The organism is Zhongshania aliphaticivorans, from assembly GCF_902705855.1.
GTDB classification, from domain to species: domain Bacteria; phylum Pseudomonadota; class Gammaproteobacteria; order Pseudomonadales; family Spongiibacteraceae; genus Spongiibacter; species Spongiibacter aliphaticivorans_B.
Map to the genome: position 1 here is coordinate 57,181 of NZ_CACSIJ010000014.1, position 57,671 is coordinate 114,851.

Below are 57,671 nucleotides of genomic sequence, written 5' to 3' on the forward strand. Positions count from 1 at the left end.
CCGTTAATCAATAACGTTCTTAGTTCGGGTCATTGTATAAAATGCTAACTAGTTTCTATATAGACATTTCATGCACGAAAGATTTTCTAAATTGTAAAACTCGACCTACATCACATATCATTTTTTATGTCGCGGTATAGTTAGTGCGTTATTTTCTATTCTACCGTAACAGACTTAGCCAAATTACGAGGTTGATCAACATCTGTGCCTTTCAATATTGCAACGTGATAAGACAATAATTGCAGCGGGATAGTATAAATAATAGGTGCGATAACATCGTTTACGTGTGGTAATTCTATTATGCTGATACCTTTCGCTTTTTTGAATCCCGCGGCTTTGTCGCAGAATACAAATAATTGCCCGCCACGGGCTTGTACTTCTTCTAAATTTGATTTTAATTTTTCTAATAATTCATCGTTTGGCGCTACGGCGATTACTGGCATATCAGCATCGACCAAAGCCAGCGGTCCGTGTTTGAGTTCTCCGGCTGGATAGCTTTCGGCGTGAATATAAGAAATTTCTTTTAGTTTTAATGCGCCTTCCATTGCCACCGGCCATTGCGCGCCGCGACCCAAAAACAGCGCATGGTGCTTTTCTGCAAAGGCATTAGACATTTCTTTAATTGCCAAATTTAATTCTAATGTTTCATCCAATAGATCTGGCAAGGCATTTAGAGCTTTGACGATTTCTTCTTCTTGCTCTTCACTCATATCATGGTGACGACCAAGTGCTACAGTTAAAAACAATAATGCTGTGAGCTGTGTTGTAAATGCTTTGGTAGACGCTACACCAATTTCGGGGCCGGCCTCTGTCATTAAATATAAATCTGACTCTCTCACCAAGGAGCTTTGCGCAACATTACACACAGCAAGTGAGGCTGAGTAACCCAAGGTTTTTGCGAGTCTAAGTGCGGCAAGTGTGTCTGCTGTTTCGCCTGACTGTGAGATGGTAACGAATAAGGTATTATCTTGAACTTTAAATTTTCGGTAACGAAACTCACTCGCCACCTCTACACGGCAGGGGACACCGGCTAAGCCCTCTATCCAGTATTTCGCCACCATCCCTGCGTGGTAACTCGTCCCGCAAGCCACAATTTGCACCGACGAAATATCTTTTATGATTTGTCCGGCACGGGAACCCATTGCTTCAATAAGAATTTTTTTACTGCCCAAGCGCCCTGCTAATGAACGACGAATAACGGAGGGTTGCTCGTAAATTTCTTTGAGCATGAAATGTCGGTAGTGGCCTTTGTCTACCGATTCTGCTGCCGCGTCGATTTGAGTTATATCTCTGGATACTGGCGCATACGCTGCGTCTAAAATGGTGTAATTATCTGGCGTTATTTCAGCAATATCACCTTCTTCTAAATACACAAAGCGGTCGGTAACTTGGCGTAATGCTAATTGGTCAGAGGCAATAAAGTTTTCACCAATACCAATGCCTATAACGAGCGGGCTGCCTTTGCGTGCACAGATAATTTTTTCTGGCTCTGCGGAATGAATCACCGCTAGACCATAGGCGCCATCTAAATCTGCAATGGCCATTTTTAACGCAGCGATGAGGTTCTTCTGGTCTTGAAAGTAGTGATGAATTAAATGAACTATGGTTTCAGTATCGGTTTGTGATAAAAATTCATAGCCTAATTTTTTTAGACGAACTCTAAGCTCAGCGTGATTTTCAATAATGCCATTGTGAACCAAGGCAATATCACCAGAAATATGCGGATGAGCATTTTCTTCGGATGGTTGGCCGTGTGTAGCCCAGCGCGTATGTGCAATTCCAACACGACCACGCAGCGGGCTTGCAGACAATTCCTCTGCCAGTTTTTCAACTTTGCCCACACGCTTACGATTATGAATTTTTGTGTCGGCGTCGATAATTGCCATGCCAGCAGAATCGTAGCCGCGATATTCCAGACGACGTAAACCTTCTAGTAATATCCCAGATACTTCGCGTTGTGCTACTGCACCCACAATGCCACACATGTGCCTTTCCTTTATTAATTCAGTTTTTGTAGTTAGTCGCGGGGCTTTTTTTCTGGCCGCTTCCATCCACTGATATTACGCTGTTTGGCTCGGGCAACCGCTAATTCCCCATCGGCAATATTTCCGGTAATGATTGATCCGGCGCCAATTGTTGCGCCCTTACCAACTGTAACGGGTGCAACTAGTGAAGTATTTGATCCTACAAAGGTGTTGTCTGCTAATGTTGTTTTAAATTTATTTACACCGTCGTAATTGCAGGTAATGGTTCCCGCACCGACGTTCACATCGCGCCCGATTTCTGCATCGCCAATATAACTTAGATGACTCACTTTGCTTCCGTGGCCAATATTCGCCTTTTTTGTTTCAACGAAATTGCCAATTTTAACTTCTTCCGCCAATACCGTTCCCGGTCTTAGGCGCGCAAAAGGGCCTATTGTGCAATATTCTGCTAAGTGGGCACCTTCAATTACGGAGTTAGATTTAACTTCGCAGTGCGACGCTATATGCGAATCAATAATATGGCAATTCGGACCAATGCTTACACCGTCACCTAAGCTAACGTCGCCCTCAAATACACAGTTAACATCGATATAAACATCTTCACCCGTTTGTAGATTGCCGCGAATATCAAGCCGCGTTGCATCAGCTAATGTAGCTCCCTTACTCATTAAGTCTTCAGCGAGCTGAGCTTGATGAAAGCGTTCAAGCAACTGTAATTGGGAGCGGGTATTAGCGCCCTGCACTTCCATTGGGTAAGCGGCGTGACATACTTTTATCGCAACGCTGTCAGCAACAGCCATAGCGACAATATCGGTTAAGTAATATTCGCCCTGTGCATTATTAGACTTCAACCGCGGCAACCATTGTTTTAGCTTTTTAGCAGTGACAGACATAATTCCGGTGTTTACTTCATTTACTAACAGCTGATCTGCCGTTGCATCTTTTTGTTCAACAATTGCCGTAACATTATTATTCCCGTCGCGAATAATACGACCATAGCCGGTGGGATCGTCTAAGCAAACAGTCAGAAGTGCCAAGGTGTCTGCGCAGGCAGTACCCAATAGAGATTCAAGGGTTTCGGATGAAATTAAAGGTACGTCGCCATAAAGAATTAGAACTCGGCTGTCGTCAGATATTGCCGTAAGTGCTTGGGCAACAGCATGGCCCGTGCCTTTTTGCTCGGCTTGCAGCGCCCATTTTATGTTTTTTTCTGCGAGACTTTCTTTTACCAAATCCGCGCCGTGACCGATCACGATATGGGTGGTATCAGCGCCTATTTTTTCAGCACGCTCAACCACGTGAAGAAGCATGCTTTTTCCCGCAACTTCATGCAGTACTTTTGGAAGATTGGAGCGCATTCGGCTTCCCTGACCCGCGGCCAGAATCACTACGTCTAGTGTCATTATTAAACCTTTAGCTGTTAGGCGTATTTTACCGATCAGAGAATATAACGAGGGATAGTAACGGAAACAAAAAAGGGCGGCCAGAGCCGCCCTTTTCCTAATACGGTAAAACCGTATTATTTACTCAGTGACTTACGAATTTGCTGTAAAGTCCGAAGCTGAGCTGATGCTGCTGCTAACTGTGCTGCTGCACGCGAGTAGTCAACATCTGCGCTTTGGTTCAACATCGCTTGTTGAGCGTGTTTCTGCGCCTCTAGTGCCGCTGCCTCGTCGAGGTCGCCAGCACGCATAGCCGTATCTGCAAGAATACTCACCACATTGGGTTGTACTTCCAGAAAACCGCCAGACACATAGAAAATAATCTCTTCGCCGTTGTCTTGTACGATACGTACGGGACCCGGTTCCAAGGATGTTAGCAACGGCGCGTGACCATAGGTCACACCCAGGTCACCCTGAGTACCGTTTGCAACAATCAGCTTGGCACGACCAGAGAACAACTCTGCTTCTGCACTCACGATGTCACAATGAATAGTCATAGCCATATTTTAGCCTCTCAGGCGTAAAGCTCGCTTGCGCGAGCTTACAGTTTAGCCGCTTTCTCGATTGCTTCGTCGATAGTGCCAACCATGTAGAAAGCCTGTTCTGGAAGATGATCGTAATCACCGTTCAGAATACCGCTAAAGCCAGCAATAGTGTCTTTCAAAGACACGTACTTACCTGGGCTACCGGTGAAGATTTCAGCAACATGGAATGGTTGTGACAAGAAACGTTCAATTTTACGTGCACGCTCAACAGTCGTTTTGTCTTCTTCAGACAATTCGTCCATACCGAGAATGGCGATAATGTCTTTCAGTTCTTTATAACGCTGAAGTACGTTCTGTACACCACGAGCAACTTCATAGTGCTCTGTACCGATGATCAGTGGATCCAACTGGCGAGAAGTCGAGTCTAATGGATCTACCGCAGGGTAAATACCTTTAGCGGCGATATCACGGCTCAGTACAACTGTTGAGTCTAAGTGAGCAAAGGTGGTTGCTGGCGACGGGTCAGTCAAGTCATCCGCAGGTACGTATACCGCTTGGATAGACGTGATAGAGCCAGTCTTAGTAGAGGTGATACGTTCCTGAAGAACACCCATCTCTTCTGCCAGAGTTGGCTGGTAACCTACCGCTGATGGCATACGGCCCAACAGTGCAGATACTTCGGTACCGGCCAAGGTGTAACGGTAGATGTTGTCAACGAACAACAGTACGTCACGGCCTTCGTCACGGAATTTTTCAGCCATGGTCAAACCTGTCAATGCAACGCGCAGACGGTTACCCGGTGGCTCGTTCATCTGACCGTAAACCATGGCCACTTTAGATTTGCTGAAGTCTTTAACGTTTACAACGCCAGCTTCCTGCATCTCGTGGTAGAAGTCGTTACCTTCACGAGTACGCTCACCAACACCAGCGAATACTGACAAACCGCTGTGCTCGGTTGCGATGTTGTTGATCAATTCCATCATGTTTACGGTTTTACCAACACCCGCACCACCGAATAGACCAACCTTACCGCCCTTAGCAAATGGGCAGACCAAGTCAATTACTTTAATACCTGTTTCTAGCAAATCAGACGACGCGGCCAATTCTTCGTAAGCAGGTGCTTTACGGTGAATAGGCATACGCTCTTTTTCACCGATAGGGCCGCACTCATCGATAGGATTACCGAGTACATCCATGATTCGACCTAGGGTTTCAATACCTACGGGTACCATGATCTTTTCTTTGGTGTTGCTAACGTCTAGACCACGACGCAATCCTTCAGAAGAACCGAGGGCGATGGTGCGAACTACGCCGTCTCCTAATTGCTGTTGCACTTCCAGGGTCAGGCCGCTGTCAGTAACCAACAGTGCATCATAGACCTGTGGTACCGCATCGCGTGGAAATTCCACGTCGATAACGGCGCCGATAACTTGTACGATACGTCCGCTACTCATGTCCGGTTCCTCTTCAAAACCTTAAATAATCAAATTCTGTTTCAGTGATGAAATTACTTACGACGCTACCGCCGCTGCACCACTCACGATTTCCGACAGTTCCTGGGTAATCGCTGCCTGACGGGCCTTGTTATAAACCAGCTGCAGACCGTCGATAATATCGCCGGCATTGTCAGTCGCGTTCTTCATCGCGATCATTCGTGCAGCCTGTTCACAAGCACCGTTCTCAACCACTGTCTGGTAAACCTGTGACTCAACATAGCGAGTCAATAAGCCTTCCAGTAATTCTTCAGGGCTGGGCTCGTAAATATAATCCCAGTGATGTTTTAAGCTGTCGTCTTGCTCTGCTTCTAAAGGCAATAACTGGCTTACAAATGGGCTTTGAGTCATGGTGTTCACAAACTCATTACCGACCAGATACAAGCGGTCTATTTTACCTTCTCCGTAAGCGTCGAGCATAACTTTTACACTGCCAATCAAATCAGCAACGCTGGGTGCTTCGCCCATGTCTTTTGCCGCCGCAACTACGTTGCCGCCATAGCTCTTGAAGAATGCGCCGGCTTTGCTGCCGATTAAACACAAATCAATTTCTACGTTCTGCTCTGACCAAGCTTGCATTGATTTGATGGCTTTTTTGAATACATTAGTATTCAAACCACCGCACAAGCCGCGATCAGTAGAGACAATGACATAGCCGACGCGTTTAACTTCCCGCTCAGTCATATACTGATGACGGTACTCTGGATTTGCATTGGCGATATGACCCACCACAGCGCGCATGCGCCGAGCGTAGGGTTTACCCAATTCCATGCGATCTTGAGCTCTACGCATTTTACTCGCCGCAACCATTTCCATGGCGCTAGTGATTTTTTGCGTGCTCTTGATGCTGGATATCTGGGTGCGTATCTCTTTTGCACCTGCCATGATTCAACAATCCTCAAGCAGAAAAGCTGCGCTTGCGCGCAGCTTAACGTCTTACCAAGTCTGAGTTGCCTTGAACTTTTCAACGAGTTCTTTGAACTTGCCTTCCAGTTCTGCGTTCCAGTTACCGCTGTCGTTGATCTCTTTCATTACTGCAGCGTAATCGCTGTTGGCGAAAGACAGAATTGCAGATTCAAAATCGAGAATCTTAGCAACTTCAACGTTTTTCAGATGACCTTCGTTGGCGCAGTACAAAGACAGACCCATTTCAGCAATGCTGAGGGGGCTATATTGCTTCTGCTTCATCAGTTCGGTAACGCGCTCACCTTGTGAAAGCTGAGCTTTAGTCGCTTCATCAAGGTCAGATGCGAACTGCGAGAACGCCGCCAATTCACGGTACTGAGCCAGTGCGGTACGAATACCACCAGACAATTTCTTGATGATCTTGGTCTGCGCTGCACCACCAACCCGCGATACCGAAATACCGGCGTTCATCGCTGGGCGTATACCTGAGTTGAACATATCTGTTTCAACAAAGATCTGACCATCGGTGATAGAGATAACGTTGGTCGGTACGAAAGCCGATACGTCACCCGCTTGGGTTTCGATAACAGGCAGAGCCGTTAATGAACCTGTTTTACCTTTCACTTCACCGTTGGTGAATTTCTCTACATAATCTTCTGAAACGCGGGCTGCGCGTTCAAGTAGACGAGAGTGGAGGTAGAATACGTCGCCGGGGTACGCTTCACGACCCGGTGGACGACGTAACAACAGAGAGATTTGACGGTAGGCCCAAGCCTGCTTAGTCAAATCATCATATATGATCAGTGCGTCTTCGCCGCGATCACGGTAGTACTCACCAATAGTACAGCCAGTGAACGGTGCGATGAACTGCATAGATGCTGGATCAGATGCGGTAGCAGCAACAACAACGGTGTGATCCATTGCGCCGTGCTCTTCTAATTTACGCACAACAGCGGCGATAGAAGATGCTTTCTGACCGATTGCGACGTACACACATTTAATACCAGAAGACTTCTGATTAATGATGGCATCGATAGCAATGGCAGTTTTACCGATTTGACGGTCACCGATAATCAGTTCGCGCTGACCGCGACCAATTGGCACCATGGCATCAACGGCTTTAAGGCCGATCTGCACTGGCTGGTCTACCGACTTACGCCAAATTACGCCGGGAGCAACTTTCTCAATTGCATCGGTTAATTTTGCGTTGATAGGCCCTTTACCGTCGATCGGGTTACCCAGTGCGTCAACAACGCGACCAAGTAATTCCGGACCAACCGGTACTTCTAAGATACGACCTGTACATTTGCAGGTTTGACCTTCGGCAATTCCAAGATAGTCACCTAATACTACGGCACCTACAGAATCGCGCTCAAGGTTAAGGGCCATACCGAAACGGCCACCTTCAAACTCGATCATTTCACCGTACATCACCTCGGTTAAACCGTGGATACGTACGATACCGTCAGATACGGATACTACCGTGCCCTCATTCTGGGCTTGAGCAGACACATCTAATTTGTCGATGCGCTGTTTGATAATATCGCTAATCTCGGATGGATTCAGTTGCTGCATGCTCTGTTCCTCAATCCTATTCTCTAAACGCTCAGGAATTTATTGCTTCAGCGAGTTTCGCTAAGCGACCGCGCACCGAGCCATCTATTACCAAGTCACCTGCTTTCACAATTACACCGCCCAATAACAAAGGATCGATAGTCGTGTGAACGTGAACTTCGCGTGCCAATTTTTTGCCTAAAACTTCAGCAAGACGTTTCTCAGACTCTGAATCCAGCGCGAACGCTGTTGTCAGTTCGACATCCACTGTACGTTCTTGGATGGCCTTTTGCGCGTCAAACAGTTCGCTAATTGTAGGGAGTAAACCCAAGCGCTTATTCTCTGCGAGAATCTTGATGAAATTTTCGCCGCCAGCATTAAATGTATCGGCACATACGTCGATAAACATTTGTGCTTGCTGTGCGGTTGTCATCGCCGGAGAGCTTAAAAACTTCATTACTTCCGGTTGCTGAGATACTGCTGCAGCTGTTACCAGCATTGCAGACCATTCACCCAACGTCGATGCTGCCAAAGCGTGCTCAAAAGCCGCTTTGGCATAGGGTCTAGCTGTTGTGCTTAATTCCGCCATGATCAACCTCGCTTAAAGGCTTGCGGCCAGCTTGTCGACCATGTCTTTATGAACAGACTCATCGATAGATGCTTCAAGCACTTTTTCAGCGCCAACCAAAGCAAGCTTGGCAACTTGTGAGCGCAGCTGTTCTTTAGCGCGGTTCACGTCTTGCTCAATCTGTGCCTCAGCAGCAGCTTTCAGGCGTTCGCCTTCAGTTCGTGCTACGTCTTTCGCTTCTTCAACGATCTGGCTAGCGCGCTTATTAGCAGCATCAATAATAGTTGCCGCTTCTGCTTTCGCTTCGCGTAATTGCTTGGTCGCTTTTTCTTGAGCTAACTCAAGGTCGCGACCCGCGCGATCCGCAGCATCCAGACCATCAGCGATTTGCTTTTCACGCTCATCCATCGCTGTGCGAATGTAACCCCATACAAACTTGTACGAGAACCACACAAAGAACAGAAAGCTGATCGATTGTCCAATCAGTGTGAGATTAATATTCACGCCGATACCTCTGCTGTATGAATTTGCTGTTGGTGTTTTTTAGCTGCGTGCAATTAAGCTGGCAAACCTGGAACAACAACAAACAGTACGTACATTGCAATACCAACGCCGATCATTGGAACCGCATCAAGCAGACCTGCGATCAGGAACATTTTACCTTGTAACATTGGTGCTAGTTCTGGCTGACGTGCTGAACCTTCCAGCAATTTGCCACCCAAAATTGCAAAGCCAATTGCCGTGCCCAGTGCGCCAAAACCAATCATTAACGCAACAGCGATCAGTGCTAAACCCATGGTAGTTCTCCTACTTTCAACTTTAAGTTAATAAAAATGTAAATCAGTGAAACTGGTCTTCTTCTTCAACTTGATGTGCCGTTGCCATATAAACAATGGTCAATACCATGAAGACGAAAGCTTGTAGTGTAATAACAAGGATATGGAATACCGCCCATGCCCACTGCAATACACCAGCAAATATACCTAATACCAAACCGGCACCAAACATAGTCGCAATCAATATAAAGATCATTTCGCCGGCGTACATATTGCCGAACAACCGAAGACCTAATGAAATTGGCTTAGATATCCAAGAAATCGCCTCTAATGCGAAGTTAATGGGTACCAATAAAATATTCACATACCATTTTGGGCTGTGGAATGGGTGCAAGGTTAACTCTTTAACAAAGCCCATAAAGCCTTTTTTGGCGATGGTGAAGTAGACCATTAATCCAAATACAGTGAAACCCATACCTAAGGTTACGTTTGGATCGGTTGTTGGTACTACTTTAAAGAAGAAATGTGGGTTACCTGTAACCCAAGCCATAAAGGCCGGAATCCAGTCTACTGGCACCAAGTCCATGGTATTCATCAGAAGAATCCATGTAAAAATGGTAAGTGCCATTGGCGCGATCATGGCGTTTTTGTGATGGAAGCCATCTTTTACGGTTTGATCTATAAAGCCGACTATCATTTCAAGAAGGTTTTGGGCACCACGCGGTACGCCGCTATGAGCACGCTTTGCGATACGCGCAAAGATCACCAAAAACAAAAAACCAAGGCCAATAGACCAGAGCATAGAGTCTACATGGATAGCCATGAAACCCATCGCCGCTGCTTCTACGCTGCTATGTGCCAATGTCCACGTATCTTGGCTCAGTACTTCATGTACATGACCAGATTCGTCAAGACGCTCATAACCCGCAGGAAGTTTGCCATAGGTTAGGTTTGTAAGATGATGCTGGATATAACCAACGGTGGATTGCGATTCACCTGCCATGTGTCACTCTCGTAAATGTTAACGCGTTGACCAAATTTTCAATTCTTGTTGCTCGCTAATCCATAGCGTGCAAGTAATACAGCGTTCAGCAGCATAACGGCTAGATATGCCAGAAATAAGACAAATACCTGCAATGGCTGAACTAATGCAAACGTTGCTGCAAATAACAGCACGGTTGTCACAAATTTTCCTGATTCACCTCGGTAAAAAGACCGGGCTACTTCGCGTGCGAATGCCGCGCCAGCGTAACGAAATACTTGGCGCGCGAAATAAGCATTCGGCACAACGGAAATCATTCCCCCGATGACTGTGGAATAGGCCGCGACCTTATCCAGGGGAAACAGTATGACACTGGCAAGTAGTACTAGAGCGCATTGAAAACCGTATATTTTCAGAAGCGGCGGTCTAAATATCTTATGAACAGCTCGCGGGCTTTTCCGCTTTTCCTCTGCTGTCATAGTGCCACCGCTGTGCCAAATATGGCCAATGTCGTGCTCGTACTGCTTGTCCAAAAAACGGGGCGAATTATAGGGGCAAAGTGGCTAATGTTCAACCAATTTAAGTGCTTATGACACTTATGTCATATATTCACCAAATCTATTTATATCCCTACAATCAGTGATTTATCGATCTTGAGCTTACCTATTATTTCTAAAAGCACCACATAATGTGGCCTTTTGTTCAACTGTACACAAAATAAGCTATTTTATGTGATTCAAAATGCCGTCGAGTTCATCTAGGTTGGTGTACTTGATGGTGAGAGTGCCCCGGCCCTTCGCACTGTGCTGAATTGAAACTGGTGATCCTAGACGCTCTGACAGGCTTTCTTGTAATTGTTTTATATCGGGATCAAGTGGCAAAGATTTTTTTGTTTTATCTTGTAGCTTCTCTTCAGCCAAGCGGCGAACTAGCGCCTCGGTCTGTCGTACCGACAATCCCTTGCTAACAACCATCGACGCTGCTGCGGATTGTTGTTCTTGAGCAACGCCAAGTAACGCGCGAGCATGGCCCATTTCAATATCGCCATTTTCTAACAGCTTTTGGACTTCTTCTCGCAACCCTGTCAGTCGTAGTAAATTGGTTATGGTGGTACGTGATTTCCCAACTAACTGCGCGATTTCGGCATGAGTTAGCTCAAATTCTTTTTGCAAACGCACCATGGCCAAAGCTTCTTCCATGGGGTTGAGGTCTTCACGTTGTAGATTTTCGATCAGCGCCATCGCCGCGGCAGCTTCGTCCGCCACGTCGCGAATCAAGGCTGGTACTGAGTCTAAACCCGCTAGTTGTGAGGCGCGCCAGCGACGTTCACCGGCAATAATTTCGTAACGGCCACCTTCGATGGGGCGAACCACTATCGGTTGCATAATACCTTGTGAACGGATGGAGTTTGCCAACTCTTCCAAGGCTTCTGGCTGCATATCGCGGCGTGGCTGGTAACGACCACGCTGCATAAATTCAATGGGTAAATTGCGTAAGGTTCCATCGGCCGCCGGTGCTGCAGATTCAGGCTGAGCGGCATTATCATCACTCGGCGTAATATCAACATTCGCTGACTCGGGGCTTATTGATACTGGTGTGGCCGAGGCCCCAAGCAGTGCATCTAGCCCGCGACCCAATCCTCTTTTTTTAACCATGAATATGTTCAGCCTGTGTGTTTGCGCTAACATCAGTAGCCGCTTCCGTTGTCGCCGCTCGGCGTAACACTTCACCGGCTAATGCCAAATAGGCCAAGGCGCCCTTAGATTGCTTATCATAAAATAAAATGGGTAACCCATGGCTAGGCGCTTCGGCTAACCGGACATTACGCGGAATGACGGTACTGTAAACCTTATTGCCAAAATGACGACGTAATTCATCCGTCACCTGGTTGGTCAGACTATTGCGACCGTCGTACATCGTACGCAATATTCCCTTAATTTCTAGGGTCGGGTTTATCAATTGTTTAACGCGATTGACGGTGTTGATGAGAGCGCTCAAGCCTTCCAAGGCATAGTACTCACACTGCATTGGAATAATGACACCGTTAGACGCGGCTAGGGCATTCACTGTAAGCATGTTCAGTGAAGGCGGGCAATCGATGAGTACATAGTCGTATTGATTAGCAATGACTGCTAGCGCTTCTCGGAGACGGAATTCACGGCCAATCTCGTTAATTAATTCAACTTCTGCAGCGGTGAGATCTTGATTCGACGGTAACACCGAAAAACCACACTCGGGCGCTTCAACAATGCACTCTGTTATTGGCTTACTGGCAACGAGGACATCGTATACAGAATACTCAAGACTGCTTTTATCGATTCCGCAGCCCATCGTGGCGTTGCCTTGGGGATCAAGATCAACTAATAAAATACGGCGCTTGGTTGCTGCCAACGACGCGGCCAAATTTACGCTAGTCGTCGTTTTGCCGACACCACCTTTCTGATTGGTAATTGCGTAGACCTTGGCCACTGGATTTTCCTTAAGTTTTACTTTGAAGCCAATGGATTAGCGACGGGCAAGCACCAATAGATGCCTCTCTTCGTCTACATTTGGCACCGACAACGAGTAAGAGTGCTCGACGATAAAGTGTTTTGGAAGCTGACTCAACTCTGTATCAGGAAAAACACCTTTCATGGCGTAAAGTTTACCGTCTGGAGCGAGGTGTTTTTCGCAACCGTTAACCATATCTAGCAAGGACGCAAATGCCCGTGACAAAATACCGTCATAGGCTTCATCAGGTGCAAAGTGCTCTACACGCTCGGTGTGAATACTGATATTTTCCAGTTTAAGCTGCAGGCGAGCCTCTATCAAAAACCGGGTTTTTTTGCCGTTGCTATCCAATAACGAAAACTGTTTGTCAGGAAACAGGATAGCCAAAGGAATACCCGGTAAACCCGCCCCAGTGCCCACATCTAAGTAGCGCTTGGCCAAAATATAGGGCGCAATGCTCAAGCTATCTAGCAGGTGTTTACTCACCATTGCCGCTGGATCACGAATCGCGGTGAGATTATACGCGCGATTCCATTTTTGCAGTAAATTCAGGTAATCGATCAATAAGTCGCATTGCTGATCGCTAACCGCTAAATTTAGTGTTGATATTCCCTTCAGCAACCGCTGTTTAATGCCATCCACTCAGGCTGATTTCCTGTCTAGCAATCCGCGTTTTTTCAAGTAAATCAACAACAAGGACACCGCAGCAGGGGTAACTCCCGATATTCTAGACGCTTGCGCCAAGGTCTGCGGACGGGTATTCCCTAGCTTCTGTTTCACTTCATTCGACAAACCTTCAATCACGGTATAATCGAAATCTATAGGCAATCGGGTGTCCTCATGACGACGCAAACGGTCGATTTCCTCTTGCTGTCGATCAATATAGCCGGCGTACTTAACCCCAATTTCAATTTGCTCACTTACTTGTTCACAGACTTCGCTTTCAGGGCTAGCCACTAGCGCAGCGATATCGGCGTATTTCAATTCTGGTCGTTTAAGCAGTTCTAACAAATTGTATTCATGACTTAGCGGCTTCTCTATTTTTGCATTCAATGCATTCGCAGCATCACTACCTGGCTGCACCCAAAAAGACGCTAAGCGCGCGCGTTCACGCTCTATATTTTCACATTTCTCGGTGAACGCGGCCCAGCGAGTATCATCAACCAAACCGAGTTCGCGGCCTTTTTCCGTTAAGCGTAAATCGGCATTATCTTCACGCAGTAATAAACGGTATTCAGCTCGCGACGTAAACATGCGATAGGGTTCGCGAGTCCCCATGGTAATTAAGTCGTCAACCAATACGCCGATATACGCTTCGTCCCGACGCGGACACCACGCTTCTTTGCCTTGGGCTTGTAAGGCAGCGTTAGCTCCAGCTAATAAACCTTGCGCCGCAGCTTCTTCATAACCAGTAGTACCATTAATTTGACCAGCGAAAAACAAGCCCGCAATAAATTTGGTTTCTAGTGAGTATTTTAGGTCTCTCGGTTCAAAATAATCATACTCAATAGCGTAGCCCGGACGAGTCATATGGGCATTTTCAAAGCCTTTGATCGAACGAATTAAATTGAGCTGAACATCAAATGGCAAGCTCGTTGATATGCCATTTGGATAGAGTTCATGGGTGTTTAAGCCTTCTGGCTCGATAAATACTTGGTGAGAGTTCTTATCGGCAAAACGATGTACTTTGTCTTCGATCGAGGGGCAATACCGAGGGCCAATACCTTCAATAACCCCTGTATACATGGGTGAACGATCTAAACCTCCACGAATAATGTCGTGGGTTTTTTCATTGGTATGGGTAATCCAGCAGCATACTTGCTCAGGATGCTGTTGTTGATTACCTAAATACGACATAACCGGTCTGGGAGTGTCTCCCCATTGTGCTTCTAGACCATCAAAATTTACGGTTTTCGCGTCAATTCGTGGTGGTGTTCCCGTTTTAAGGCGATCTACGCGGAAGGGTAATTCTCGTAAGCGTAGTGCTAAAGCAAGTGATGGCGGATCACCGGCACGGCCACCACTATGGTTATCTAAACCAATATGGATTTTTCCACCAAGGAAGGTACCTGCGGTTAAAACCACCGTTTTAGCAAAAAAACGGAGACCAATATTAGTTACAACCCCCCGAACTTGGTCATTTTCAACGATTAAGTCGTCAACGGCCTGTTGAAAAATTGCGAGATTTTCTTGGTTTTCTAAAATTGTGCGTATTGCAGCTTTATAAAGTATGCGGTCTGCCTGTGCCCTAGTTGCTCTTACAGCAGGGCCTTTGCGAGCATTTAGTACTCGAAATTGGATACCACCAAGATCGGTGGCTTTTGCCATAGCGCCACCTAAAGCATCAATCTCTTTAACAAGATGGCTTTTTCCAATACCGCCAATAGCTGGGTTACAGGACATTTGTCCCAGCGTTTCAATATTGTGAGTGAGTAATAACGTCGCACAACCCATTCGTGCTGCAGCGAGTGCGGCTTCCGTACCGGCGTGNCCACCACCAATAACAATTACATCGTAGCTTTGCGGATAATCCACGAAACACCTGAGAATGAGTTTGAATGAAGACGCGAAATTATACGTGGATCTAAGCTTGCTGCAATGAATTGGTGAAATTTTAATCAAGTATGTTTAGTTAATAATGTATATACATATGTATTCTTAATATCTTATTTCTTTATTTTAAATATAGTTATTAAGGTAAGCTATTTTGTTAATAACTATGCTAAGTTGTTGATTTATATGTTTTTATAGTAATGATAACTAGGCGTTTTATCCACAAATATGGTGTCAGAATCATGCGGACCACCTGTGGGTGAAATGTGGATAAGTTTGAGTTTTATTTTGGCTTGTGGGTAAGCATGCTAATTATGGGTACTTATCCACCTCTTTAATGCATGTTGTCCCGCGATGTTTGGCTTAACCAATAGTTTACTTTTTCATTTAACGTGGGAATTGATACAGGTTTACTTAGAAAGTCGTTCATACCAACAGCAAAGCAACGGTCTTTATCTTCCTGAACGTTGTTGGCAGTTAAGGCAATAATGGGAATAGAGGCTAACTCAGCTTGTTGACGTATCTGTTTACATGCTTCGTATCCATCCATCATCGGCATTTGCAGGTCCATTAAAATAAGGTCGACGGACTGGTGCTGTAATACGCTTAGGCATTCCTCTCCATTGTTACTGGTAATTACGTCCATACCCCATCGCTTGATAATATTGGCAACGAGCATTTGATTAATAGGGTTGTCTTCTACAATAAGAATCTTTTTGCCAACAAGAGAGCTTGGTGGGAGATCATGTGTCGGTTCCCTAAGTAGCGATTTGTACTGGCATACCCAGCTAATGGTGAATTGGCTACCTTTATTTATTTCGCTTGTCATCTGAATAGTCGCATCCATTAGTTCGCAAAGTCGTTTAACAATGGCAAGGCCTAGTCCTGATCCGCCATAGCGGCGTTGATTTGAGCCGTCTGCTTGATAAAAACTGTCGAACACAATCTTGTGATTAGATTCGTCGATACCTATTCCAGTGTCAGTTACAGTGAGTGTTATCTGTTGTTGGCGTTGATTTATTGTTTTGCCCTGTAAAGCAATAGAGATACTTCCATCATGTGTGAATTTCACTGCATTGGAGGCGAGGTTAAGGATAATTTGTCGTATGCGGGTATCATCGCCATAAATTTCAATCTTATTTAGTTCAGGGACGATGAAGTAATTAAACTCTACGTGCTTCTTCCTCGCTTCGTAGGCCAATGGAGTAAGTAAGTTGTCAAACAAGGTAGAGGGAGAGAAAAGCCGCCTATCAAGTTTTAAATCACCTTTTTCTATTTTTGAGAAATCCAAAATATTATTGACTATATTCAGTAGATGTTCGCTGGAACTTTTAGCTATATCAATGTAAGTGTTCTGCTCCTGATTTAACTCGGTAGTTGAGAGTAGTTGAAGCATCCCTAGTGCCCCGTTCATCGGCGTTCTTAACTCGTGGGTCATGGTTGCTAAAAATAAACTTTTTGCATTATTTGCAGCATCTGCTTCAGTTTTTGCAATTTCCAGTTGCGCTAATTTATTAGTAAGTTCAAGTTGATGTACTTCTAAGCTTTTTGTCATTTCATTAATATGACTTTGTAGCTCACCTAATTCCCCTTCGCCTTGCACGATCAGTCTGCTGCCCAAATTTCCTGCAGCAATATTCTTTGTAAAATTATTTATTTCTGCGAGAGGTTTCGATAATCGACGACTTATCACCCAAGCTAAAATAATACAGACAAATATCGATATAGCGCCGATGGCACAGGAGACGAGGATAATTTTCCGTTGGAGTTTAGAGAGCTGCTCAGTCGATCTTTCAATACTAACTTTTCCAATAATAGTCGGAGCGTCATAACTGTAATCAGTATCACCCGTTACAGAGTCATTTATCTCAATGTTACTTTGGTAGATAGGTACGGTTAGTGATTTAACTAACTCTTTATTGTTTTTACTAGATTTAAGATGTGACTGATTTCCAGTAAGTGAATTTACTATTGTTATTGCCGTAATATCTTTTGATAATGCTGATCGCATAATGTCAAATAGTTGAGATTCGTTATCACTAATAATTGCCAATTCGCTTGAAGCTGCAATATTTTCGGCAATTCTTGTTGCTACTTCTAGCTGGCTTAGAGATGCATCGTTCAACCGAGTTACAAGTGAGTACGTAAATAGAGAAAAAAATAATATTAGTGCAGGAGATATCCCCGCAATAAGTATTTGTTGAAATAGAGTATTCTTTCGAAATCTAGTTAACATACTATTCGAACTCATCTTTTAGGATGTGGTTTTTCAACTCTTCTTCTTTGGGAATACTAAGTCCGAGAGATTCGGCGACACTATAATTAATTTTTACATTAAAACTGTTTGGATACTGAGACGGAGGCAATTCTTTAGTTTTTATGTAGCTGTTTACCATTGACACTATGTCTATTACATATTGGTCTGGTGTGCTTAATACCGTTCCTAAGGCACCAGCGAGCACAAACCCTTCGTTAGGTCCAATAACGAGAGTCTGGTGTCGATAACTACTAAGTAAAATAGACCTTATCGTTTTCGAGTTATAAATATCATTCTCTGATGTGCTAAGTAAAACATCATTTTTTTGAATTATTTTATTAATATCTCTAACTAAGTTGGTCTCGCCTATTTTCTTAGTATGAATGGATAGAGATTGGAAGTTTTTGGAGATATTTTCTAAGGCACTTTCGTAGTATATATCTTTGTATACGATACCAAGCTGAGTCGGTTTGTTCTCAAATATTGCTTTGATAAGTGAAAGTTGCCGGGATATTGGCTGGTCTGAATAAAGGGTTGAAGTGTTGCTTATATGAGATTTTCGAAATTCATTTGAATTTACGTATAGAGCAAATTTTGCTTTATAGTTTTCGTTGTTAAGTAATGGCAGTAATTTTTCTGAGACGATAATGAGAATGTCGCCTCTGTTTTCGTCGTCTGGCAAAATATTCGTATAAGAGTGAACAGAAAAATGGGGGTTGTTCGTTATTTTGGCTGATAAGGAATCAAGTGAGACATTTTTTGCAGGTAAGACTAGATCGACGATTATCTTTTCATCGCTACTAGCCAACGTTGATGTTAATAGTAACGTTGTTATGAGTATTCCATAAAATAGTTTTATCAAGAGGCTATTCCCTGACTCTTGTGGGCACTAGTACTTAAAATTTACTCCAATAAACTGACGAAGCTTATTACGGTATATATTATCGCTTAAGAGCTCGCTATCATCATCGTGTCGGTATTGGCCTGAATATGAAAATTCAATTTCATTGTTTTGGAATTTTATGGCCTTTGATATTCTAATATCACTTCGAGAAAATTTATTCTGTGATGTACCTATTGCTCTAGCATAGTATTGAGCTAAAGAAATTTGAATGTTTTCGTTGGTACGATAGCTTATTAAAGCGCTCGCTGAATTTTTTGGCGTAAAACTCTCTTCTGTACTTTTTGTAAAAGGCATAGTGCTATTACTATAGGCCTTACTTTTTATATAAGCATAGCTACCATGTATTAGCCATTTATGATTTGGCCGATAGTCTACTTCGGTTTCTATTCCTGATAATTTTAAATTACCATTGTTAACGGGATTAAATTTTTCAAGTGATAATGAATTTGATATTAGCTTATCTAATTGGTCGTAAAATATTTTTACATCCCATTGCAGATGATATTGACTGAAATTTCCGTAGTACCCAATTTCCCTTGATTCTATTTTTTCAGGTTTGACATTTGGGTTTCCTTCGGCACTTTGGATAAGTACGCCTGTCGTTTGGCCGTCCGCTGCAGGTCGTACATTACGGCCGGTGTAAGTCCAGTTTGCTGAAGTTTCTAGTAAGTCTGGAGTACGTATTGCTTCGGAGTAGATTGCTCTGAGGCTATGGTTTTTATTGATGTGGTAGTGGGTAGAAATACGTGGAGAGAAATTTTTACCAATATCTTGTTCATATTCGTATGATCCACCAGTATTAATTGTAAATTTTTCGGCTATTTTTTTTTCAATATTAAAATATATTTGATAATTATTACTTGTTAACGTAGTTCCGTAATAGGTTTCTGAAGATGCTCTGGATTTTTTAAGATGTACACCAGCTACTGATCGTAAACTTTTATTCCAAATAGAGGTGTCTTGTATGTCTATATCTTGACGGGTAGCGCGTAAATCTTCATTAGCGTCGACTAGTACAAGTGGTGATGGATTATTATTTAGTCCGGTAAGATAAGGTGGTATTTCTACTGTCCATCTGCGTATTTGTTTCTGCGACGAAAAGTTATATCTAAGTGCTAACTGATGTGTATCTGATATTTCTTTTTCAATTTTTGATGACAAATAGTAATCATCAGTTTTTGTATTGGGTGGCGTCACATCGATATCGGAATAGTCATCGGTAACCTCACCGGTTTTGTATCCTAGGCCAAGGCTAATAGTGTAGTGATTAGTATGTGTTTCGTATCTACTATTAAAGAGTTGACTAGTTTTACTATCTAAACGTTCATTACCATGCTTGTCGATATCGAAGCCATCATCGTGAATACTGGCAAGCGTAATACGATAGGTTCCATTTAGAAATTCGTCCGCGTAACTTACTCGGTAGTTTTCGGTGTTTTCTGTTCCACTTAGAACATTGGCCTCATATTTATTTATGTCTGTTGGATGGCGTGTAATTATATTAATGACGCCTAAAAAAGCATTGGCACCGTAACTTGCACTTGAAGGCCCGCGTACAACCTCGATGCGCTCGATGTCTTGTATGGTGATTGGGATATCATTCCAATCAACCGTGGCTAAACCAGACTGATATACCGATCGTCCGTCTATTAGTACCTGCATTCGGCGGGAGTCACGATAGTTTGTACCGTGATAACTGACTACATAATTCCAACCGTCTCGGGCACCGACGGAGGTTCCTGGGATAAGTCGAAATAGTTCGGGTATTTCTTTTAGACCAGAAGCGGTAATCATATCGCGGTCTATTACGCTAACGCTTGCAGGAACTTCACTGCGATTTTGTTTCAGTTTTGCTGGTGTTAATACCACAGGAAGATCGTCGGTATTCCATATATTTGCTTGCAGCTGTGACGTTAATATTAATGAGGCTGCGGAGAGAATAAAACCGCGAACTAGGAAGTGTTGGTGCATCAGCAATCCTTCGGAACGATAGAACGACTTTAAGTGTAGCCTTTTACTATGAGTTTTTCGCTATTGAAGCTGTGTACACAGGGAAATTTATTTTCCAATACAAAAGCTAGAAAAAATGCGCCCAAGTAAGTCGTCTGAGCTGAACTCGCCGGTAATTTCGGCGAGGGCATTTTGCGCCAGTCGTAGCTCTTCGGCTAATAGCTCACCGGCGTTATAATTAAGGAGTTGTTGTTCGCCGTTCAGGATGTGGTCACGTCCGTGTGTTAGTGCGTCAATATGGCGTCGTCGTGCTATAAATGGCGTATCGCCATCATTGTAACCAACGCATGATTTTAAGTGTTCTCTGAGCGTATCTATGCCTTGGTTTTGTTTAGCAGAAATGTAAACGCGACTTATGTCGTCATTTTGTAAACCTGCTTTTTGACCTGTTAAATCACATTTATTATAGATTAAGGATAATTTCTTCTGTTGAACAAATATTTCAAATTCCGGCGGTATAGTGGGTTCATGGTTTGTTGTATTCTTACTATCTATTACGAGCAGCACTCGATCGGCTTGGCTTATTTCTGACCATGCGCGTTTAATACCTTCTAATTCTACGAGGTCGTCGCTGTCTCTTAACCCTGCGGTGTCGACAATATGTAGAGGCATTCCATCTATGAGAATGTTTTCTCTAAGGACGTCTCTTGTGGTTCCCGCTATATCAGTAACAATTGCGGACTCTCGACCAGCCAAGGCATTTAGCAAACTTGATTTTCCCGCATTAGGTTTCCCCGCGATGACAACGGTCATTCCTTCACGCAATATACTGCCTTGCTTTGCTGAGCTAAATACAGATTCAAGATGGTGTTTTATTTTTTGTAAGTCTGTGGCTACTCGTCCATCGCTAATAAAATCTATTTCTTCTTCTGGAAAATCAATTGCGGCCTCTACGTAAATTCGTAGCATGGTAATGGCTTCTACCAAAGCATTGATCTCTTTGCTAAACGCGCCTTCAAGTGAGCGCATGGCTTGCCTAGCGGCTTGCTCAGATGCGCTATCAATAAGATCTGCTATTGCTTCTGCTTGAGCTAAGTCTATTTTATTATTTAAAAAAGCACGCTCAGAAAATTCACCAGGCCGTGCCATTCTAGCGCCCTGGTTAATCACTGCACGTAATAAGCAATCTAAGATAACAGGGCCACCGTGGCCTTGAAGTTCTAGAACGTCTTCGCCAGTAAACGAGTTTGGCCCAGGGAAGAACAGTGCAATACCTTGGTCTATAGTCGCGCTGCCGTTAGCGGTAGTTTCTTGGAAGTTGCCGTAGTGGGCGTAGCGCGGAGTTAGGTTTTCTACGGCTAACATGGTGCGTGCTATTTCTTGGCACTTAGGCCCAGATATTCGCACAATACCAACACCACCTTTTCCAGGTGGTGTGGCAATTGCGGCAATGGTATCCGTAGAATATGCCATTGTAGATTAGCGGGTAGGTAAACCGCTTTTTTCTATTCGCTTAGTAATTATGTATTGCTGGATGATAGATAGGGTGTTGTTCACCACCCAGTACAGTACTAACCCGGCGGGGAAAAATAGGAAGAAGAAAGTGAATACAATTGGCATCCATTGCATTATTTTTGCTTGCATTGGGTCTGGTGGCGGCGGGTTTAAACGTTGTTGAATAAACATCGACAGACCCATTACTAACGGGAGTACAAAATACGGGTCCATTGCAGATAAATCATGTATCCACAGCATGAATGGCGCGTGGCGCAGTTCAATACTTTCCATTAATACCCAGTAAAGAGAAATAAACACCGGCATTTGAACGACCATTGGTAGGCATCCACCGAGAGGATTTATTTTTTCTTTTTTGTATAACTCCATCATCGCTTGAGACTGCTTTTGGCGGTCGTCAGCATAGCGCTCTTTAATCTCAGCAAGTTTTGGCTGGAATTTGCGCATATTCGCCATAGAGGTGAATGCTTTTTGATTTAGTTTGAAGAATGCCGCTTTAACTAAAATGGTGACACCGATAATTGCGAACCCCCAGTTGCCCAATACGGAGTGTATTTTGGTAAGTAGCCAAAATAAAGGTTGGGCAATCCACCATAGCCAGCCGTAGTCGACGGTTAGCTCTAAGCCTGGTGAAATTTCTTGTAGGCTGTATTGATCTTTTGGGCCGGTGTAAAAATCAGCACTAATTTTTCCCTGACTTTTCGGCGCGATGGTTACGGCAGCGCTAGTAACACGGGCAATATTCATATCTTGCTTGGTAACGATGGTGCTCAGTTCGTTTACGCTGTCTACTGGTGGAACCCAGGCACTTACGAAGTAATGTTGAACTACGCCGATCCAGCCACCGTTAACGCTGGCTTTGATGGGTTTGTCCTGCATTTTGCTAAAAGTTGTTTTCTTGTATAGGTCTTCGTTAGTGGCGTATGCCACACCAATAAAGGGCTTCATGGCGAACATGCCGCCTTTGTCGTTTACACTCGGATCTGCGCTATTGCCGCGTTTAAGTTGGCCAAAAAAGCTCGCCTGAAAGGGCGCATCGCTTTGGTTGTCGATTAAATATTCAACATTAATTAGGTATTGGCCGCGACTTAATTTGAAGCGTTTAATAATCGTGACGGCATCACTGTATTGAAAATGTAAATCTACATTTAGGCTGTCTGATGCTTCGTTTAAAGTGTATTCGGCGCTTGTGGCTGAAAAATATGGTCGACCCTTTGACGTGTCTGTAGCATTGCTGCCGATTAAGCCGCTTTGGGCTATATAGTGTCGTACATCATTGTTTTCTAGAATAACAAAGGGGTCGTCGGATTCTAAGCTGCTAGTGTATGCAGGCAAGCCTGCGTATACGATATCACCACCCAGTAAATCTATTTTTAAATCTAGCACATCTGTTTGAACGTTAATGTATTTGGCATTGGTCGTTGTCGGCGCGTTGATGGTATTAATATCATCGTTACGCACTATCGCTGGAAACTCTCCGTCGTCGCTTGTTGTGGGTGCCGCACCGGCATTGTTACTTACAACGGGGGTTACCGGATTTGATACATCATATTTCTGCCACTCCACTAACAACATAAGGGATAGTGCAGCGACGGCGGCGATAAGAAGATAGCGCTGAAAATCAATCATTGCTTGAATGCCTTGATAGGGTGAGTTCGGTTGGATGACAGTGGCAGGATGGTACAGGATCGTAGCCCCCGTCGTTAAGGGGGTGACATTTGCAAATGCGTTTTATGCTAAGCCAGCTTCCACGTAGTGAACCGTGTTTTTGTAAGGCTTCAACAGCATAACTAGAACAACTGGGATAAAAACGGCAATGCGGAGCCATCAGCGGACTGATAAACAGGCGGTAAAAGCGGATGCAGGCAATAAGCAAGCGCTGCATATTAACTAGCCCTCTTGCTGACGAAAGCGTTTTTCAGCTCGTTTCTCTAATTGGTACCAAAGCTGATTACAGATTTCATGGAGTTGCTTATTATCGATATCGCCTAATCCACGTCGCGCTAATACGATGATATCAATACCTTGCAGCTTATGGTTATTTAACCTAAACGTTTCTCTTATAACGCGTTTTACACGATTACGTTGAACAGAGAGCCGCACGTTTTTCTTTGCGATAACCAAACCTAGTCGAGCCCGGCCTAGTTTGTTTATGCGTGCTAAAAATAGTAGTTCAGCAGTAGAAACTTTCAGACGTGATTCGTCGAATACCGCTTGGTATTCGCTGGCATTTAATAGGCGTAGAGATTTATCAAAGTGAAAATCCACCGTTATGCCAGCATACCTTTATTGCTTAACGCTGATTAAGCAGATAGTACTGCACGACCTTTAGCGCGGCGGCGGTTAATCAGTTTGCGACCGTTTTTAGTTGCCATACGGGCGCGGAAGCCGTGGTTACGTGCTTTTTTAAGATTACTTGGTTGGAATGTTCTTTTGCTCATGATCTCGTCCGTAATAATAAATTAGCCAGCGGGTCGNCCCACTGGCACTGCCGAGCATAAATTGCCGAGACAGTGAAAAATCGGATCGCGAATTTTAGTGGACATTAGACCTAATAGCAATGATTTGCAGGTTTTAGTTAGATGTTTCCATTCGTATAACTAACGCACCGCTAAATCACAGTTTACCCATAACTTATCCACAGGTTTTTATTGGTGTTATCAAGGTGTGCGTTACTTGAGAGTAACTTGTGGCGTCTTATTTTTATAATCTTATAGTGTTGAATATAAAGGAATTTTTTGAATAAGCTTGATATAAATTGTTTTTGAATTTTGTGGATAAGTGTTCTGTTGGCGAGTAGAATAAGTCGCCTACTACAATAATACTTGCGGGTCCCTTCTTAGTGAGTACTCCGCCAGTTATGTCTTAATATTTACCAAATATGGAGAATAGTGTTGTCGGACGCCACGTGGCAGAAATGTATTGCGCATTTGCAGGACGAATTGCCCACTCAACAGTTTAATACTTGGATTAGGCCGCTTCGGGTTGAACTTGTAGATGATTTAATTCGTCTGTGTGCGCCAAACCGTTTTGTTCGTGATTGGGTAAGTGATCGCTTCTATTCACGCATTGTTGAGCTGGTTGCAGAATTATCTCCACCTGGCGTTAAGGTGCATGTTGAGCTTGGTATTTCGGAGCGTCAGGCCGGTGGCGGCGGTGCAAGTGGCGGCGTGCAACCTCAGTCTAGAGTTTTAAACACCAGCACGCAGACATCTAGTTTAGCTACTGGTAGTACTAGAATTATTACACCGAACAATACGGGACACAGCCATCGCGTTGCGCAGGAGCCCCCGGTTGCGTCATCGTCAATTGGCTCGCAGTTTATCTCTGGTCATCGTCAAGTTGAAGTAGAGGGAGGCATTCGGCATCAAAGCTCCTTAATGGAATCTTATACCTTTGATACGTTTGTTGAAGGTAAGTCTAACCAGTTAGCGCGTGCAGCGGCGAGCCAGGTCGCAAGTAATCCTGGTCGGGGATACAACCCATTATTTCTTTACGGTGGTGTTGGCCTTGGTAAAACCCATTTAATGCATGCGGTAGGCAATGCACTGATGCAGCAAAATCCTAATGCAAAAGTAGTTTATTTGCATTCTGAACGCTTTGTTGCCGATATGGTAAAGGCATTGCAGTTAAATGCGATTAACGAGTTTAAACGGTATTACCGCTCGGTTGATGCGCTGTTAATTGACGATATTCAGTTTTTCTCCGGTAAAGATCGTTCTCAAGAAGAGTTTTTCCATACATTTAACGCCCTTCTTGAGGGGGGGCAACAAATGATCCTTACCTGCGATAGATATCCTAAAGAAATCAAGGGCTTAGAGGAGCGGTTGAAGTCTAGATTTGGCTGGGGTTTGACGGTAGCGGTAGAACCGCCGGAGCTTGAAACGCGAGTAGCAATTTTGCTGAAAAAAGCAGAGCAAGAAAAAGCTACCCTTCCCTCTGATGCGGCGTTTTTTATCGCGCAGCGTGTACGCTCAAATGTCCGAGAGTTAGAGGGTGTATTAAAGAGAGTAATTGCCAGTTCGCGTTTTATGGCAAAGCCTATTGATATTCCATTGATTAAGGAATCCTTAAAGGATTTGCTGGCCTTACAAGATAAGCAGGTAAGTTTGGATAATATTCAGCGTACTGTGGCTGAATACTACAAGATTAAAATCGCTGATCTTATGTCTAAGCGCCGCAGTCGATCCGTGGCGCGTCCGCGTCAAGTTGCCATGGCATTGTCGAAAGAGTTGACCAATCATAGTTTGCCCGAAATTGGCGAAGGCTTTGGTGGTCGAGATCACACTACCGTGCTTCATGCTTGTCGAAAAATCAAAGAATTACGCGAAAGTGACGGTGATATACGAGAAGATTACCAAAATTTGATCAGACTACTGACAAGCTGATGTTTTAGTCGTGCTTTATATAATAAAGTAAGCCTTACCACTACCCAATTGAATTGATACTTAAAAGAACAGGAACCGGAAGCATGAAATTTTCGATTTCGCGGGAAGCGTTAATTAAGCCCTTGAACCTTGTAGCGGGTGTTGTTGAAAGAAGACAAACCCTGCCGATACTGGCGAATGTGCAGCTTGTTTTAAATGAGCAGGAATTGGCGCTGACAGGAACGGATTTAGAGGTAGAGCTAATAGGTCGGGTTCATTTAGATGATGAATCTGGCGTGTCCGGAGAGATAACAATTCCTGCGCGGAAGTTGGTTGATATTTGTAAGGCTTTACCAGAAGGCTCAAATATTAATTTTCAGCTAGATGATCAAAAATTGATTCTTAAATCTGGCCGTAGCCGTTTTCAGCTATCTACTCTTCCGGCGAATGATTTTCCAAGCGTAGAGCAAGCGAAAGGCGGACAGTCATTTATTTTAAAACAAGGTGATTTGAAGCGGCTGATCGAGCGAACTAGCTTTGCCATGGCGCAACAAGATGTGCGTTACTACCTTAATGGCATGTTATTTGAAGTGACCAATGGCCAATTGCGGGTCGTGGCTACAGATGGACACAGGCTTGCGATGGCAACCTTTCAGGGTGACATCCAGGTTGATCAGGTAGCGCAGGTTATTGTGCCCAGAAAGGGTGTTGTTGAGCTTGCGCGCTTATTGATGAATGAAGATCAAGATGCAGAGGTTATTGTTGGCGGCAACCACATTCGGGTTGTGACTGCTGACTTTACGTTCACCTCCAAGCTTATTGACGGTAAATTCCCAGATTACGAGCGCGTATTGCCGCGTAATAGTACAAAAGTCGTTCTCGGTTCCCGGGCAGATCTTAAGCAAGCATTTGCTCGCACAGCAATATTATCGAACGAAAAGTATCGCGGGATTCGTATGCTTTTGACTAGCGGGGAGTTGCGTATTGTGGCCAATAACCCTGAACAGGAAGAGGCAGAGGAAACTGTTGCGGTAGAGTATCAGGGTGATAGTCTCGAAATCGGTTTTAATGTTAGCTATTTGCTGGATGTGCTTTCTGCTATCAACGGCGAGTCTGCTAAATTTTCTCTTTCTGATTCGAATAGTTCAGCATTGATTGAGGAGGCTGAGGCGGATGGTGGTAATTGCCAATACGTCGTCATGCCGATGCGCCTGTAGATTTGATCGCGCGGTTGACTGCCAAGGTTGCTGATCGCGCGTTACTGCCCTCTCCTCTCCTAGTCATTATTTCCCGTATGTATAATACACCCTCCTTCTTACTCCGCATCATTTACCAAGAAAATGTATCGCCTCGCTTTACAGATTTTCGGAGGCTGTGTTGCAACTAGAAAAAATCAGCATATATAACTTTAGAAATTTGCGGCATGTTTCTTTAGAGGGTTTGAGTGGGTTTAACTTTATCCATGGAATTAACGGGAGTGGAAAAACCAGCATCCTCGAAGCGATCCACACCTTAGCCCTTACCCGGTCGTTCCGATCGCGTAAAGTTGATGGCGTTATATCCTATGGATGTGATGACCTAACGGTTAGGGGGGAGCTGGTTTCATCGGATATGAAAAGCAATCCGAGCTCGGTTATTGGTGTTCGGCGCCCGAAAAAAGGCCCCGTACTCGTTAAAGTTAATGGTGAAAAGTTGTTAACTGCTGGGCAGTTGGCAGGGGTCTTACCGGTTCAAGTTATTAATCCTGCTAGCTTCGAGCTTTTAGAAGGCTCCCCCAGTGTTCGGCGGCAGTATTTAGACTGGGGTGTGTTCCACGTGAAACATTCCGGTTTTTTTGAATATTGGCCTCGATATAGGAAGGCGCTTCAGCAGCGTAATTCCTTGCTCAGACGTGGTAATATAGATGCTACGGTACTTGCGCCGTGGGATCGAGAGTTGGCGGCCATGGGTGTGCTGATACACGAATCGCGACAAAAGCATTTCGACCTACTGTCTTCAGCATTTAACTTAATATATGGTCGATTACTGTCCGCGCTTGATGTGGTTGATTCAACAGATGCTCCGCCACTTACGATGGCGATGACGGCGGGTTGGAGAGATGATGAGCTAAGTCTGGCGGATTCATTAAAGAAAAATTTGGCTAGCGACCTTCGCTCGGGCTTCACCAAGAGTGGCCCGCATCGAGCGGATATCGATTTGCGGGTTGGGCGAAACCCCGCAGGCGAAGTGCTTTCGCGAGGCCAGATTAAAACGGTTGTTTGTGCGCTTAAGTTGGCTCAATCAAAAGTATTGTTAGATCAGGGTGTCTCAACAGTGTTTTTAATTGACGATTTGGCAGCGGAGTTAGACGAGCGTCGATGCGAAGTGGTTTTTAAGGAGCTGGTCGCATTGAATGTACAGGTTTTTGCTAGTTCCGTGCGACGTACGGACTTAAATGATGATTGGTGTTTGGGTAAAACACTTAAAAGGTTTCACGTGGAACATGGCTTAGTGAGTGAGTGCTAGGCTTGGTTAGGTTGTTGGGCTTCGGTGTAAAGCGTAGTAGAGAGTAGAGTCTGTGCCCATTTAGTATTGGGTAAGGGTTTAGGCAGTAATTGTGCTGCAAAATATAATATAAGTCAGTTGCCCTTTTTGGGGCGTAGAGGTTAGGTAAAAATGACAGAAGATAGAGCTTACGATTCCTCAAGTATTAAGGTGCTGAAGGGCTTAGACGCCGTTCGAAAAAGACCGGGTATGTATATTGGTGATACTGATGATGGCTCAGGACTGCATCACATGGTATTTGAGGTTGTAGATAACTCTATAGATGAAGCCTTGGCGGGTCATTGCAACAAAATTCAGATCATTATTCATGCTGATGAGTCCGTGTCGGTGACAGACGATGGTCGAGGTATTCCGACGGAAATGCATGAAGAGGGTGTCACTGCTGCCGAAGTTATCATGACGGTTCTTCATGCCGGAGGTAAGTTCGACGACAATACCTATAAAGTGTCTGGAGGCCTGCACGGTGTGGGTGTTTCGGTCGTAAATGCTTTGTCAGAAGAGCTGCAGCTCACAATTCGACGCGGTGGTATTGTTCATGAGCAAATATATAAGCATGGTGTTCCGCAGTCGCCATTAAAAGTAATTGGTGATACTGAGCGCTCAGGAACGGAAATTCGCTTCAAGCCGTCGGCAGAAACCTTTACCAATATTGAGTTCCACTTTGATATCTTGGCTAAAAGAATCCGTGAGTTAGCGTTCTTGAACTCGGGGATTAATATTGAATTAATTGATGAGCGAGATGGTAAGAAGGAAAGTTTTTGTTACGAAGGTGGCTTGAGCGCATTTGTTGAATATTTAAACACCAACAAAACACCGGTTAATAAGGTTTTTCACTTTACCACTGAGAGTGAAGGTGTGGTCGTTGAGGTTGCCTTGCAGTGGAATGATGGTTTCCAAGAGAACCTCTACTGTTTTACAAATAACATTCCGCAGCGCGATGGCGGCACACATCTGGCCGGTTTTCGGGCGGGTTTAACCCGTAACTTAAATACCTATATAGAGCGTGAAGGTTTGGCGAAAAAAGCCAAAATAGCTACAACAGGAGATGATGCCCGTGAAGGTCTTACTGCTGTTGTTTCTGTTAAGGTTCCTGACCCAAAATTCTCTTCACAAACGAAAGATAAATTGGTTTCAAGCGAAGTGAAAACGATTGTCGAGCAAGCAATGACGGCCAAATTTGGTGATTTCCTGATGGAAAGCCCAGCCGAAGCCAAGCAAATTGTACAGAAAATGCTAGATGCAGCACGTGCCCGTGAAGCGGCGCGGAAGGCACGAGAAATGACTCGTCGTAAGGGCGCGCTAGATATTGCGGGCTTGCCAGGGAAGTTGGCGGATTGCCAAGAGAAAGACCCTGCCCTTTCGGAAATTTACCTAGTCGAGGGTGATTCGGCGGGTGGCTCGGCTAAGCAAGGTCGAGATCGTCGAACCCAGGCCATTTTGCCGCTAAAGGGTAAGATTCTGAATGTTGAAAAGGCACGGTTCGACAAAATGATATCATCGGTCGAGGTCGGCACAATTGTGACGGCGCTTGGCTGCGGTATTGGTAAGGACGAATTCAACGTCGAAAAGCTCCGTTACCACAGCATCATTATCATGACGGATGCGGATGTCGATGGATCGCATATTCGTACCCTACTACTGACATTCTTCTTCAGACAAATGCCTGAGTTAATTGAGAACGGCCATATATTTATTGCGCAACCGCCACTATATAAAATTGGTCGTGGCAAGCAGCACCAGTATTTGAAGGACGAGCCCGCACTGGCGAATTACCTCACGCAATCAGCATTAGACGGTGCAGCACTATATGTTAATCCTGATGCGGCTCCTATCGGTGGCGCTGGATTAGAAGAGCTAATTATTCAATATCGTCGTGTCGATAGTATTATTACGCGATTGTCTCGTCTCTACCCTTCCGGCGTGCTGCGTGAATTAACGTATATGCCAGTCTTAAATGCAGATGAGCTTGCGGATAAATCGGTCGTTGCGAAATGGGCTGAAAAGTTGGCTGAGGTGACTATTGAGCTAGAGCAGCGCGATGCCCAGCATCGTTATGATGTCCGCGTAGTTGAAGACCCTGAGCTGCACATATTCTTACCCGCTATTGATATTGTCTCCCACGGAGTGAGTGATCACTATCAGTTTGGGCGTGATTTCTTCAAGTCTGCAGATTATCAAGCGATCGTATCTTTAGGTCAGAGTTTGCAAGGACTGCTTGAGGATGGCGCCTATATTAAGCGTGGTGAACGGACTCAAGAAGTTAGCGACTTCTCCGAAGTCATTACTTGGCTTATGCAGCAGGCAGAGCGTGGGTTTAATGTACAGCGCTATAAAGGTCTGGGTGAAATGAATCCAGAACAGCTTTGGGAAACCACGATGGACCCTGAAGCGCGCCGCATGTTGAGGGTGACGATTGAAGATGCCGTTGCCGCGGATCAAATATTCACGACACTAATGGGTGATCACGTTGAGCCGCGTCGTGAGTTTATCGAAACTAATGCGCTTAAGGTTGCCAATCTCGATATCTAAATCGTAATTGGGTCTTTCCTTCTATTTTGGAGCTATTGGCGACTCCCGTAGCTCCAAGCTTTACCAAAAGACTCGAACTGAGTTCACGCGTTCCTATAAAGTAGTAAAGGAACCCCCCGCCACTTCGTTTATTGGATTAGCTCACACTGGGCTTCGATCCAGTTTTCTACTTCTAGAGTTAGCTCTCGGCTTTCTCTACCTTCGGTTTGTATCGGTTCACCAATAACCAAGATTACGGTGCCTGGTTTAATATGGAGCCCTTTCGCGGGCCATAATTTTCCGCCATTGTGAGCAATGGGCAGCACAGCTACCCCTGCTTCAATCGCCATTCCAGAGCCACTGCGGGCATACCTGCCGCGCTTTCCGACAGGTGTACGGGTTCCCTCTGGAAATATAAGCACGTTGTAGTTGTTTTTAAGTCGTGAAAGCCCCTGCTCCATTGTTTGTCGCATGGCCGCTCGCGGATTACTACGATCAATTCCAATAGCGTTCATCATTCTTAGAGCCCAGCCGAAAAAGGGAATGTTAAATAGCTCCCGTTTTACCACCGTTGCAACAGGGAATAAAAACCACTGAAGATAAAAAGTTTCCCACTGACTTTGGTGCTTCGCCATCGCCACATAGGGGAGATCCGTAGGTAATGAGCCGCGAATCTCGGTTTTTACACCACAGCAAACACGCAGCAAGAAAATAATAGCTGCATTTCCAAGAACAAAATAGCGACCCCGAATATGGAAGGGCAAAAAAGACGTAAACAACAGCCCCGTGGTGCTTATAAACACGGTGATTAAAGCGTAGCCAGTGAAAAAAAGCATAGAGCGTATTGTTAAAATGCTATTTGCCATCAGTTCCATTTGGAGTCTCGTTTACTTCTTGCGCTAGCCTTGTGGCTAGCGAAGATTAGCCATTACATATCTTTACTTGCCGGATTAGGCGAAGGGATACCTAAAATTACTTGCCTACAACTAACAAGGAAATATCCGCGACCTCTAAAAACAGTCCCTGCAATTGTTTGAGAAGGGATTGGCGATTACGTCGCAGCGCCTCATCGTCGGCATTGACCATGACTTGATCAAAAAAAGCATCAACGCTTGATTGCAAACGGGCGAGAGATTTTAAGCCGCCCTCATAATCAGCTTTGGCAAATAGCGGCGCGACCTTTTCTTGCTGTTCTACTAGCTGCGCAGCTAGTGCGACTTCGGCAGGCTCCTGCAATAAATCGGTATTGACTGTGTCTGCGATGCTTCCTTCTACCTTAGCTAGAATGTTTGATACGCGTTTATTTGCAGCTGCAAGCGCCGCCGCTTCCGGTAACTGGTTAAAGGCCTGCACGGCTTTAATGCGGTGATCTATATCCAGTGGCGCGCTAAGTTGTTTTGCGCTTACTGACAAGAATACCTCAGCAGAAATACCCTGATCTTCGTAGCCAGCACGCAGCCGGTCGATAATGTAATTAAGTACGGTGTTTTTGAGCTTGTTGTCGCTAGCGAATTGCTGGTGCTTGCTGATTGCTAGCGCGACTAATTCGCCAAGGTCTAGAGTTAATTGTTTTTCAACAATAATTCGCAATACACCAAGAGAGGCGCGGCGTAAGGCGAAGGGATCTTTTGATCCGGTAGGAATCTGGCCTATCCCGAAAATGCCGGTGATGGTATCTAAACGATCTGCCAGTGCGACGATGGTGCCGGTAAGCGATGTGGGTAAGCCATCGCCTGCAAAACGCGGCATATATTGCTCGTTCATGGCGAGGGCGACGCCGTTTGCTTCACCATCATTTTGTGCGTAGTAATACCCTGCTATACCCTGCATGTCGTCGAACTCTAATACCATCTCGGTAACGAGGTCGCTTTTAGAAAGTTCGGCGGCGCGTTTTGCTTCGGAAGTATTCGCGTTAAGTAATTTTGCGATGTCTTCACTTAATTCAGCAACACGGCAGGTTTTATCATAGATGGTGCCGAGTTTGTCTTGAAAAACTATGGTGCGCAATTTCTCACGGCGCTGTTCAAGACTTGTTTTACAATCTGTTTCAAAAAAGAAAGCGGCGTCGCTAAGGCGAGGTCGAATAACGCGCTCGTTTCCATCGACAACCTTCTGCGGGTCGCGACTTTCAATATTAGACACCGTAATAAAATACGGCATAAGTTTGTTGTTAGAATCCACAACATGAAAATACTTTTGATGTTCTTTCATTGACGAAATTAAGGCTTCTGCCGGCACTTTTAGAAAGCGCTCTTCAAAGCTACCGGCAAGAGCGACGGGCCACTCTACCAAAGAGCTAACCTCATTAAGTAGGTCGTTACTAATAACGGTTTGGCCGCCTAGTGTTTTCCCGATGTTAGTAATTTGTTCGCGAATAATATCTTGCCTAGTTTTATAATCGGCAATAACTTTTCCTTGGTCTTTTAGGACGGATTCGTAGCTGCTAGCAGACGCAATTTGTAATTCCTTATTGCAATGAAAGCGATGGCCACGAGTGACATTAGATGAGGTTAAGCCAAAGATATTTTCTTGGAAATTTTCGTCGCCAAAAATAATGGTGAGCCACTGTATAGGTCTAACGAACTCGGTACGAGATGCACCCCACCGCATTCTTTTTGCGATTGGTAATGCGTTCAATGCAATATCAATTATGCTGGCAATAACATTTTTGGTTTCTGCGCCCTTTGCATTGCTGCGGTAACAGAGTTTTTCTTGCTTACCGTCGTTGGCAATATGCTGACTTAAATCGTCGGCATTAATATTGTTCTTTTTCGCAAAAGCTAAAGCGGCGTTCGTTGCTTTACCAGCATCATCAAAGGCGACTTTAACTGGCGGCCCCCAATTTTCGAGCTCTTTGTCTGGTGCTGACTCCGCTAAGTCAGATACTAAAATAGCGAGTCGACGTGGCGTGGCAAAGCTTTTGGTCGTACTGAATTTTAAAGCTTGATCATTAAGCTGCGAGCTAATGCTAGCGCTGAAGGCTTCAGATAAGATCTTCAATGATTTTGGCGGTAGTTCTTCGGTGCCGATTTCGATGAGTAAATCGCGAGTGCTCGTCATTATTTGCTCTCCTTTGCGGCAGCGAATTCTTTACGTAAACTTTCTGGTGCCATAGGAAAGCCCAGTGCTTCGCGGGCATCGAAATAAGCCTGCGCAACCGCGCGGGCCAAGCTTCTAACGCGCAAAATAAAACGCTGGCGCTCAGTAACCGAAATTGCGTGGCGTGCATCGAGTAAATTAAATGCGTGGGACGCCTTCATAACCATTTCGTAGGCGGGCAGTGGCAGTCCCTTTGCTATGAGGCGTTCGCTTTCTGTTTCGCAGTGATCGAATTGCGCGAACAATTGGCTTACGTCGGCTTCTTCAAAATTAAAGTGAGACATTTCCACTTCATTTTGATGAAACACATCGCCGTAGGTAACCGCGCCCTGTGGGCCATTGGTCCAAACCAAGTCATAAATACTGTCTACGCCCTGTAGATACATGGCGATGCGCTCTAAACCGTAGGTGATTTCGCCGCTAACGGGATAGCACTCAAGGCCACCAACTTGCTGGAAGTAAGTGAACTGCGTGACTTCCATGCCGTTCAGCCAGACTTCCCAGCCTAGTCCCCACGCACCTAAGGTTGGCGACTCCCAGTTGTCTTCAACAAAGCGTATGTCATGTACTTCTGGGTCGATTCCAAGCATTTTCAAAGAATCTAAATACAGATCCTGAATATTGCTTGGCGATGGCTTCATGATTACTTGGAATTGATAGTAGTGCTGAAGACGATTTGGGTTGGTGCCGTAGCGACCGTCAGTGGGACGGCGGCATGGTTGCACGTAGGCAGCATTCCAAGTTTCTGGGCCGATGGCACGTAAGAACGTGGCTGGGTGGAAGGTGCCCGCACCGACCTCCATGTCCAAGGGTTGCAGTAGCACACAACCTTGCTCTGCCCAGTATTGTTGTAATGCTAAGATTAGCCCCTGAAAGGTGCTGACGTCTGCCTTACTCACGGTCTTCCCCACGAAATAAATAAAGAGGTGAATTATACAGATATGACAGCCAGTGCGTTAAGACTAAGGTGCTTTCTGGTCGTAGTAGTGCTGGACTTGTTATCATCGGCGTCCAGATCTTAAGGAGACAGGCCACAATGGCGAAAATAATTGGTGCGATATTGGGGTTTTTAGTGGGCGGCCCACTATTGGCACTGCTGGGTTTTGCCGTAGGCACCTTTTTTGATCGAGGGCTGGGGCAGGCGATGCGCTTTAATTACGGTGCTGAGCGTGAACGTATTCAAGGTATCTTTTTTGACACCGTGTTCCGCGTTATGGGGCATATAGCCAAGGCTGACGGCCGTGTATGTGAATCTGAGGTCGCACAAACTGAGGCTATCATTGCTCAGTTGGGCCTAACCGGTGCCCGCCGCCAGGACGCGATTGCCAAATTTAAACAAGGTAGCGATAGTGGTTTTGAGCTAGAGCCGCAAATGTCTGATTTTATGGGGGTGGCGAAAAGCCAGCCCCTCCTTAGGCAAATGCTTTTAGAAGCGCTTTTGGCAATGGCGCTGGCCGACGGTGATATGGCCGATGCTGAACGGGATATTGTGACGCGGGTGGCGGGCTATTTAGGCGTGTCGGGCCAAGAATTTCAGCGTTTGTTGGACATGGTTATGGCACAAAGCCAGTTCCATGGTGGCGGCTCGGGCGGCCAGGCAGCCAGTAGTTCAGATTTAAAGAAGGCCTATCAGGCGCTAGGCGTAGATGAGTCGATTAGTGATGCAGAGTTAAAGCGCGCTTACCGCAAGCTAATGAGTCAACACCACCCTGATAAGCTTATTGCCAAGGGCGTGCCAGAAGATATGATGAAAATTGCGACGGAGAAAGCGCAGGAGATCCAGGTAGCCTACGATCTAATTAAGAAAAATCGCGGCACCTGAATTAAAGAATATATTCTTTCAGTCCGGCCAGAGATTAACGGGCTTGGGCTGACAGAGGGCGCACATTGTCAACGGCTTGAGAGTCTATTTCCTCTAGGGCCTCTACCCTGCCCTTACAGGCTTGCATAACTGCCTCTTTGTTTTTGGCTAAGAAAATACCAAATTCTTCAGCTTTGGTTTCATCAACATCGGGAATATGTTGTTGGAGCAACGCACTAAAACCTTCCGCTAACTCCAACATTTTGTCGTAGGCATCGGCATCTTTTTTGTTGTCAAACATACTATTGTCCCTGTCGCACATCCACTTGGCTACTACCGCCATGTTTCACCTCGATTGATTGTTGAACGATACTAATATTTAACAGAACTGTATATAAATACAGCCTTTTGTGCAAGGTCTAATTGCTGTACTAGAAAGGGCTAGCGGCCCTTCATCGTTTTGTCACGAGGTTCTAGTAGCCTCGCTACAAATTGTAGGAAGCCCTTGTGACATGAGCATGAACCCGTCTTTCAACGTTGCTGGAATTTTACTGCTTAGTGGATTACTCGCCGCCTGTGGTGGTGATAGTGTGAGCGCTACTCAGCCAGCAACGCATTCGCCTGATACTGAAAAGCCGCCAGCCCCAGTGCTGGAAATAGTGGGTAATAGCGAAGTTGCCTCAGGGTCAGCACATACCCTGCGCGCTCTAACAGAAGATAATGGCTTAGCGAGTTCATGGAGCTGGCAGTTTGACCGCAGCTTATTGAGCGAGGAGAGCGTAGAGGTCGACGGCGATCGCCTTAGCTATACCGCTCCAGACGTAAATAATCCTACAGCGATTAACTTTGCGGTACAGCGCAGTGTGAGTGGTCAACGTCCGCAGAATGCGAGCCTTGCCGTAATGGTCTTCGCCTCAGATGACGCCACTAAGCGGCCGACCCTTGAACTGAGTGAGGACTTATCCGCCGACGAAGGCACAGATGTGCTGTTGTCGGTAAGTGCTGCTGCGCGGCAGGGTCGCAGTATTCGGTCTATTGCATGGCAGCAACTATCAGGGTCAGCGGCTCAGCTTCTCGATGCAAATGACCAAGATACGTTTTCTATTCGTCTACCCCAAGTCGACACGGAGCAAACCTTGAGGTTTGCAGTTCAGGCGCAGGACAGCGGCGGATTTAGCGCGAACGCTGAGGTGGCGGTGCGAGTATTGAATGTTTTCGAGAATACATTGCCAGTAGTCAGTGCGGGAGCAGATCAGGAGTCTGCTGCGAATAGCACAGTTAATTTACATGGCAGTGCGACAGATGCCGGCGGAGAAATTGTGTCGGTGCTTTGGGAGGCGCTAGGCCAAGATAGCAGCATCACTATTAATCAAGCCGATAGCCTCAATGCCAGTTTTATGGCGCCAAACGTATCGGAAGATCGCGATGTAGTAATACGCTTAACCGCAACTGACAACGACGGTGCTAGCGGCAGTGACACCACCGTAGTTCGAATTATCGCCACGCCAAATGAATCCCCTGAAATTAGCAGTGCCTATGTCGATCCTGGGGTTGCCTATAGTGGTGAGACAGTGCAGTTGATCGCGACGGGACAAGATCCAGACGGCAATGCACTAAGTTTTAACTGGCAGCAAATTCCGGCTCAAGACCAAGCATTGCTTACTATTGAGCAAGATGAGAGCGGAAATATTAGTGCGAGCTTGCCGACACTGAGTAAAAACGAAAACTTTGTTTTAGTTTTGTCGGTGAGTGACGGTATAAGCACAGTAAGCCGAGAGGTGGGCTTTCAGGGAGTCGCCAACTTTGCACCTGTGCCGAATCCTCTGAGCTGTCTGTCGCAACCTTTGCAAGCGGGCTGCCCTCTGGCCGCGCTTGCGCCGATATTAGATCCCAATTCCTTTAGTGCCTGCGCGACTGATCCCGCTAGCAGCGAGTGCATTTTTACTCAGCTTGCCGGCCCGGCCGTGCTCGCCTGTATAGATAATCCTGGGCCAGAAACCTGCGCCACAGCATTAACGAGCATTGCTGATCCGAGTTATGTTTTAGAACAGCTGGGAGAGGAAGATTCTGCAGGAATATGTAATCCCGCATATGATGACAATAGTTACGAACATTATGTGGGCGCGCTGCACGAGCATACCGCTTATTCTGACGGCACCTATTTAACTCGGCCAGCCGATGTTTTTCAGCGTGTAAAAACTGCTGGTCTAGATTTCGCCGGTAGCTCAGATCATTCAGACAATATGGCCCTCCCCCTTTCACTTGGTCGCGGCGATTGTTCACCTGAGCAATTTTTGGATTGCTATCTCTTTGTCGACCCCGACAATCGCAGCGATGCATTTGTGAAGTGGAAAGCCACACAAGAACAAGCGCTGGCTGCCAGCGATAATAACTTCACTGCCTTTCGTGGCTTTGAATGGACCTCAGATCGATTTGGTCACGCCAATATATTTTTCTCAAGAAATATTATAAATGCGAAAACTGGGCCGGGTTATGCGGTGAGTATGGTTCGGTTTTGGCAGTGGTTTGGTTACCCAGCCCAATTCGGCGGTGGCTCGGATGGCTTATTAAGTTTTAATCATCCTGGTAGAGAAGATGCTATAGAAAGTATTGTCGAGAGTCTTGGCGGAGACCCTGGGTTTACCTTTAATGATTTTCGTTATGTTGCTGCCGCTGACTACCGTACTGTAGGTATAGAGGTATTTGGTAAGGGCAGTGAATACGACAGTGATGGGCCGAACGGTAGTTGGCTAAGTTATGCTTTAGATAAAGGCTGGTATTTGGCACCGGTTGGATCAGAAGATCATCATGATACCCGTTGGGGGGATGATGATTTACCAAAAACGGTGTTAATCGCACGTTCCCGCAGTCGCGATGATTTACGTGAGGCGATGTTGGCGCGTCGATTTTACGCCGTAGCGCAAAATTACAATGGTATTCGACTGGATTATCGCATAGATGATGATCCTATGGGTTCACGGCTGCGCAAACAAATTGGTGATAAATTAAATATCAGTATAAATTTAAGCACGAATAGTGTTGTAGTGGATGCACCACGTTTTGAATTAGTTGGCCCAAATAACACAGTCATCGAATATTCTAACGGCACAAATATGCAGAAAAATATTATTTTTAATAAAGGCTTAAAATATGTTTTTGTTAGAGTATTTGATGGCGAAAGGCCTATTGCGTTTTCAGCGCCGATTTGGATTTCGGAGGGTAGCGAGCCACTGCCGCAATGCCTAGTTCCACAGATTTGGAAAGACGAGGCAGCACTGCTGCCATCGATTTAATATTAGACGTGCTGGCTGGTTTGCATTTCGGCGTAGCGCTTTGCCCACGCAACAAATTGCTCAGCGGGAATGGGAGGCGAATAAAGAAAGCCTTGCACCATGTCGCAGTGGTGTTCTCTTAAAATGCGTCGCTGATTTAGATTCTCTACACCTTCGGCAATAACCTTCATATTGAAGCTATGCCCCATTGCGATAATGGCGTTGGTTAGCGTCACACTGTCGCCGCAGCTGTCGATATCACTCACAAAACTTTTGTCGATTTTTAAGCTGTCAAAGGGGTAGCGTTTTAAATAACTAAGTGATGCGTAGCCGGTGCCGAAATCGTCCAGCGATAAATGTATTCCCAAGGTTTTGAGTTGTTTAAATGTGTCGCGAATTTCTGGCGTGTCGTTAATTAGTAAGCCTTCGGTAATTTCTAGTTCCAGCTGCGCTGCGGGTAAACCACTTTGCTGCAGAGCGTAGCGCACGTTTTCAACAATATCGCCATCGGTAAATTGTTTGGCAGAAATATTCACCGCTACACTTAATGCTGGCAAGCCTGAGCGCGTCCATGCCATTACCTGTTGGCAGGCATGCTCTAATACCCACTTCCCGATACCGATGATTAAACCACTTTGTTCCGCAACAGGAATAAAGCGGTCGGGTGTTGGATTGCCCAAAACATTATTATGCCAACGTAGTAGTACCTCTACACCGCGCAATTTATTATCTTCAAGATTAATGACGGGTTGGTAGTGAAGCTTAAATTCGTCGCGTTCAATCGCGTGGCGTAAATGCTGCTCCATTTCTAGTCTGAGCTCAGTTTCGCTACTCATGCCCTCTTCATAAAAGCTGAAGCGATCGCCACCTTTTTCCTTGGCACTGAACATCGCGGCCTCGGCGCGGCGCATTAGCACGGTGCTGTCGTCACCGTCTTCGGGGTATTTGCATAAACCAAGGCTGGCAGAAATATTCACTTCATGGTGATTGACGTAAAATGGTTCGCGACATTTGTCGAGTATGGTTTCGGCGAGAATTCCAGCTTCGTCAATGCAATTGCCGACACTTAAAACAATTAGGAATTCGTCGGCGCCTAGGTGTGCAAGAATTTGGTCGTCGCGAACGCTGCGCCGTAATCTTTCGGTGGTTTCAACAAAGATTTTGTCAACGACCTGATGCCCTAGCGAGTCGTTGATATACCGTATTCGGTCGAGGTCGATATGGATAAGAATAAAGCCACTATTCGAGCTATCGCCATCATTGATGGTCGACTGGATCGCCCGTAAAGCAAATTGCCGATTTGGCAAACCCGTTAGCACATTATAGTGTTCGCGAATAAACAGCCGGTCTGCAATGGCCTTGTGTTCAGAAATATCTTCAGCACATACAACCACGTGTGCGAGTTCACCACTGTCATTGAGAATTGGTGTGACGGTGGCGGCGAGGTATCGGTATTTTTTTTTGTCTCCAACGCGTAATTCACCGCGCCACTCTCGTTTTTCGTCTACGGCTTTGTGTACTTGCTGACGGGTTTCTTCTGAGACATTCTCGGTCCAAATATCCAGCAGCGAATCATCATTTGAGTAGTTAGCTTTAATAACGCCAAGTGACGAATGGTTGGTATTAATAAATTCTACGTTCAGATATTTATCTAATAGCATCAAAGCAGAGGAGTTATGCGCTAGCAGTAAGCCTTGTTGCTCATTAGTTTGTTCAAGCTGTTTGCGTAGTAGTCGGTGGCGCTCTAATACACCGCTCAGGCAGAAGGCGGTCAGGCTTATACAGGCCGCTAGGGTGGCTAGCATGAGTAATGCGGGGTCGTAGGGTGTTATTAAAACGAAGTAAGCCACCGCCGACAGTACGGCAGATAGGGCGAACGCTATGGCTAGAAAAAGGTATGCCATTGATAACTCATATAAATATTACGTTCAGGTATGTAAGCACATTTGTGCGGTTTAGTCAGTGGCAGCGCTAGCTAATTTACTGGCTACTAGCATCGCAATAGGCGCTTTGTCCCCAATCGGATCGAGGGGCGTTTCGTTATAATAGTGTATTTTTAGGTTTTGGAAGGCGACGCATAGCTCGTTTTGTTTTAGGCAGAAGCGTGTATTTACTGGTTTGCTATTAGTACGATGCTCGGTCTGTGCCTGCACAAAGGTTTGATAGAACAGTAATCCACCGGGTTTGAGTGCTTTTTGAATAGCCTCAAATAGCGGTCTATACAGAAAGTAGCTCACGACAATAACGTCGTACTGTTTGCTAGCCAAACCATTTTTCTCAATGTCTGCGCAGACGGTGTTTATCTTTAAATTTTGTTCATCGGCAAAGTTTTTTAAACGAGCCAACGCCACATCAGAAACATCTATAGCGTCGCACTCCAAGCCCTGCTGGGCTAAAAATATCGCGTTTCTGCCCAAGCCGCAGGCCAAATCTAAAGCATTGCCCTGCTTGGGTAGCATGGCGGCGTGTTGCTGTAAGACCTCACTGGCGGGGGTAGCAAGCTCTCGTTCGGCATGGCGTAGATTCCACTTTGTGCGGCTATCGTCGTGATTGGATTTGGGCATGATTTAACGTCGCCAAAATGATGGCATTAGCAGCACCAGCAAGGTGAAAATTTCTAAACGGCCTAGCAGCATCGCATAGCACAAAATCCATTTTCCAGCGTCGCTCACCCCACGATAACTGGCAGCAACTTCACCGAGCCCTGGCCCCATATTATTTATTGAGGCCGCAGTCGCGGAAAACGCGCTTAGCGAGTCGAGCCCGCAGGCCATCATTGCTAAGGTAATGAGAATGAAGGAGATCATGTAAACGCCGACAAAGCTCCACACTGCGCTAACAATTTTTGCTTCTACACGGTGGCTACCAATTTTGAGGGGGATAACGGCGTTGGGGTGAATCAGCTGCTTCATTTCTCGAATGCCTTGTTTTGCAACGAGCATGACTCGAACCGCTTTCATGCCGCCCCCAGTAGACCCTGCGCAGCCGCCGATGAAGGACAGCATGATTACCGCTACAGGCAGGAAGCTAGGCCAGATAGAGAAATCTTCGGCGCCAAAACCGGAGGTGGTGGTAACAGAGATAGTGTGGAAAATGCCGTGAATAAAGCTGTCTTCTAATGAATATGTGCCACTGAAATAGAGATATACAGAGATAGTCAGGGTGGCGATGGCAATAACAGAGAGATAGAAGCCGGTTTCAGCATCTCTTAGATAATGGCGTATAGAGCGAGATCGCCAAGCGTGAAAATGAATGGTAAAGCTCAGCGCCGCGAACAGCATAAACCCACTGCAGATCATCAGTATTAAGGGACTCTCGAAGTAGCCCATACTGGCGTCGTGGGTAGAGAAGCCACCGATGGCGACTGTGGAAAATGAGTGACAAAGGGCATCGAAAAAGCTCATTCCGGCAAGCCAATATGCCAAGGTGCACACCAAGGTCAGTGACACATACATAAGGAATAAGACTTTCGCGGTGCCGGTAATGCGTGGGGTTAGTTTATTGTCTTTTACGGGGCCTGGTGTTTCGGCACGGTATAGCTGCATACCCCCAATGCCGAGTATCGGCAGAATGGCGACAGCAATAACGATGATACCAATCCCGCCTAGCCACTGCAGGAACTGACGGTAAAATAATATGGAAATCGGCAGTTCATCCAAGCCGGTGATAACTGTAGCGCCGGTGGTGGTAAGGCCGGATATTGACTCAAATACGGCATCGCTCACCGATAGGCCGGGGTTGTCGGCCAGATAAAACGGCAGAGCACCGAATAAACCGAGTACGGTCCAAAACAGCGAAACCACTAGAAAGCCATCTCGGATACTGAGTTCGTGTTGTTGTTTTAGATTGCTTAGCCACAGCGCGAGCCCGCTGCCGAAAGTTAGGACGAAAGCGGTAGAAAAGGCATTGAGTGCGCCATCGTTTTGCCACATAGACAGAATGGCGGGTAGAGCCATAGTTAAACTGAATATCATCAGTAACATGCCGATGATTCGGCCGATGATTCTCAGGTGCATAAATGCGCACCTTTCATTGCGATAGGCTGGCTTGTCATCAGAAGAAGGTAAACCCGACCTGAAATAATTTCTCGACCATTTTGATCTTGCTCTTATCGACGAGGAATAAAATCAAATGGTCTTCAGACTCAACTAGCAAATGGCTGTGGGCGATCATGACCTCCTCACCCCTGACTAGTGCGCCAATGCTGACACCTTCGGGTAAGACGATTTCGTCTAGGCGGCGACCAACGACTTTGGATGAGCGGTTGTCGCCGTGGGCAATAATTTCCAGCGCCTCGGCCGCGCCGCGCCGCAGCGAGTGGACATTGTAAATATCGCCGCGACGAACATGAGTGAGCAAGCTGCCAATGGTGATTTGCTGGGGTGAAATGGCAATGTCGATATCACCGCCCTGTACTAAATCGACATAGGCGGGATTGGTAATTAAGGTAATCACTTTCTTGGCGCCCATTCGCTTGGCTAGCAAAGACGACATGATGTTTGCTTCGTCGTCATTGGTGAGCGCGAGAAACACGTCGGTTTCTTCAATATTTTCCTGCGCGAGCAAATCGTGGTCAGAGGCGCTGCCATGTAACACGATGGCTTTAGATAATTGCTCTGACAAGGCGCGACAGCGGTCATAGCTGCGCTCAATAATTTTTACGTGATAACGGCTTTCCACCGCCCTCGCAAGGCGTTCGCCGATATTGCCGCCGCCAGCAATGACTAGGCGTTTGTAGGGTGTGTCTAAGCGACGCAACTCACTCATTACCGGCATAACGTTCTTTTTGGCCGCAATGAAAAATACTTCATCGCCGGCTTCAACCACGGTGTCGCCGCTGGGCAAAATAGCCGTTCCACGTCGGAAAATAGCTGCTACACGGGTGTCTACGGTGGGCATGTGGTCGCGGATAGCCGCCAGTTCATTGCCCACCATTGGCCCGCCGTAATACGCTTTTACGCCAACTAACTGAACCTTGCCGTCGGCAAAATCCAGTACTTGCAGTGAGCCGGGGTACTGTAATAGGCGCTTAATGTAGCGAGTTACCAGCTCTTCAGGGCTAATAAAAACATCAATGGGTATGGCGTCATTACCGAATAGCTTTTCTACATTGGTGTAAGCATTGGAGCGAATACGAGAGATTTTGGTCGGTGTGCGGAACAGTGTGTAGGCCACTTGGCAGGCGACCATATTAATCTCGTCGCTATTGGTTACCGCGATTAATAAATCCGCATCTGCCGCCCCTGCTCGGGCTAGCACGTCGGGGTGCGAGGCTTGTCCGGTTACTGTGCCAATGTCGAGGCGATCCTGCAGCTCCCTGAGTCGATCAGGGTCTTTATCTACAATAGTAATGTCATTGTGTTCACTGGCGAGGTTGGCGGCCAATGTGCCACCCACCTGCCCTGCGCCGAGAATAATGATTTTCATTGTTCGAAGTCGCCTGCGCTGCCTGTTATCGATTGGTGCCTGATACTGTTACCACAGCGAGATGACACGTGCTGGGGTGAGAAAAAAATAGTTACGATCAAGCCCGTCATTGTGCGGCGACGAGGTGCGCCACTCAATAGCCGTGATCAGAGTATTTTACGAATTTTCGCGTAGAAGAAACCGTCGTGCCCGTCAATGTGTGGGAAAAGCTGCCGGCAACCATCGCGGCCTATCCCCCAATTGGCGGCTATTGGTATTAACTCGGCATCTGAATGATCAGTTAAAAATGCTGCCACTTGCTGTTCATTCTCAGCAGGTAATAACGAGCAGGTAGCGTAAACAAAAATGCCGCCGGGTTTTAAACTCTGCCAGAGCTTGGTGAGTAGGCTAGCTTGTAGTTCTACCAGTGGGCCTATATCTGTGGCGAGTCGGTTGAGCTTAATGTCGGGGTTGCGACGAATAACGCCGGTGGCGGAACACGGCGCATCTAGCAAAATACGATCAAATTGGACGCCGTCCCACCATGTGTCAGTATCGGCGGCATCGGCACTGACGAGAGTCGCGTTCAGTTGCAGGCGATCTAAGTTGTCTTGAATGCGGATAAGGCGTTGCTCGTCGATATCTAGGGCGACAACTTCAGCTAAGTGCGGCTCGCACTCCAATATCGCGCCGGTTTTGCCCCCGGGTGCAGCGCAGGCGTCTAGCACTCGCAAGCCCGCGGATAGATCCAACAATTGGGTGCATAGCTGCGCGGCTTCGTCCTGCACGCTGACATGGCCGTCGTGAAAGCCGGGCAATTTGTCGACGCTACAAGCTTGTTCAAGGCGTAGGCCTGAGCTGGCGAAGTCACAGGCTTGTGCGGCGATATCGGCTTTGGCAAGAATGTCTAAATAGTCTTCTCGGCTTTGATGTAGGGCGTTTACGCGTAAACAAAACGGCGGATGTGCATTGCTGGCGGCGAGAATATCGTCTAGTTGGTCTGGCCATGCCTGTTTAAGAGAGTCAAAAAGCCATGCGGGGAACGCGGCATTAGCATCGGCGCTGAGATTGGTGAATATGCTGTCTTGTTCGCGTTGGCAGCGGCGTAAAATCGCATTTGCCATGCCCGATGCCCATTTCTTACCGAGGCTTCGGCAGCCTTCGACGCTGCTGTTAATGGCCGCGTGGGGGGGGATTCGGGTATAAAAAAGTTGATACGCACCAAGGTAAATCAGCATTTTTACATCGCTGTCTTTGGCTTTTAAGGCTTTGCTAAAAAAGGGCTTTAGGGCGGCATCTAACTTCCAGTAATACCGCAGGCTACCGTAGCAAAGTTCGCGGTAAAGCGAGCGTTGAGAGGGCTCAACATCTTGTTCGTAACGGGCTAAGACGCGCGAGAGCGAGCTGCCCTCTTGCTCAATATTTGCAAGGCAGCGCGCGGCGGCGACCCGGGGACATTTCATAGTGTGCCTGATGGCGAAGCCATTAATGTGCCGGGGCTAAACTGTTCAGCGCGGGCGTTGAGAATATCGCGAGCAGCCAGCACTTTGCCGCCGGGCATTTGTAAATCGAGAATGCGCAAGGCGCCGTGGCCACAGGCGACGGTAATACCAGACTTGTCTGCGCTGAGGATTTCTCCTGCAACTGCGCTATGGTCAGCTGCGGAGATTGGTTCTGCACGCCAGATTTTAATTCGCTCGTCACGGCTGTTCGCCGCAAATTGGGTATAGCAAATGGGGAATGGGTTAAAGGCACGGACTTTTCTATGTAGCGTGATCGCGTCTTCCTGCCAGTTAATAAAGGCTTCGTCCTTGGTGATTTTTTTGGCGTAATTACTGAGAGTATCGTCTTGGACTTCTTTTTGCGCTGTGCCTTGGGCTAGCGCGGACACGGCCTGCAATAGCGCTGGGCCACCAATCTCTGCTAGTCGTTCAAACAGATCGGCGGCGGAGTCAGTGTCGTGAATGTTGCATTCGACTTTGCTGAGCATGGCGCCGGTGTCTAGGCCGGCATCCATTTGCATAATGGTAACGCCGGTCTTCAGATCACCTGCTTCAATGGCGCGCTGAATCGGTGCTGCGCCACGCCAACGCGGCAGCAGTGAACCATGAACATTTATACAACCAAGGCGCGGAATATCTAAGACACTTTGCGGCAGCAGTAGACCGTAGGCGACCACGATCATTAAGTCTGCTTGGTGACTGGCGAGAAGTTCGCGGTCGGTAGCGTCTTTGAAGTTGTGGGGCTGGTATACCGGCAAGCCTGCTGCCTCTGCACATTGTTTCACGGCGCTGGGCAGGGTCTTTTTGCCGCGACCTGCTGGACGGTCGGGTTGGCTGTAGACGGCGACGATGTGATGGCTGCCGTCGTCTATAAGTGCCTGTAAGTGCTGGGCGGCAAAATCAGGCGTGCCAGCAAATATTAGCCGTAAAGGTGCTGTGCTCATGAGGGTTGTTGCTTATGGAGTTTTTCCATTTTACTGCGAATACGATTGCGCTTAAGCGGCGAAATATAATCGACAAATAGTTTGCCTAAGAGGTGGTCATTCTCATGTTGAATACACACCGCCAGCAAGCCTTCTGGTTCCATTTCAAAGGGTTCGCCGTTGCGGTCTAAGGCTTTTACGCGGATATGCTGTGGCCGCACCACCGTTTCGTAAAAACCGGGTACCGACAGGCAGCCCTCGTCATATTCAAAGGTTTCTTGATCGATGACGGTGATTTCAGGGTTTATAAACACCAGCGGTTCACTGCGGTCGTCGCTGACATCAATCACCACAATTTGTTCGTGAACATTGATTTGGCTCGCAGCTAGGCCTATGCCTGGCGCTTCGTACATTGTTTCGAACATGTCGTCGATTAATTGACGGACGCGATCATCAACGTCTTTAACGGGTTTTGCCACCGTTCGCAGTCTTGAATCGGGAAACTCAAGGATTTCAAGTACAGCCATAGTAGTTCGTGACCATTTATCGTGTAAGTTGTGTAACTATTGCTAAGATAATGATTGAGTAGACACTTTGGTCTACAAAATATTCGCCTGTTGCAGCGCATCCTCTATATTATACAGGGAGCGTATAAGAAATGCCTGATTCTTGCCATGTACTGGCGGCCAGTTTAAAGAGTAATAGGATTTAATTATGAAGAACACAGTATTGGGGCTTTGTCTGGGGCTAGTGATGGCGTTGGCCCAGGCGGGTGATGTGCTTTCTTTAAAAGCGGGTCACCCGCAAAGCTATGTGGTCAAAAAAGGCGATACGCTCTGGGCTATTTCGGGCATGTTTTTGGATGACCCGTGGTTCTGGCCTGAGTTGTGGCATTACAACCCACAGGTAAAAAATCCGCATTTGATTTATCCCGGTGATGTATTAAAACTCATGTGGGTAGATGGCAAGCCGGTATTGGTGAGACATTCTGCGCCTGATAATAGTGTTGTAAAACTAACCCCAGAAATGCGTATTTCAGAGATTACCGATGCTATTCCGGCGATCCCACTAGACGTGATCGCCCCCTTTTTAACCCGCAGCCGCGTTGTTAGCGACGCTGATTTGGAACAGGCTCCTTACGTACTGGCGGGCAAGCGCGGCAATATTGTTGCTGGCGCAGGGGATCAAATATTAGGTCGGGGTGATTTTAGTAAAGATGAAACCTACGGCGTTTACCGTCGCGGTCAGGTTTACAAGGATCCCGTTACCCGCGAGGTATTAGGTGTAGAAGCCACCGATATTGGCACCGCCAATCTACTCGCCACTGAAAAAGATGTTGCTACGCTGACCCTAAATCGCAGTACCCAAGAAATCCGTCGTGCCGACCGGCTTTTGCCTATGGAAGTTCGCCATATCCATGCGCGCTTTGAGCCAAAGGCGCCGGTGGAAAACAGTAATGGTTATATTATTGCGGTCGAGGGTGGTGTGACTCAGGTTGGTAGCCTTGATGTGGTCACACTAAATTTAGGTGAGCGAAACAAGCTAGAACCCGGCGATGTCATGGCAATTTATTCTGCAGGCGGGATAGTGACCGACCCCGTTACCAATGAACGAGTAAAGGTTCCTGATGTGCGCGCTGGATTATTAATGGTTTTTCGCAGCTTTGAGCGTGTTAGCTACGCCTTGGTATTAAAGGCAGAGCAGCCGCTTAAAGTAGGCGATATCGTTAAAAACCCATAGTAAAATTATAAATACGCGGGTCGTTAACCACGACCCTGCCACAACACGCAAGGATGCGAATGTGGAAATACTTGCCCGCCGCTGGCTACAGACTCAGCAAATTTTAAGGCTATCGCCAGCGAATTTTCGTAGGTTGATGAGCGCGTTTAACACTCCCCATGCATTACTTGAACGGCCTGCTTCTGAATTAATACAGTTTGGCGTCGGTGCTACACAGCTGCAGGCACTTGCTACAGAGCTCGGGCGCTCAGATCACGGCGCCGTCGATGACGTTCTCAAAAATGCCAATGCAGAGCTTGTGTGTTGGCACGATGATGACTACCCCGCCCTGCTTAAAGAAATTCACGACGCTCCACCCCTGATGTATTACCGAGGACGCCGTGAGCTGCTGAATCAGTTGTTGTTTTCGGTGGTGGGCAGTCGTCGTCCGAGCCGTATGGGTCATAGTGATGCAAAGGCTTTTGCCAGTGCGCTGGGGCAAGCTGGGTTCACCGTGGTTAGCGGAATGGCGCTTGGTGTCGATGCGGCCGCCCATATTGGGGCAATATCGACACCCGCCTCTACGATTGCCGTATTAGGAACGGGGGTGGATTGTTGTTATCCAAGGACTAACACGGCGCTCTATCAGCAAATTGGTGTTGAGGGGCTGCTGCTGAGCGAATTTCCCTTGGGTAGTCCACCGCTGCGGCACCAATTTCCGCGCCGCAATCGCATAATCAGCGGCATGAGTTTAGGTGTGTTAGTGGTTGAGGCGGCAATACATAGCGGCTCATTAATTACCGCTAAACAGGCTTTGGAGCAAAATCGTGAAGTATTCGCCATTCCTGGATCTATTCATAATCCCGCTAGCCGAGGTTGTAATGCCCTTATTAAACAAGGTGCAAAACTGGTCGAAACGCTGGCCGACATAGTTGAAGAATTTTCCGGGTGGACGAGCAGCGAATTGCCATCTGCACCAACAGGCACGGAAAGCAGCGTTGTCTCCAAAGTATATGACGCGCTTGGTTACGAGCCACAATCTCTTGATGAACTCGTACAGTACTGCGGCTTGGGCGTGACGGCTACTCTAGCTGAACTAAGTGAACTAGAAGTTGAAGGCTGGGTAGAGCAGCAGCGCGGCGGCTGGCAGCGTTGCCGATAATTCCCCTAAGTTTCGTGGTGGCAACATAAGCGCGAGCAAATGCTAGTTTCCTGTAGGACTCAATAGAAGTTCAGTACCCATTCATGAATTTACGGCTCATCACCGTGTAAAAACGGGTATACTTTGGCCGCATTTTGTCGCTTTCGCTAACCACTATGCGGATCCATTTTATGGCCTTGTCAAATTCTTATCGTCTGCGCCGCGCCGCTGCGTTGTTACGAGCGGGTGCAGTTGTGAGCCACCCCACAGAAGCGGTATGGGGCTTGGCCTGTGTGCCGTGGGATCGCACTGCGGTGGAGCGTATTTTGAGTATGAAAAATCGCGACCCCGCTAAGGGCCTGGTCTTGGTCGCTGATTGCGTAGCCCGTTTCGATGACATATTGCCGAATTTACCCGAGACTATTCGCCGCACTGTAGAGGCAAGCTGGCCTGGGCCGCATACCTGGGTTGTACCTGATTACGCTTGGGCGCCGTTGTGGATTCGCGGAAGCCACCAGAGTGTGGCGATCAGGGTTAGTGATCACCCACTTACGGCGGCGCTTTGTCGTGCTGCCAACACCTGTTTAGTGTCAACCTCGGCCAATCCTGCGGGGTGTGAGCCAGCCAGAGCTCAGTCTGAAGCACAGCGGTATTTTGGTCCGCAAATTGATTATTACCTACCAGGTCGAACTGGAGCGCGCGCGCAACCTACGGATATTCGCGACGCCTTGAGCGGCGAATATTTACGTGGTGCCTGAGTAGTATTAACGGCGCGATTTTTGCTGCCGTGGAGACGTTATGAAGAATGTAGATATCGCTGCGGTAAAGCAGTTTTTATTGTCCCTCCAAGACCGCATCTGCGAGCAGTTGGAGGCGGTGGATGGTAAAGCGAAATTCGTCGAAGATGATTGGGGGCGCGGCCGCAGTCGAGTCATGACCGATGGCGCTGTGTTTGAAAAAGGCGGTGTGAATTTTTCCCATGTTCAGGGTGATGCCATGCCGGGCAGCGCGAGTGCTCACCGCCCGGAGTTGGCGGGCCGCAGTTATCAGGCAATGGGGGTGTCTTTAGTGATGCATCCACAAAATCCTTATGTACCTACAAGCCATGCCAATGTGCGATTTTTTGTGGCGGAAAAGCCTGGTGAAGAACCAGTATGGTGGTTTGGTGGCGGTTACGACCTTACGCCCTACTACGGTTTTGAAGAGGACTGCCAGCACTGGCATCAGGTGGCTAAAAATACCTGTGACCCTTTTGGCGACGATGTCTATGCCAAGTATAAAAGTTGGTGCGATGATTATTTTTACATGGGACACCGGAATGAGGCTCGGGGAGTTGGCGGGCTGTTTTTTGATGACTTGAACGACGGTGGTTTTGAGCACTGTTTTGACTTTATGCAGGCGGTGGGCAACTCCTATACCGATGCTTACGTGCCTATTGTCGAGTGTCGCAAAGGAATGGAGTGGGGTGACCGCCAGCGTCAGTTTCAGCTGTATCGCCGTGGCCGCTACGTTGAGTTTAATTTAGTGCATGACCGAGGTACTTTGTTTGGTTTGCAAAGTGGTGGTCGTACCGAATCTATTCTTATGTCGCTGCCGCCCTTAGTCAGATGGGAGTATAATTGGCAGCCCGAAGTAGGTAGCCCAGAAGCCGCTTTAACTACGCAATTTTTGCCGCGTAGAGATTGGTTATCATCGGAATAATACAGGCAGTATTTTTTGCTTATGGAAAGTAAAGATCAGTATGCAGTGTACGGAAACCCCGTTAAACACAGCAAATCTCCCCAAATACACGCGGCCTTTGCTGAGCAAACTGGTCAGCAATTGCATTATCGCGCCCACAAAGTTGAGCTGGAACGTTTTGCTGAGACCGCGGGCCAGTTCTTCAGCCATGGTGGCAAGGGTTTAAATATCACGGTGCCGTTTAAATTGGACGCCTTTGAATTTGCCGACCAACTCAGTGGCCGCGCTCGTCGTGCTGGTGCGGTAAACACCCTCGCCTTACAAGAAGATGGCAGCATTTACGGCGACAATACCGACGGAGTTGGCTTGGTTCGCGACATTCACGACAACCTCGGTTGGGAGCTGAGTGGGCGTCGGGTGTTAGTTTTGGGTGCTGGCGGTGCGGTGCGGGGTATTCTTGGGCCTTTATTAAAGCAGGGCCCCGCTCATGTTTTGGTGGCGAACCGTACCGTGGACAAGGCGCAAAGTTTGGCTGCGCACTTTGATTCACTGGGCAATATTGCGGGCTGCAGTTATGACGGCTTAGCCGGCGGTCAATTTGATCTCATTATTAATGGCACTAGCGCAAGTATGAGCGGCGATTTGCCGCCTCTGCCCCACCATATATTGAGTAATGATGGCTGCGCTTACGATATGATGTACGGCGCCGAGCCAACACCATTTATGCGTTGGGCTGCAGGTGAAACCGCGTGGGCAGTCTCTGATGGCTTGGGGATGCTGGTTGAGCAAGCGGCTGAATCATTCTGCATTTGGCGCGGGGTGCGTCCAGATACCAAGCCGGTTATAGAATTAGTTCGTCAATCTTTGTCGGCATAAATTTATGCCGACGGTCTAGTTGGAAATTATTGTATGTTATTAACCGTTGTCGCCTTGATAGTGGGCTTGGTTTTACTCGTGTGGAGCGCAGACCGTTTTGTCATTGGTGCGTCGGCTACCGCATCAATCCTAGGTGTTTCGCCTTTGGTGGTAGGTATTTTGGTGGTGGGTATCGGCACCTCGGCGCCAGAAATGTTGGTGTCTGCCATTGCCGCAGTAGACGGTCAGCCAGGCTTGGCTGTCGGTAATGCTCTGGGTTCCAATATCACCAATATCGCCTTGATTTTGGGTTTTACCGCTCTGCTAATCCCCCTTAATGTGCAATCTAAGCTGATTACCCGCGAAATCCCCCTGCTGATTTTGGTGATGTTGGTGGGTTTTATCCTGTTGATGGATGGGCATTTGGGTGTGATGGACGGCAGTATCTTATTAGTTGGCTTTTTGCTAGTGGTACTTAGACAAATGTGGGAGGCCAAGCACAGCAGAGGCGATAGTATCGAGGCTGAATTTGAAGCCGAAATTCCCCGCGATATGTCTTTAGGGGTTGCGCTAGGTTGGTTGCTATTTGGCTTTTTACTGCTAATCGCATCGGCGCGGGTTTTGGTGTGGTCAGCCGTCGAGATTGCGCAATTCTTTGGCTTGAGTGACTTGGTTATTGGTTTGACGGTTGTGGCGGTAGGTACTAGCTTGCCGGAGTTAGCGGCGTCACTGGCGGCTGCTCGCAAGAATGAACACGATATCGCCATCGGTAATGTAGTGGGTTCAAACCTATTTAATCTATTGGGGGTTATGGCCCTACCCGGGGTGATTGCCCCAGGCGTGATAGATGAAAAGGTACTGAGTCGAGACTACCCAGTGATGCTGTTGCTCACCGGGCTGTTCTTTTTGGTGGCCTGCGGACCTCGCAAAGCGCGGCGTATCTCTCGAGTAGAGGGCGGCGGTTTACTATTAATTTATATTGCCTATATCGTTTATCTTTTACACGATGCGGGTGTTTACTAAAGTTTAAATGGACAGCGCTGCAATATGCCGATCTTTCAATTTGGCGTAATTTGCGGCGCTGTAGCTAAAGTATTTGTACTCCCCTTCACTGAGCTCCCGAACGGGTTTTGCCGGGCTGCCTACATATAGCCAGCCGCTGGCTAGCTTTTTGCCGGGTGGCACTAGCGAGTTTGCACCGACGACCACTTCGTCTTCAATCACTGCGCCGTCCATCACGATGCTACCCATGCCAATGAGTACCCGGTTACCAATGGTACAGCCGTGTAGCGTAACGCTGTGGGCAACGGTGACTTCGTCGCCAATGGTAAGAGGATAGCCTTCAGGGTTGTACGGGCCGGCATGGGTGATGTGCAAAATACTATTATCTTGAATACTGCTGCGGGCGCCAATTCGAATACGATGCATGTCGCCGCGCACAGTCGTGTTTGGCCAAATCGAACTGTCGTCACCAATATTCACATCACCAATAACCACGGCGCTGGGGTCAATAAAAACGCGCTCACCTAAGTGTGGAGTGTGTTCTTCAAAAGTCCTGATAAATTGTTGGGGCTGGTAGCTCATTACTTTTCTCCGGTACTGGCGTGACGTTTTTACTATTCGGGGCTGTGCTTGCAAAAAGCATGTTAACAGGATTCGGCAGGGCGGTAGATTTGATACACTGGGCACATTCTCGCTTTCCAGTTTATAGGTCTTTTTCATCATGACGGCTAATAGTTTACCAATTTTCTCTACCCTTGATCCTCAGGCTATGGCTAAAGAGTGTGAGGATTTATTAGCGGAGTCGCGGCGGCAGGTGGCGGTCGTCGTTGCCGATGAGCGCAGTCCAAAGTGGTCAAATTTAATGGCGCCGCTGGAAGAAATCGATGACAAAATTGGCCGCTTCTGGGCGCCGATGAGTCATTTACACAGCGTGCTCAGTGGTGATGCATGGCGTGAAGCCTACAGCGCATGCTTGCCGATGTTGACAGCCTACAACAGTGAAATGGGTCAGAACCGCCCCTTATTTGAGCGAGTTCAAGCCTTTGCTGACGGTGGTGAATTTAGTCGTTTAAGCGGCCCTCGCCAGCAAGCAGTACGAAATATGTTGCGGGATTTTACCTTGTCTGGGGTAGCCTTGGAGGGCGATAAAGCCAGCCGATTTGCGGAGATTCAGCAGCGACTAAGCGAGCTTTCTACAGCGTTTTCAAATAATGTGCTAGACGCCACCGACGGCTGGGAAAAGATAATTGACGATGCCAGCGACTTAGCTGGTGTACCCGCTACTGTGCTCGATAATCTGCGTGAGTCGGCCCAAGCCAAAGGTCTTGATGGCTATCGTCTCAGTTTAGATATCCCCACTTACCTTCCGATTATGCAATATGCCGACAATCGCGAATTGCGAGAGGAAGTGTACACGGCATATGTAACACGGGGCTCGGCGCAAGGGCCACAGGCTGGTAAATGGGATAACGGCCCCTTGATGGTGGAGATTTCACAACTGCGCCAAGAGATGGCGCAGCTATTGGGCTTTGAGCATTATTCGGATTACTCCCTCGCTAGCAAAATGGCTGAGTCTAGCCAACAAGTTATCAACTTCTTGGAAGAACTAGCTCACGCCAGTAAGCCGGTGGCGACTCAAGATTTTGCAGAGCTAAGCGCCTTTGCTGCTGAGCATGGGGTGGCTGAGTTGAATGCGTGGGACGTGCCCTACTTTAGCGAGAAGCTTAAAGAAGCGTCATTTACGCTTTCGCAAGAGGCTTTGCGGCCCTACTTTCCTGTTGAGAAAGTGATGAGTGGTTTGTTCAAAATCACGGGGCAATTATTTGATATTGAGATCAGCGCGCACGATGACGCTGATTTTTGGCATAAAGATGCACAGTGCTACCGCATATCCCGCAATGGCAATGTTCTCGCACACTTCTATTTAGATTTATATGCCCGCAACAATAAGCGCGGCGGCGCGTGGATGGCAAATGCTCGCGGGCGACGCGTGCTAGAAGATGGCGGCGTTCAGCAGCCGGTCGCATTTTTGGTGTGTAACTTTTCGCCGCCAACCAGTGAGCGTCCTTCTTTGCTGACACATAATGAAGTGACGACCTTATTTCATGAGTTTGGTCATGGCCTTCACCATATGTTGACGCAAATTGATTGCCTGAGTGTGGCGGGCATAAGTGGTGTTGCTTGGGATGCTGTAGAGCTACCCAGCCAATTTTTGGAAAATTGGTGTTGGGAAAAATCGGTGATTCCTGATATTTCAGCACACTACCAAAGCGGCGAGCCATTACCCGTAGATATGCTAGACAAAATGTTAGCGGCGAAGAACTTTCAGTCTGGTATGCAGATGCTGCGGCAAATAGAGTTTTCCTTATTCGATTTTAAATTGCATATGCAACCTGGCATTAGTGATGAAGCGGGCATTGATTCCGTCATTAACGCCGTTCGAGATCAAGTCGCGGTATTTCAGCCACCGGCATTTAACCGCTTTCAAAATAGCTTCTCGCATATCTTTGCTGGCGGTTACGCAGCGGGCTATTACAGCTATAAATGGGCTGAGGTATTGTCAGCTGATGCATTCTCTTTGTTTGAAGAACAAGGCGTGATGAATGTTGAGGTCGGTAAAAAATTCCGCACCGAAATTTTAGAACGTGGTGGCTCCGAGGATGCGGACGTATTGTTTAAAAATTTCCGTGGTCGGGCACCAGCGAATGACGCCCTATTGCGTCATTCAGGCATCGCTATCGTGAAGGGAGCGTAAACGTGGCTACCGTATTTAATCAACGCCGTTTTATAGCTGGCGCGGTCTGCCCTAAGTGTGCAGAAATGGATAAAACCGTTATGTACCGAATTTCTGATGTAGAGCAAATTCGGGAGTGCGTACGCTGCGGGTTTAAAGAATCTATTCGTGACGACACCGGAAAAATCGAAGAACCATCAACACGTGTTAATCAGCCGCGGCCGGGCGAAGAAGTGCTTGCCCATGAGGATGAAATTCATATTGTGTCCTTGATAGATCCTCGCGATGGTCGAAATCGCAGTGATCATTGAGGAATAATACCTATTTTCTGATTATAGGGAACGCAAATGCCTTGATCTTGCCTATACTTTTTACAAAGCATTTGCGGAGGAAATTCTATGCTGGAATTGTTAGCCCTTCCATTCCCCCACGTTGTAGGTGTTAGGGTTTCTGGCAAGATTAATCACACGGATATTGAAGTTATTTTAAAGGAAGTTGAACGCAAACTGATCGATGAAGATAATTTAAATATCTTTATTGAGCTCGATCATTTTGATGGTTTTACGGTGCGCGGCTGGTTAAAAGAAATGCAGTTTTTAGCCAAGTATATAAACCGTTTTACACGTACAGCTATTCTCGGCGAGCCACGTTGGTTTAATCGCGGCTCAGCGCTCATTACGCGCGCGTTTCCTAATATCGAAATTGATCACTTCATTCCCTTACAAAAAGATGAAGCATTAATTTGGGTTAGCGAGCGAGATGTTGGGGCGCTTGGTTAAGTTATGATCTTTATGCTGAGTACGGGCGCTAGGTAATTCGTATGCCGGTAGTACTCAGCATTTCCTTATTGGTATTATTTAATAAGGCTAAAGGTCAGTCCAGAGTACGCTTTTAAACGCTCGATTAGGGTGTTACCAAAGCAACTAGCAGGCGTTAGCAAGCCACCTGCCACTTGAGTTTTATCAATATCACGAGCAAGGCAAATACTGGCTTGGCCGAGCATTTTTGCTGTTGAGCCGTAGCCGGGGTCTTTGTCGCCGGTGACACGGCACTGTAGTTTTTTACCCGATGCTGTTTTGCCATAAAAGTACAAATCGTAAAAGCCGATTTCTTGTTCTTGTGGGCTTGGGCCTTGGCCTGGCGACGGTAGCAAGCGGGACAGAACCCAGCGGCCAGGTTTGAGACTGGCAGTTAACATAAAGCCAGCGAGCCCTCCGCCAATCGCACCGGCTCGTAGGCGACCGCCGAATCCTGTTCC

At 46.8% G+C, this 57,671-nt stretch carries 51 protein-coding genes (1 of these 51 running past the window's edge); 15 read left to right on the plus strand and 36 right to left on the minus strand.

From position 1 onward, the window contains the following. Positions 1–155: 155 nt before the first annotated feature. From glmS to rpmH, 23 genes are all read right to left on the minus strand, one after another. Entirely contained in the window at positions 156–1,985 is a 1,830-nt protein-coding gene (gene glmS / locus GVJ32_RS12280) for a glutamine--fructose-6-phosphate transaminase (isomerizing) (protein ID WP_159240401.1), read from the minus strand. A gap of 32 nt (positions 1,986–2,017) precedes the next feature. Continuing rightward, positions 2,018–3,388: a bifunctional UDP-N-acetylglucosamine diphosphorylase/glucosamine-1-phosphate N-acetyltransferase GlmU gene (gene glmU, locus GVJ32_RS12285; protein WP_200841413.1), complete on the minus strand. Its 1,371-nt coding sequence runs from the start codon at positions 3,386–3,388 to the stop codon at positions 2,018–2,020. Positions 3,389–3,504: 116 nt separating this feature from the next. Next, entirely contained in the window at positions 3,505–3,930 is a 426-nt protein-coding gene (locus GVJ32_RS12290) for a F0F1 ATP synthase subunit epsilon (RefSeq protein ID WP_103685058.1), read from the minus strand. Positions 3,931–3,968: 38 nt separating this feature from the next. Next, positions 3,969–5,366: a F0F1 ATP synthase subunit beta gene (gene atpD, locus GVJ32_RS12295; RefSeq protein ID WP_159240402.1), complete on the minus strand. Its 1,398-nt coding sequence runs from the start codon at positions 5,364–5,366 to the stop codon at positions 3,969–3,971. A 57-nt stretch (positions 5,367–5,423) separates the two neighbouring features. Next, on the minus strand, positions 5,424–6,290 hold the full coding sequence (atpG, locus tag GVJ32_RS12300) for a F0F1 ATP synthase subunit gamma (protein ID WP_159240403.1): 867 nt from the start codon (positions 6,288–6,290) through the stop codon (positions 5,424–5,426). Between the two features lie 51 nt (positions 6,291–6,341). Continuing rightward, the gene (gene atpA, locus GVJ32_RS12305; protein WP_159240404.1) at positions 6,342–7,886 is read right to left on the minus strand and encodes a F0F1 ATP synthase subunit alpha; all 1,545 of its coding nucleotides are present in this window, start codon (positions 7,884–7,886) and stop codon (positions 6,342–6,344) included. Between the two features lie 31 nt (positions 7,887–7,917). Continuing rightward, the gene (locus tag GVJ32_RS12310; RefSeq protein WP_159240405.1) at positions 7,918–8,454 is read right to left on the minus strand and encodes a F0F1 ATP synthase subunit delta; all 537 of its coding nucleotides are present in this window, start codon (positions 8,452–8,454) and stop codon (positions 7,918–7,920) included. 12 nt (positions 8,455–8,466) lie between these two features. Continuing rightward, positions 8,467–8,937 carry a F0F1 ATP synthase subunit B gene (locus GVJ32_RS12315; RefSeq protein WP_103685053.1) on the minus strand — a complete coding sequence of 157 codons (471 nt, stop codon included), beginning with the start codon at positions 8,935–8,937 and terminating at the stop codon, positions 8,467–8,469. A 53-nt stretch (positions 8,938–8,990) separates the two neighbouring features. Continuing rightward, positions 8,991–9,230, minus strand: coding sequence for a F0F1 ATP synthase subunit C (gene atpE / locus GVJ32_RS12320; RefSeq protein WP_008253083.1), 240 nt, complete (start codon positions 9,228–9,230; stop codon positions 8,991–8,993). Between the two features lie 43 nt (positions 9,231–9,273). Next, entirely contained in the window at positions 9,274–10,212 is a 939-nt protein-coding gene (atpB, locus tag GVJ32_RS12325) for a F0F1 ATP synthase subunit A (RefSeq protein WP_159240406.1), read from the minus strand. A gap of 38 nt (positions 10,213–10,250) precedes the next feature. Further along, positions 10,251–10,670, minus strand: a complete 420-nt coding sequence (locus GVJ32_RS12330; protein WP_103685051.1) for an ATP synthase subunit I — start codon at positions 10,668–10,670, stop codon at positions 10,251–10,253. Between the two features lie 243 nt (positions 10,671–10,913). Further along, on the minus strand, positions 10,914–11,846 hold the full coding sequence (locus tag GVJ32_RS12335) for a ParB/RepB/Spo0J family partition protein (protein ID WP_159240407.1): 933 nt from the start codon (positions 11,844–11,846) through the stop codon (positions 10,914–10,916). Then, positions 11,839–12,660: a ParA family protein gene (locus GVJ32_RS12340; RefSeq protein ID WP_159240408.1), complete on the minus strand. Its 822-nt coding sequence runs from the start codon at positions 12,658–12,660 to the stop codon at positions 11,839–11,841. The genes GVJ32_RS12335 and GVJ32_RS12340 overlap by 8 nt, the downstream gene beginning before the upstream one ends. Positions 12,661–12,696: 36 nt before the next feature. Continuing rightward, positions 12,697–13,323 (minus strand): 16S rRNA (guanine(527)-N(7))-methyltransferase RsmG, encoded by a 627-nt coding sequence (gene rsmG, locus GVJ32_RS12345; RefSeq protein ID WP_159240409.1) that lies wholly within the window; start codon positions 13,321–13,323, stop codon positions 12,697–12,699. After that, a complete protein-coding gene (mnmG, locus tag GVJ32_RS12350) occupies positions 13,324–15,216 on the minus strand; it encodes a tRNA uridine-5-carboxymethylaminomethyl(34) synthesis enzyme MnmG (protein WP_159240410.1) in 1,893 nt (630 codons plus the stop codon). A 352-nt stretch (positions 15,217–15,568) separates the two neighbouring features. Next, on the minus strand, positions 15,569–17,470 hold the full coding sequence (locus GVJ32_RS12355) for a response regulator (protein WP_159240411.1): 1,902 nt from the start codon (positions 17,468–17,470) through the stop codon (positions 15,569–15,571). Position 17,471: 1 nt separating this feature from the next. Next, positions 17,472–18,353 (minus strand): hypothetical protein, encoded by an 882-nt coding sequence (locus GVJ32_RS12360; RefSeq protein WP_159240412.1) that lies wholly within the window; start codon positions 18,351–18,353, stop codon positions 17,472–17,474. Positions 18,354–18,380: 27 nt separating this feature from the next. After that, positions 18,381–20,366: a TonB-dependent receptor plug domain-containing protein gene (locus tag GVJ32_RS12365; protein WP_159240413.1), complete on the minus strand. Its 1,986-nt coding sequence runs from the start codon at positions 20,364–20,366 to the stop codon at positions 18,381–18,383. Positions 20,367–20,453: 87 nt separating this feature from the next. After that, positions 20,454–21,818: a tRNA uridine-5-carboxymethylaminomethyl(34) synthesis GTPase MnmE gene (gene mnmE / locus GVJ32_RS12370; protein ID WP_159240414.1), complete on the minus strand. Its 1,365-nt coding sequence runs from the start codon at positions 21,816–21,818 to the stop codon at positions 20,454–20,456. Between the two features lie 6 nt (positions 21,819–21,824). After that, complete coding sequence (gene yidC, locus GVJ32_RS12375) at positions 21,825–23,489, minus strand: membrane protein insertase YidC (RefSeq protein WP_159240415.1); 1,665 nt, start codon at positions 23,487–23,489, stop codon at positions 21,825–21,827. After that, positions 23,482–23,745 (minus strand): membrane protein insertion efficiency factor YidD, encoded by a 264-nt coding sequence (gene yidD / locus GVJ32_RS12380; protein WP_159240416.1) that lies wholly within the window; start codon positions 23,743–23,745, stop codon positions 23,482–23,484. Before yidD ends, yidC begins: the two co-directional genes overlap by 8 nt. A gap of 5 nt (positions 23,746–23,750) precedes the next feature. Continuing rightward, entirely contained in the window at positions 23,751–24,128 is a 378-nt protein-coding gene (rnpA, locus tag GVJ32_RS12385) for a ribonuclease P protein component (protein WP_159240417.1), read from the minus strand. Between the two features lie 35 nt (positions 24,129–24,163). After that, on the minus strand, positions 24,164–24,301 hold the full coding sequence (rpmH, locus tag GVJ32_RS12390; protein WP_008253103.1) for a 50S ribosomal protein L34: 138 nt from the start codon (positions 24,299–24,301) through the stop codon (positions 24,164–24,166). Positions 24,302–24,754: 453 nt separating this feature from the next. Between rpmH and dnaA the strand changes: the two genes are divergently transcribed. The 4 genes from dnaA (at position 24,755) to gyrB (ending at position 31,300) form a co-directional block, all read left to right on the plus strand. Then, a complete protein-coding gene (gene dnaA, locus GVJ32_RS12395) occupies positions 24,755–26,248 on the plus strand; it encodes a chromosomal replication initiator protein DnaA (protein ID WP_159240418.1) in 1,494 nt (497 codons plus the stop codon). An 83-nt stretch (positions 26,249–26,331) separates the two neighbouring features. Continuing rightward, on the plus strand, positions 26,332–27,444 hold the full coding sequence (gene dnaN / locus GVJ32_RS12400) for a DNA polymerase III subunit beta (RefSeq protein WP_159240419.1): 1,113 nt from the start codon (positions 26,332–26,334) through the stop codon (positions 27,442–27,444). A 157-nt stretch (positions 27,445–27,601) separates the two neighbouring features. Then, on the plus strand, positions 27,602–28,732 hold the full coding sequence (gene recF, locus GVJ32_RS12405) for a DNA replication/repair protein RecF (protein WP_235035127.1): 1,131 nt from the start codon (positions 27,602–27,604) through the stop codon (positions 28,730–28,732). A 150-nt stretch (positions 28,733–28,882) separates the two neighbouring features. Beyond that, positions 28,883–31,300 carry a DNA topoisomerase (ATP-hydrolyzing) subunit B gene (gyrB, locus tag GVJ32_RS12410; protein ID WP_159240421.1) on the plus strand — a complete coding sequence of 806 codons (2,418 nt, stop codon included), beginning with the start codon at positions 28,883–28,885 and terminating at the stop codon, positions 31,298–31,300. 128 nt (positions 31,301–31,428) lie between these two features. On the opposite strand, the gene GVJ32_RS12415 is transcribed toward gyrB, so the two are convergent. The 3 genes from GVJ32_RS12415 to glyQ form a co-directional block, all read right to left on the minus strand. Beyond that, the gene (locus GVJ32_RS12415) at positions 31,429–32,154 is read right to left on the minus strand and encodes a lysophospholipid acyltransferase family protein (protein ID WP_159240422.1); all 726 of its coding nucleotides are present in this window, start codon (positions 32,152–32,154) and stop codon (positions 31,429–31,431) included. A gap of 97 nt (positions 32,155–32,251) precedes the next feature. After that, on the minus strand, positions 32,252–34,339 hold the full coding sequence (gene glyS / locus GVJ32_RS12420; RefSeq protein WP_159240423.1) for a glycine--tRNA ligase subunit beta: 2,088 nt from the start codon (positions 34,337–34,339) through the stop codon (positions 32,252–32,254). Beyond that, entirely contained in the window at positions 34,339–35,277 is a 939-nt protein-coding gene (glyQ, locus tag GVJ32_RS12425) for a glycine--tRNA ligase subunit alpha (RefSeq protein WP_159240424.1), read from the minus strand. Before glyQ ends, glyS begins: the two co-directional genes overlap by 1 nt. Before the next feature lie 137 nt (positions 35,278–35,414). On the opposite strand from glyQ, the gene djlA reads away from it, so the two are divergent. Further along, a complete protein-coding gene (gene djlA, locus GVJ32_RS12430; RefSeq protein ID WP_159240425.1) occupies positions 35,415–36,200 on the plus strand; it encodes a co-chaperone DjlA in 786 nt (261 codons plus the stop codon). A 34-nt stretch (positions 36,201–36,234) separates the two neighbouring features. Here the strand turns inward: djlA and GVJ32_RS12435 are convergent, their stop codons facing one another. After that, positions 36,235–36,522 carry a YebG family protein gene (locus GVJ32_RS12435; protein ID WP_159240426.1) on the minus strand — a complete coding sequence of 96 codons (288 nt, stop codon included), beginning with the start codon at positions 36,520–36,522 and terminating at the stop codon, positions 36,235–36,237. 169 nt (positions 36,523–36,691) lie between these two features. On the opposite strand from GVJ32_RS12435, the gene GVJ32_RS12440 reads away from it, so the two are divergent. Further along, entirely contained in the window at positions 36,692–39,472 is a 2,781-nt protein-coding gene (locus GVJ32_RS12440) for a PKD domain-containing protein (RefSeq protein ID WP_159240427.1), read from the plus strand. A 2-nt stretch (positions 39,473–39,474) separates the two neighbouring features. On the opposite strand, the gene GVJ32_RS12445 is transcribed toward GVJ32_RS12440, so the two are convergent. The 7 genes from GVJ32_RS12445 to def all read right to left on the minus strand — a co-directional run bounded on the left by GVJ32_RS12445 (position 39,475) and on the right by def (position 47,809). Then, positions 39,475–41,355, minus strand: a complete 1,881-nt coding sequence (locus tag GVJ32_RS12445) for a putative bifunctional diguanylate cyclase/phosphodiesterase (protein ID WP_159240428.1) — start codon at positions 41,353–41,355, stop codon at positions 39,475–39,477. A 51-nt stretch (positions 41,356–41,406) separates the two neighbouring features. Beyond that, complete coding sequence (locus GVJ32_RS12450) at positions 41,407–42,015, minus strand: class I SAM-dependent methyltransferase (RefSeq protein WP_159240429.1); 609 nt, start codon at positions 42,013–42,015, stop codon at positions 41,407–41,409. Between the two features lie 3 nt (positions 42,016–42,018). Then, on the minus strand, positions 42,019–43,467 hold the full coding sequence (locus tag GVJ32_RS12455) for a TrkH family potassium uptake protein (RefSeq protein WP_159240430.1): 1,449 nt from the start codon (positions 43,465–43,467) through the stop codon (positions 42,019–42,021). Between the two features lie 37 nt (positions 43,468–43,504). After that, a complete protein-coding gene (gene trkA, locus GVJ32_RS12460) occupies positions 43,505–44,878 on the minus strand; it encodes a Trk system potassium transporter TrkA (RefSeq protein ID WP_159240431.1) in 1,374 nt (457 codons plus the stop codon). Positions 44,879–45,024: 146 nt separating this feature from the next. Further along, on the minus strand, positions 45,025–46,320 hold the full coding sequence (rsmB, locus tag GVJ32_RS12465) for a 16S rRNA (cytosine(967)-C(5))-methyltransferase RsmB (RefSeq protein ID WP_159240432.1): 1,296 nt from the start codon (positions 46,318–46,320) through the stop codon (positions 45,025–45,027). Next, a complete protein-coding gene (gene fmt, locus GVJ32_RS12470; protein WP_159240433.1) occupies positions 46,317–47,303 on the minus strand; it encodes a methionyl-tRNA formyltransferase in 987 nt (328 codons plus the stop codon). Before fmt ends, rsmB begins: the two co-directional genes overlap by 4 nt. Further along, positions 47,300–47,809, minus strand: a complete 510-nt coding sequence (gene def / locus GVJ32_RS12475; protein WP_159240434.1) for a peptide deformylase — start codon at positions 47,807–47,809, stop codon at positions 47,300–47,302. The genes fmt and def overlap by 4 nt, the downstream gene beginning before the upstream one ends. Before the next feature lie 187 nt (positions 47,810–47,996). Here def and GVJ32_RS12480 point away from each other — a divergent pair, with 187 nt between their 5' ends. The 6 genes from GVJ32_RS12480 (at position 47,997) to GVJ32_RS12505 (ending at position 53,700) form a co-directional block, all read left to right on the plus strand. Then, positions 47,997–49,022 (plus strand): LysM peptidoglycan-binding domain-containing protein, encoded by a 1,026-nt coding sequence (locus GVJ32_RS12480; protein ID WP_159240435.1) that lies wholly within the window; start codon positions 47,997–47,999, stop codon positions 49,020–49,022. Positions 49,023–49,083: 61 nt separating this feature from the next. After that, the gene (dprA, locus tag GVJ32_RS12485) at positions 49,084–50,163 is read left to right on the plus strand and encodes a DNA-processing protein DprA (protein ID WP_159240436.1); all 1,080 of its coding nucleotides are present in this window, start codon (positions 49,084–49,086) and stop codon (positions 50,161–50,163) included. A gap of 170 nt (positions 50,164–50,333) precedes the next feature. After that, the gene (locus GVJ32_RS12490; RefSeq protein ID WP_200841414.1) at positions 50,334–50,900 is read left to right on the plus strand and encodes an L-threonylcarbamoyladenylate synthase; all 567 of its coding nucleotides are present in this window, start codon (positions 50,334–50,336) and stop codon (positions 50,898–50,900) included. 40 nt (positions 50,901–50,940) lie between these two features. After that, positions 50,941–51,843, plus strand: coding sequence for an oxygen-dependent coproporphyrinogen oxidase (hemF, locus tag GVJ32_RS12495; protein ID WP_159240437.1), 903 nt, complete (start codon positions 50,941–50,943; stop codon positions 51,841–51,843). Positions 51,844–51,864: 21 nt separating this feature from the next. After that, complete coding sequence (gene aroE, locus GVJ32_RS12500; protein WP_159240438.1) at positions 51,865–52,698, plus strand: shikimate dehydrogenase; 834 nt, start codon at positions 51,865–51,867, stop codon at positions 52,696–52,698. Between the two features lie 33 nt (positions 52,699–52,731). Beyond that, complete coding sequence (locus tag GVJ32_RS12505; protein ID WP_159240439.1) at positions 52,732–53,700, plus strand: calcium/sodium antiporter; 969 nt, start codon at positions 52,732–52,734, stop codon at positions 53,698–53,700. Positions 53,701–53,703: 3 nt separating this feature from the next. Here the strand turns inward: GVJ32_RS12505 and GVJ32_RS12510 are convergent, their stop codons facing one another. Further along, positions 53,704–54,261, minus strand: coding sequence for a gamma carbonic anhydrase family protein (locus GVJ32_RS12510; protein WP_159240440.1), 558 nt, complete (start codon positions 54,259–54,261; stop codon positions 53,704–53,706). A 139-nt stretch (positions 54,262–54,400) separates the two neighbouring features. Here GVJ32_RS12510 and GVJ32_RS12515 point away from each other — a divergent pair, with 139 nt between their 5' ends. The 3 genes from GVJ32_RS12515 to GVJ32_RS12525 all read left to right on the plus strand — a co-directional run bounded on the left by GVJ32_RS12515 (position 54,401) and on the right by GVJ32_RS12525 (position 57,192). Then, positions 54,401–56,434, plus strand: a complete 2,034-nt coding sequence (locus tag GVJ32_RS12515; protein WP_159240441.1) for a M3 family metallopeptidase — start codon at positions 54,401–54,403, stop codon at positions 56,432–56,434. 2 nt (positions 56,435–56,436) lie between these two features. Then, the gene (locus tag GVJ32_RS12520) at positions 56,437–56,724 is read left to right on the plus strand and encodes a YheV family putative zinc ribbon protein (RefSeq protein WP_159240442.1); all 288 of its coding nucleotides are present in this window, start codon (positions 56,437–56,439) and stop codon (positions 56,722–56,724) included. 87 nt (positions 56,725–56,811) lie between these two features. Then, complete coding sequence (locus GVJ32_RS12525) at positions 56,812–57,192, plus strand: STAS/SEC14 domain-containing protein (protein WP_159240443.1); 381 nt, start codon at positions 56,812–56,814, stop codon at positions 57,190–57,192. Positions 57,193–57,266: 74 nt separating this feature from the next. On the opposite strand, the gene GVJ32_RS12530 is transcribed toward GVJ32_RS12525, so the two are convergent. Beyond that, positions 57,267–57,671, minus strand: partial view of a saccharopine dehydrogenase family protein gene (locus GVJ32_RS12530; RefSeq protein WP_159240444.1) — the 3' end only. The gene runs 813 nt beyond the window's last position; the window shows 405 of its 1,218 coding nt (coding positions 814–1,218); its start codon lies off the right edge, out of view — the gene reads right to left on this strand; it ends in the stop codon at positions 57,267–57,269.

Bases quoted from the DNA above. Each gene is read 5' to 3' on its own strand.
- glmS (WP_159240401.1), bottom strand. From the start codon at position 1,985: ATGTGTGGCATTGTGGGTGCAGTAGCACAACGCGAAGTATCTGGGATA.
- glmU (WP_200841413.1), bottom strand. From the start codon at position 3,388: ATGACACTAGACGTAGTGATTCTGGCCGCGGGTCAGGGAAGCCGAATG.
- GVJ32_RS12290 (WP_103685058.1), bottom strand. From the start codon at position 3,930: ATGGCTATGACTATTCATTGTGACATCGTGAGTGCAGAAGCAGAGTTG.
- atpD (WP_159240402.1), bottom strand. From the start codon at position 5,366: ATGAGTAGCGGACGTATCGTACAAGTTATCGGCGCCGTTATCGACGTG.
- atpG (WP_159240403.1), bottom strand. From the start codon at position 6,290: ATGGCAGGTGCAAAAGAGATACGCACCCAGATATCCAGCATCAAGAGC.
- atpA (WP_159240404.1), bottom strand. From the start codon at position 7,886: ATGCAGCAACTGAATCCATCCGAGATTAGCGATATTATCAAACAGCGC.
- GVJ32_RS12310 (WP_159240405.1), bottom strand. From the start codon at position 8,454: ATGGCGGAATTAAGCACAACAGCTAGACCCTATGCCAAAGCGGCTTTT.
- atpE (WP_008253083.1), bottom strand. From the start codon at position 9,230: ATGGGTTTAGCACTGATCGCTGTTGCGTTAATGATTGGTTTTGGCGCA.
- atpB (WP_159240406.1), bottom strand. From the start codon at position 10,212: ATGGCAGGTGAATCGCAATCCACCGTTGGTTATATCCAGCATCATCTT.
- GVJ32_RS12330 (WP_103685051.1), bottom strand. From the start codon at position 10,670: ATGACAGCAGAGGAAAAGCGGAAAAGCCCGCGAGCTGTTCATAAGATA.
- GVJ32_RS12335 (WP_159240407.1), bottom strand. From the start codon at position 11,846: ATGGTTAAAAAAAGAGGATTGGGTCGCGGGCTAGATGCACTGCTTGGG.
- GVJ32_RS12355 (WP_159240411.1), bottom strand. From the start codon at position 17,470: ATGTTAACTAGATTTCGAAAGAATACTCTATTTCAACAAATACTTATT.
- GVJ32_RS12365 (WP_159240413.1), bottom strand. From the start codon at position 20,366: ATGCACCAACACTTCCTAGTTCGCGGTTTTATTCTCTCCGCAGCCTCA.
- mnmE (WP_159240414.1), bottom strand. From the start codon at position 21,818: ATGGCATATTCTACGGATACCATTGCCGCAATTGCCACACCACCTGGA.
- yidC (WP_159240415.1), bottom strand. From the start codon at position 23,489: ATGATTGATTTTCAGCGCTATCTTCTTATCGCCGCCGTCGCTGCACTA.
- yidD (WP_159240416.1), bottom strand. From the start codon at position 23,745: ATGCAGCGCTTGCTTATTGCCTGCATCCGCTTTTACCGCCTGTTTATC.
- rpmH (WP_008253103.1), bottom strand. From the start codon at position 24,301: ATGAGCAAAAGAACATTCCAACCAAGTAATCTTAAAAAAGCACGTAAC.
- dnaN (WP_159240419.1), top strand. From the start codon at position 26,332: ATGAAATTTTCGATTTCGCGGGAAGCGTTAATTAAGCCCTTGAACCTT.
- gyrB (WP_159240421.1), top strand. From the start codon at position 28,883: ATGACAGAAGATAGAGCTTACGATTCCTCAAGTATTAAGGTGCTGAAG.
- GVJ32_RS12415 (WP_159240422.1), bottom strand. From the start codon at position 32,154: ATGGAACTGATGGCAAATAGCATTTTAACAATACGCTCTATGCTTTTT.
- glyS (WP_159240423.1), bottom strand. From the start codon at position 34,339: ATGACGAGCACTCGCGATTTACTCATCGAAATCGGCACCGAAGAACTA.
- djlA (WP_159240425.1), top strand. From the start codon at position 35,415: ATGGCGAAAATAATTGGTGCGATATTGGGGTTTTTAGTGGGCGGCCCA.
- GVJ32_RS12435 (WP_159240426.1), bottom strand. From the start codon at position 36,522: ATGGCGGTAGTAGCCAAGTGGATGTGCGACAGGGACAATAGTATGTTT.
- GVJ32_RS12440 (WP_159240427.1), top strand. From the start codon at position 36,692: ATGAGCATGAACCCGTCTTTCAACGTTGCTGGAATTTTACTGCTTAGT.
- GVJ32_RS12445 (WP_159240428.1), bottom strand. From the start codon at position 41,355: ATGGCATACCTTTTTCTAGCCATAGCGTTCGCCCTATCTGCCGTACTG.
- GVJ32_RS12450 (WP_159240429.1), bottom strand. From the start codon at position 42,015: ATGCCCAAATCCAATCACGACGATAGCCGCACAAAGTGGAATCTACGC.
- GVJ32_RS12455 (WP_159240430.1), bottom strand. From the start codon at position 43,467: ATGCACCTGAGAATCATCGGCCGAATCATCGGCATGTTACTGATGATA.
- trkA (WP_159240431.1), bottom strand. From the start codon at position 44,878: ATGAAAATCATTATTCTCGGCGCAGGGCAGGTGGGTGGCACATTGGCC.
- rsmB (WP_159240432.1), bottom strand. From the start codon at position 46,320: ATGAAATGTCCCCGGGTCGCCGCCGCGCGCTGCCTTGCAAATATTGAG.
- fmt (WP_159240433.1), bottom strand. From the start codon at position 47,303: ATGAGCACAGCACCTTTACGGCTAATATTTGCTGGCACGCCTGATTTT.
- def (WP_159240434.1), bottom strand. From the start codon at position 47,809: ATGGCTGTACTTGAAATCCTTGAGTTTCCCGATTCAAGACTGCGAACG.
- GVJ32_RS12480 (WP_159240435.1), top strand. From the start codon at position 47,997: ATGAAGAACACAGTATTGGGGCTTTGTCTGGGGCTAGTGATGGCGTTG.
- GVJ32_RS12490 (WP_200841414.1), top strand. From the start codon at position 50,334: ATGGCCTTGTCAAATTCTTATCGTCTGCGCCGCGCCGCTGCGTTGTTA.
- hemF (WP_159240437.1), top strand. From the start codon at position 50,941: ATGAAGAATGTAGATATCGCTGCGGTAAAGCAGTTTTTATTGTCCCTC.
- aroE (WP_159240438.1), top strand. From the start codon at position 51,865: ATGGAAAGTAAAGATCAGTATGCAGTGTACGGAAACCCCGTTAAACAC.
- GVJ32_RS12505 (WP_159240439.1), top strand. From the start codon at position 52,732: ATGTTATTAACCGTTGTCGCCTTGATAGTGGGCTTGGTTTTACTCGTG.
- GVJ32_RS12510 (WP_159240440.1), bottom strand. From the start codon at position 54,261: ATGAGCTACCAGCCCCAACAATTTATCAGGACTTTTGAAGAACACACT.
- GVJ32_RS12515 (WP_159240441.1), top strand. From the start codon at position 54,401: ATGACGGCTAATAGTTTACCAATTTTCTCTACCCTTGATCCTCAGGCT.
- GVJ32_RS12525 (WP_159240443.1), top strand. From the start codon at position 56,812: ATGCTGGAATTGTTAGCCCTTCCATTCCCCCACGTTGTAGGTGTTAGG.